We start from the raw sequence: 46,157 nt of genomic DNA on the forward strand, positions 1-46,157 counted from the left end.
CCTGCGCGAACTCTGGTCGGAGACCAAGGACGAACGCTTCTTCCGCATATCGTGCCTGTTTCGGCCATGGCCGGAGCGCGGTGAAATCGTCGCGCTGACCGGGCATCTTGCCGAGAACGAACTGCGCGGTGGCCTCACGTTCATCGAGCGCGCGCTCGGCGTCGAGAAAGCACGCGAGTTCTACGAGCAGGAGAGTAGCGCCGCCCTGAGCCAGTCGGAACTGGCCCGCCGCCTGGCGGCCGATGGGTTCCCCGTCCAGCGGTCGCACATCACCCGCATGGCCGACGCGGTGCGCTACCTGCTGCCCGCCATTCCCACTGTGCTCTATGGCGGCCTGGGGCGCCACCAGGTCGAGCGGCTGTCGGTCATGCGGACGGCCTGCAAGCGCACCTGGGAGCACTATGCCAAGGACCGCACGCTGCCGCTGGACTTCGACAGCTTCTTTCAGGAGGTGCTGGCGCAGTTCGACACGCAGGGCGACGAGTTCGCGACGCAGCGCGTGCAGGACGAGCTGATCGGCCAGATGTCCGAGCTGCTGGGCATCGGCTACGACGTGTTGGCGCTGGACCTGACCGAATCGGAAAGCCGCCACCGGGCGCTGGTCAGTGACCCGACGCCACCTGCGGCGCCGCCGGCGTTGCCTTCGCCCACCGCCGGCACGCCGCCTCCCCCGGGCGTAGCATCGTCCATCGCCAAGCCTGCAGCGGCGGCCAGTCCTCCACCCGCCAGCCCTCCGGCGTCCGAGCCCACCTTGCGCGAGGATACGGCCCGAGAGACGACAACGGAAAGCCCCGCGGCCGCACCAGGCGATCTGCTTCTCGAGCACATCGTCTCGCCGGCACCGACGACCGAACGGCTGCAGTCGATCCAGCGCATGGTTGCCGACCAGTTGGGCGATGCGCTGCCGCCCGACTTCTCGGCGAGCGTGCTGCAGTCCATCCCGGTGCAAGCCGGCGGGCTCTATCCGATCTCCGACGTCTGGTACATCGACGCCGGCCTGGACACGCCCGATCGGCTGCGCATCCACATCGCGCAGTTCGCGCGCGAGATCGCCGGGGAGGCAGCCCTGGACGAGTGCATCGAGGATCGCTCCGATGGCATCGGCTTCGTTTGCTGCGCGCCCGCCCATGCACCATCGCCGCTCGGCCGGGCGGTGCTGGCGCTGCTCATCACTCTGACGGGTCAGCCCACTGCTGAAGCGGGCGTGGATGGCGCGCAGCTCGCCGCCGACTTGCCAGCACTGCTGCACGGCCAGGGTCAACACCACGGCGACTGCACAAGGCGCTTGAGCGACACGGCGTTGGTCAAGCTATTTCGGCTGCTCCGCCTGGCCCGGCGTCTGCTGGACCTGGAAGCCGGCACCACGGCGCCCGGGACGTGAGCGAGGGAGGCCGCATGTCCACATCGCATCCGCTCAACCAGGCCGTGATTGCCCAGGCGCTGTATGACCTTCGCAACGGCCAACTGCGCCGCTGCAAGGCCATGGGCTTCGGCGAGGCCGAGCTGGATGCGCTCAAGCACCCCGCGCTGATCAGCGTGCTGGCCAACGCCAGCGTCTCGTGGTGCTCGGTCACGGTCAACCGCGAAGTGCTGCAGCGCCTGCTCAACCAGGCACAGGACGTGGAGAAGGAAATCGCCACGGTCGATCGCATGCTGCGGCTGGGGGCCAGCACGGAGATGGTCAGCCGCTTCTATGGCCTGACCCATCAGGAAGTCGCCCTGCGGCGGGAGATCCTCGGCCTGCCCAAGCGCAAGGGGCGCCACCCCGTCCTGGACGAGACCCAGGACACCGAACTTTGGCGGCAATGGAAAGCCGTGACCAGCAGCAGGAACGTCGATCTGGAGGATGAGACCTCGATTCTCGATGCGGCCATGGACCTGGCCGAGGGCATGTCACTGCCGCTCTCGGTGGTCTGGGCCGCGATCAGGAACTGGGTCGATCAGGGATTGGACTAGGCCATGGCCGTGGACGACACCGCCCCACGAGCCCCGCGTCAAGGCCCCATCGCACTCGCCGACCTGTTCGACGCTGCGCTGAAGGACCTCACGCCCAATCCAAATCCCCGCGCGCCAGCGCCCATGGCAGTGCCCACGCCTGCGGCGTCCGGCGACGCCTTCCTATTCAGTGGCAATCGGCACGAGAGCGTGCCGCGGCGGCTGTTCGTCGACCGCCGCCTGACACCGCTGGAGCGCAACGCCTGGCAGGTGTTCCGGCTGATGCTCAACGACGACGGCGTCACGACGTTCCCGACCTATGAGCAGTTGCGCCCATGGCTGGCGTCCATGCCCTGCGCGGGACAAGCCTCCCACGAGACCGTCGCGCGGGCGCTGACGCTGCTGCGCCTGACGCGCTGGCTGAGCCTCGTGCGACGACGGCGCGACCCCAAGACCGGCCGCATCCTCGGAAACCTCTACGTCCTGCACGACGAACCCCTGACACTGTTCGAGGCCATGCAGCTCGACGCCGACTACCTGGCCCTGGTCAGCCAGTCGCTGGGGCATTCCGCCAAGGCCGTCCAGGTGGTGGGACTCAACACCCTCCAGGAGATCGCGGACGACCCGATGTTGTCCGGACGCACCTTGCCGTCGCGGCTGCAAGTGCTCGCCGAGCGCCTGGCCGACCAGGGCATCACCGCCACCGCAAGTTATCCACAGGAGGATGCGATCCACGATTCCGAAGAAGGGCCCGCCAGCCTTCTTCGGAATGGCGAACGCCCTTCTTCGGAATCCGAAGCAGGGCCGAAACCCGCGCCAGACGGCGCTCTTCGGAATCCGAAGCAGGACCGTACAGTACGTAGTAGTCGTATTGATGAAGTACGTACTACCGCGCAGGCGCGCGCGCTGGGCGACCTGCAATGGCCCAAGCGTTTCGCGGAACTGAAGGCGGAACAGCAAGCCGGCGCCAGGATGGCGTTGCAGCAAGTGGACGCTGCCCTGCGGCAGGCTGTGCTGGACGAGTGGGCCGCACGGTGCGGCAAGCATGGCATCCGCAACCCCGCCGGGTACCTGTTCGGCATCATCCAGCGCGCCATGCGCGGCGAGTTCAATGCGTGGGCCAAGCAGACCAGCCCGGCAGCGCCAACACCATCGGCGGCGCGAGCGCCACCGCCCGAGCCGCCGCGCAACGTCGTGCCGCCCGCGGTGGCCCGGCAGCACATCGAGCGCCTGCGCGATCTGCTGCGCAAATCCTGAGCGCAGGGCCTGGCAAGGCCATGAAGCAGACCTCCTTGGCGGTCGGCAGAAACGGTCCCCAGGGGACGGCTGTGTGGTGAAACGCCGGACGACGGCGCGACATGCTGCGCAAAACCTGAGTAGAGCGCCTGCAAGACCATGAAGCAGACCTCCATGGCGCTCAACGGAACGGTCCCCTGGGGACGGCTGCGCGGCGAAGGATCGTGTCGAACGGCAGCGCGACGTGCGGTGCAGTACGCATACCGTCAACGACCGAGGCACGGAGCGCCAACGTGAATGCTCCGGCCTCCAAGGGACCGTTGCGCGCTGCGCCGCCAGCGCGCATAGAACCGGGGGCCGGCTCATTTCGGTTTGTTGACTGACTGCCTTCCGCTGCATGCGGATGCTGGCGGCTCCCTGTCCAACTGCGAGCGCTCACCATGGCAACCAGCAACGAACCATTGCAACTCAACCTCGGCTCCCTGCGCAGCGCGATGTCGCTGACGCTGCACACGCATCACGCTTCCCGCATCTGGCACGGCCGCGCCGCCGCCGAAGGGCGACCCGGCATCGTCGGCCTGAACGGCTACATCGCGGTGATGAATAAGATGAAGCGCGGCTCGGAGCAGGACGACCCCTACAGCGACTGGTGGATGCTGCGCATCGAGGACAAGCTCGACCAGACCAGGACCACGCTGCAGACCTTGCGCAAACAAGTGGACCAGGCACTGGCGGGCGTGCCTGCGGCATTGAGCCTGGGCGAGAACCTCAACGTGCAGCCCGTCAAGCTGCCGCTGTTCGTCAATGCGCAGTTGGGCTTTGCCGCCGTCTATCTCCTGGCCGACTACGACGACATCGCGCGCAAGCTGATCCTCGCCCACCACACCGCGCTGATCGACCGCAGCACTTTGGAGCGCTGGCTCAACGAGGGCGCGCACGCGCTGCGCAGCCTGTTCTCGCTGGCCCAGCAGTACCGCTACTCGGGCTGCACCCGCGACGATTTCGCGGCGAAGAATGCCGCAGCGCGGGTCGCGCTGGAGAAGTTCGGCGAGTTGCCGCAGGACGTCCTCGAAGGCACGCGCCGCTCGACGTTTGCGCCACCCATGGTGCGCCGTGGTCTGCAACAGCGCGGTGAGAATCCTGCCGCAGCCGCTACCAGCGTCGATGGTGATGCGGCCGCTGCTGCCGACCCGTCCGAAGGCGCAGCCACTGCCGGCGAGGACGAATCCGCATGAGCGATCTGAACCAGCCGACCCGCTACTTCCGGGGCCTGCAACAGGGAGCCTTCATGCGCCTGGAACACGCGGCCTCTCTAAAAGGCCTTTTAAAGCCTTTTAAAGGTAAAGGGGACTTGGAGGCCTGGGCCAGCCAGTGCTTCGCCATGCGCGACGAGTTGATCGGCCTGGCGCAGCGACAAGTGCTGCAACAGGCCGGTGGGCATCCCTTCCATCTGCTGCCCGTGGAACTGGCCCAGCAGACCACTGGCGCGGGAACGACGTTCCTGCGCTGGCGCAGGAACGACCGCTCGGCCATGGGCGTGGCCCTGTGGCAGGAGCTGATGGCGAGCACCAGCACGCCGGTCAACCTGCTGGCCGACCTGCACGCGATCGAGCTGCAGCGCATCACGCTGAACATGCAGATCAGCCTGTTGCACACCCTGGGTAGGCAGGCCCAGGAGTGCGCCAGCAAGGCCGCCGAGGCGGAAGACGCCTACCTGCGCCGGCTCGCGTCCATACCCCCCGGAGTGCGCGATCGGTGATCGCGTCGGGCACCCCAGCACGCGCCCGACGCCGACATGGCACGGGTATTTCAACCACCAAGGAGATTGCACCATGAGCACGCATTTTTCGGGCGAAGGCAACATCGGCTCGCCCCCCGAGTACCGGGAGTTCCCCAACGGCAACGACGAACCGCGGCGCTTGTTGCGGCTGAACGTGTATTTCGACAACCCCGTTCCCACCAAGGGCGGTGACTTCGAGGACCGCGGCGGCTTCTGGGCGCCGGTGGAAATCTGGCACCGCGACGCCGCACACTGGAAGGACCTTTACCAGAAGGGCATGCGCGTGCTGGTCGTCGGCCGCATGGAGCGCGAACCCTGGACCGACAACGAGGATCAGCCGCGCGAGACCTGGCAGATCAACGCGCGCAGCGTCGGCATCCTGCCGTTCCGCATCGAGTCCGTCGTTCTGAGCCCCAAATCGCAGGAGACCGCACAGGACGCGCAGCCCAAGCCCCAGGCCGCCCAGGAACCGGCAGCGTCGAAGGAGCCCAAGCGCAGGAAGTGATCCGGCGTGGGGGCGGCCGCAGTACGTTGCCGCCCCCCATGTCCTCGCGAGCTATCCCCAGGGGATAGCTCCATCAGCGTCCACCGGCTTCCGCGCGCTCCCGAACATCGCGGCTCCCGGCTCGCACACCGCCGGCCGCACGCCATCCCGCCCAAGCCGTTCCATCGGCGTGAAAGCGGTCGCTGCCGCATGCAGCTTGTTTGCTGCTGCCCCAACAGGCGCTCGGCATCCTCGATCCCAGCAACTCCATGAACAACGGGAAGCGGATGGACGGACATGCGGCTGTTTCTGTGCGAGAAGCCCTCCCAGGGCAAAGACATCGGCCGGATTCTCGGCGCCACGCAGCGCGGTGAAGGCTGCCTCAACGGCTCCGGTGTCACGGTCACCTGGTGCATCGGCCATCTCGTCGAAGCGGCAGCACCCGAGGTCTATGACGCGGCGCTCAAGCGCTGGTCGCTGGAACAGCTGCCCATCATTCCCCAGCAGTGGCGGGTCGAGGTCAAGCCGAAGACCGCCACGCAATTCAAGGTCGTCAAAGCGCTTCTGGCGAAGGCGACCCAGCTTGTCATCGCCACTGACGCCGACCGCGAAGGCGAACTGATCGCACGCGAGATCATCGACCTGTGCGGCTACCGCGGTCCCATCGAACGCCTGTGGCTGTCGGCGCTCAACGATGCGTCCATCCGCACCGCGCTCGCCAAGCTGCGGCCCTCGGCCGAGACGCTGCCGATGTATTACTCGGCGCTGGCGCGCTCGCGCGCCGACTGGCTCGTGGGCATGAACCTCAGCCGGCTGTTCACCGTGCTCGGGCGGCAGGCCGGCTACGATGGCGTGCTGTCGGTCGGGCGTGTACAGACCCCGACGCTCAAACTCGTGGTGGACCGCGACCGAGAGATCGCGGCCTTCGTGTCCGTGCCGTACTGGGCCATCGACGTGTCGCTGTCCGCAGGCGGTCAGACGTTCACCGCGCAGTGGGTGGCACCCGATGCCAGCACCGACGACGCCGGCCGCTGCCTGCGGCAGCCCGTCGCACAGCAGGCCGCGCAGCAGATCCGCGCCGCGGGCAGTGCCCAGGTGGTGTCGGTCGAGACCGAGCGCGTGCGCGAAGGCCCGCCGCTGCTGTTCGACCTGGGCACCTTGCAGGAAGTCTGTTCCAAGCAGCTTGGGCTGGACGTGCAGGAAACCTTGGAGATCGCCCAGGCCCTGTACGAGACGCACAAGGCCACGACGTACCCGCGCTCGGATTCGGGCTACCTGCCCGAAAGCATGTTCGCCGAAGTGCCCACGGTCCTGGACAGCCTGCTCAAGACCGATCCCACGCTGGCCCAGATCATGGGCCAGCTCGACCGCACCCAGCGCTCGCGCGCCTGGAACGACGGCAAGGTGACGGCGCACCACGGCATCATCCCGACGCTCGAACCCGCGAATCTCTCCGCCATGAGCGAGAAGGAACGGGCGTTGTACCGGCTGATCCGGGCACATTACCTGGCCCAGTTCCTCCCGCACCACGAGTTCGACCGCACCGTGGCGGATCTCTCCTGCGGCCAGCAGAAGCTGGTGGCTACGGGCAAGCAGGTCGTCGCCCGCGGCTGGCGCCTGGTGCTGGCCGAGTCCGAACGTGAAGGCAGCGCCGATGAGGATGGCGACGCCCCCGTGCGCACCCAGGTGCTGCCTGCGCTGCGTGACGGGATGGCATGCCAGGTCGCCGGGGCCGACATCAAGGCCCTCAAGACGATGCCGCCCAAGCCCTATACCCAGGGCGAACTGGTCAAGGCGATGAAGGGCGTTGCGCGTTTCGTGACCGACCCGCGCCTGAAGCAGAAGCTCAAGGACACGACGGGCATCGGCACCGAGGCGACGCGGGCCAACATCATCAGCGGGCTGATCGCCCGCGGCTATATCGTGAAGAAGGGGCGCTCCATCCGCGCATCGGATGCGGCGTTCACGCTGATCGACGCCGTGCCCGCGGCGATTGCCGACCCCGGCACCACCGCCGTCTGGGAACAGGCGCTGGACATGATCGAGGGCGGACAACTCACCCTGGATGTGTTCATCGGCAAGCAGGCCGCCTGGATTTCGCAGTTGATCGCGCAATACGGCAGCACGTCCCTGTCCATCAAGGTTCCCCAAGGACCGGCTTGTCCGCAGTGCGGCGCACCCACGCGCCAGCGAACCGGCAAGAGCGGCCCGTTCTGGTCGTGCAGTCGCTACCCCGACTGCAAAGGCACGCTGCCGGTGGCAACCGGCACGTCCAGGCGTGGTGCCTCGCGTCCACGCCGTACCAGTGGCGGTGGCCGCAAAGGCGCCTGACCGCCCCCGTTCCCCGTGAGCCATGCCCGCCATCGGCGGCGTGGCCCGTGTCCCGCATGCCCTGCGGGACGCCCCAGCGCGCAACGCCTTCTTGCTCCGTGTGCGCGTCCCGTCCGGCCGGCCCCGGCCGCGGGACCTGAAGGTGGCTTCTCCGCGAACCGCACCCCGCGCGTTCTCCTCGTCTGCATTCCTTCCGCCGCTGCGAAGGGTCCCCCGATGGCTTGCCTGTGCGAGCCATCCGGAGACCCTTCGCGGTCAGCGGTATTCGGTGCCGGTGCCCGCCGGCGCAAAAACGGGCTCCCTTTGTGCGCGGATGTGCGCCAGACGATGCCGGCCCCAGCCACGACATGGGCCGGGTGTGATTGCTGGATGAGCAGACGGTTCTAGCGACGACCGGGCCTGCCAATCAGCCCACGGGTGGTTCTTCTTTCCTCCCGAGCCGAAGGCCCCTGGGGCCTTCGGCGCCTTTCTCCTGCCTTTCAACGCCCCGGCCAGGGCGATGGCCCTGCGCCACACGAACGGGAGACCCACATGACCGCCAACATTGCAATCCGCCTCACTACGCACCGCCGATGCACCGAACTGCAAGGCGATCGGCAATTCCATGGCCGTGCTGTGCGTCGCGTGGCTGGGGACGCCGGCTGGTGCAGTACCTGCACAAGACGGGATCGATCGCTTCGGATTGATGCAAGACGCGGCCGGCGGGTCGCGCGATCCTCCCTCCTGCATTGCCGACGCATCGGCAACAGCCAGCAGCCAGGGTGTCCAGACTGCCGTGGGTTCCGCCCACGCCACCCGCCAGTTCGCCCCGGCATCTCTCCGGCGAACGCTGCCCACCGGGCATCGATGCCACCTTCCTCCAACCCACGGGATGTATGCCGCGTCCCGTCAGGGGCGTGTCGTCAACCCGGTCGATATCAGGACTTCCCATGGACACCATCACCCGACAAGACCGCATCACCCTCAAGAACCTCAAGGTCGCGGATTTCGCGAGCGAGGAAACGCTGTGCTTCACCGCCACCGTCATGTTCGACGGCAGGCCCATCGCCGAAGCCCGCAACGACGGACACGGCGGCTCGACGTTCGTGCGCGCGTTGCAAGGCCAGGCCGCGCTGCTGGCCCAGGCCGAGGAATTCGCCAAGAGCCTGCCGCCGGCATCGCTCGACGTCGAACGCGAAGACGACGAGCCGCTTCTCATCGACATGACGCTCGACTTCCTAGTGGACCAATTGGCCGATGCCATGCACGCGGAGCGCAAGCTGCGCACCGCGTTCAACCGCGACATCGGCAACAAGGTGCTGTTCATCAAGGACGGCAGGCTGCTGTTCCTCAAGGGCATCAAGCTCAAGGCCATTGCCGACCGCGCAGCGTATTTCGCAAAGCTGCGCAGCCGACAGGACCAGCCCATCGTCATCCTGGCCGAGCTGCCAGCGGACGAGGCATTCGCCATCTGGAAGCAGCATGTCCTGGGCGACAAGCCCCGCTGATCCAGCCTCACCGCACCGTCATGACCGCCCCGCACTTGCTGCGGGGCTTTTCTTTGTCTCTGCGTACATCAATCGGGGCTGGACCAGATGCCGATTTCCAACTGACGTGGCGCGCCCCCCCCACGAAGCTGCCCGCATGCTCGCTGATTCGTCAGCACATGCCAGCAGCCAGGGTTTCAGGCTGCCGCGGGGTTCTCCCCGCGCAACCCACCAGTCCGCATCGCATCCATTGCGCGGACGCACGTCGCCAAGACGCTGATGCTTTTTTTCAACCGCGTGCGGGAGCTGCCATCCCGTGAGGGACAGGGCCCCGCTTTTCCAAGGAGCCCATCCATGTCCCAGCAAGCCTCTTTCGGCCGATTCGGTCAATTGGCCTTGACCTACTGCGGCAAGTTCCTGCCGCTCGAAGTCCTGCACAGCGCCGCCGGCCACTACATCGGCACGCGCGATACCGAAGGTCCCGTTTCGCGGGAATCTCGTGAGTACTTCCGCAGCCATGCCGCGGCTCAACGTGCCCTCGAAAGAGGCGGCTGGTCCCAGCTCGCCGTTCCCTGATCCAACTGGAGGAATCACGTCATGAACCAGCTACTGCCGCAGGAAGTCGTCGATCAGATCGTTCGGGAAGAACGGCATTTCAGCGCCGCGCCCCAAGCCTTTTTCGAGGCATGGAAGCGTGGTGTCGAGATCGCCGGCCCGCAATGGTTTGGCGATGGCACCCGTGAAGGTCTGAACCAGGCCAAGAGCAAGTGGGATCTGCGCCCCGACATGCTGCGCCTCAACGACGCCCTCGGCGTCCTGAGCAGCGGGGAACGCATGTTCCTGTCCGCGATGGTCAGCTTCTACAACGCGCGCGAGGGCGGTGCCATGCTCAAGCGCTGCCACTTCAACGGGTTGTCGGACTTCGACGGCCTCGATCTGCCTCGTCGCCAGGTGATCGCCGACCTGCTGCTGAACTACAGCGGTTGGTGAGCCGGTCCCCGGCACACCTTCATCACTGCGTTCACGCGACCCCATGAGGGACATGCGCCTCGCCCGAGGCCATGTCCCTCGCGTTTCTCCCCGCCCAGTGCCATCCGGCATCAGGCGGTTCCCCTGCGGATGCCATCGTCCGCAAGGGCTGGCTCCGTTCATTCATCGAAAGGAGCCTTCATGGCCAACAATTACTACGAAGCCACCGGCGTTCTCGTGCTCGACCGTGTGACGCCCGTCATCCAGGCGCTGTTCGGCGCCTTCGCGCTGGACGAGAGCCATCCCGGCAACGGGCAGGCCTACATCGCCCAGATCGCCGAGACCACCAATCCGCAATGGCCGGACGTGCTCGATGGCCTGGAAGACCTGGCCACGCAACTCGGCATTCCGATGCCGGACGACGAAGGGCTTTCGATCCCGCCGCTGCTCGAACTGCTCGCCGTGCACTTCGGTGCCGATGAGGACGAAGAGCTGGGGAACTTGATCGAGCGTCATTCGTTCGAGGACACCGCCGATCTCGACGCATTGTTTCTGATCGCCACCCGATTCGATGACGGCCACCACCTGACCGCCATCCAGTTCGAGGGATGCTGGTATTGCAGCAAGCCGCGGCTGTTCGAGTTCGGCGGCAACGGCTGCTACCTGAGCCGCGAGGTCCGCGTCATCAGTTCCTCCTCGCAGGCCCTCCAGCTCGGCGACCAACTGCGCAAGGCCATTGTGGCCGCCGACATCGAAGAGGCCTCGGCCCTGATTGCGCTGGAGACCATCAATCTGCTGGCGGGCGTCAGCGACGAGCCATTCCGCATGAATTTGCGCCGACGCGTCGCCGAGCGATTGGCCCAAACGCCAACGATCAGCGTCACCTGACGCTGTTTCCTTTCTTTCCACCCACCGGGGTCAATTCCCGGTGGCGGGGATTGGCTCCATCATTATTCTGTTGGAGAAATCCCATGTCCCAGAATCCCAATCCCTTTCTACGCGGCTACTGGAATCTGAAAATCGTCCGCACGCTGTCCATCAGCCACGAGGACGGAAGCCCGCATGTCTGGCGAAACATCCACCAGAGCCAAGAACACCTCTCCGATGAGGAGCTGGTTTCAGCATCCTGCATCGTCACCAGCGATTTCGCCGTAGTCAGCAATGGCCCAGACTCCGTGAGTGCCGAGGTGCTGGCCGAACGCGATGCCGGTGAAGGCGCCTACGGCGTGGTGGGTGCCGTGGTGTACGCGATCCACGGCGACGACTTCGACGGCCGCCCCGTCCACATTGGCGACACTTATTCGGCCGAGGCCGCACGGGAAGTCGTGCAGCGGTTGAGCTTCGAGACCGGCTACTACAGCCGGTGCTGGGAAATCAGCAGCGCGCACATCAGCCACGAAACCGGCCAGTACCTGGCCAACCTGGCTGACCTCGCGACGCCGGAAGCCTTTTTGTTCATTGCGTTCCGGGTTCCCTACAGCCCGGCGATCGGCGTCAAGCTGATTTCCACGCCCTGGACGGGCCAGCACCTGCAGGACGTCGAGGAGATCTCCGCCGAGCAGCTTCGGCAGGAGCACTGCAGCAAGGGCATGCCGGACGACCTGGCACAGATCCTTGCACTGGCCGGCCAGGCCGATGTGCGCATCCTCATTCTCGATGCCGACGCACCCGTGTTGCCGGGCCTGCCGTTGGCCGGCGAATAACTGCCAGACACATCCCCAGCCTACCTTTTCCTCACCGCATGCCGGCCCGTCTCCCGCCAGGGAGCCGGGCCGGTTCACTTTCATAGGAGCGATCCCATGTTCCCCGATCTCATCTCGCCCGTATCGGACTTCGAGCACCAGCTTGGAGCCTGCTTCAATGCCATGAGCCAGGACGATGCCATCGGCCAGATCCTGGTAGTCGAGCGCATGAGCGGCATGCTGCACATGCGCCATATCGCCAGCGCCGACCTGATGGACACCGACGTGGACGACTACGAAATGGTCATCTTCGACGGTGGCAACACAAGCGGGGACACGTGGAAGCACGTGTTCTTTCCGCGTCAGCGCGAGCACTACTTCGTGTACCAAGCCTGACCCCTCCGGCCCCTTTCGAGGGGCTTTTTCTTGTACGCAGCACAGGAATGCGGGCATGTTGCGGTGCCGTTTCCTGCGGGCAGGCCGACCACCCCGGGGCCATGCTTACCCCATGTCCGTCGGCGCTGCCGACACATGCCCAGGCAGTCGAGACCTTCGAGGCTGCAAGCACGGGAAACCGTGCTGGTCGTTTCTTCCTACGGACCTACCGCGTCCATCCACGCCACCCACAAGGGACCTCTCCCTTGCGGGCGGGGAATCCCTTGTTATTTCTCAAGGAGTTTCCCCATGGACCGTTCCCTCATCAAATCCATGATGCCTTCGCTGGTCGCAGGCCATGTGCCCCGTAACGTGCGATCGTTCAAGTACCGCGTGTTCGATGATCAGCCGCTGTCCTCAACGCTGGGCTTTGCCATCGACCCCCAACCCTTCGACGGCAAGGTGGTCGCTGCGACCGACGATGCCATCGTCGTCAAGCTCAAGCCTTCCGAGTTCGCGGTGCTCGATCCCAGCCTGGTGACCACGGTTCCTGCCGAAGGCGCCAAGGTGCATGTCCAACCCTATGCCCGTCGTCGCTTCGACGGACTGCGCGCGGACACGCCGGAGGTCATCACCGAGAAGACTTCGGACGGCACGCCGTACACCATCACGAGGCACATCCTCGGCTCGGCGCCGGCCAAGCTGCCCATTCCCACGCCGCAGTGCATGGAGTTGGGCCAGCTCATCGAGCAGTTGGAAGAGATGCCGGCCCCCGATCGCTTCCGGCGCATCACCCACATGCTGGTGGATGCCGGTGCCCGCGACTTCACCTGGGTCGATCCCACGCCCTCCAAGATCATCGAGACCCCGCCGGCGATCAGCTTCACGGTCTCGACCGCGAAGTTCGAGGGCCGGGTGACGATCCTCTACGACCGCGGCGGAGACACCTACGTGGTGGAACTGCACCGTCAGAACGGTGAATCGGTCGAACTGGTCGATCGGCACGACGAGGTGTATTTCGACATGCTCGGCGAAGTGCTGGAGCGGCTCATCGACGACGGGCGCTGGCGCCAGATCGACGTGAGCATCCTCGACGCGAAGGCGGCCCGTAAGCGCCAAGCCGTCCCGGCATGACGCCCCTCGGCTGACCCGAGGCACCCGCCACGGCGTTCCAGCCATTCCGGCCGCGTGACCTACAGGCCCTTCATCCCATCGGGTGGAGGGCCTTTCTCTTTTTTTAACACAGGAGATTTCATCCATGTCACTGCGATTCAAAGGCGCCGACCTGCGCCCCGTGCTGACCGAAGCCATCGCCAATCAGTGCCGCATCGTCCTGGTCAAGGACCAGGGCGTGTACTTCCTCGCCGAGCGTGGGGAGCGTCGCCCGGATGGACGCCAGCAACTGCTCGCCTACGCCGTCGGCTGCAACCCGGACACCGACCCGTTCGATGACTGGTGGCACCTCGCCGGCCGCGAGCTGGGTGGCGACGATTTTGCGGAGTATTTCGACCCGAAGGACGGCCTGTTCACGCGCCTCCTGCACTCGGCGGACGATCTCGTGCTGTCCGCCACCGCCACGCACCTGTCCTTGGCCGTGGTGCCTCCCGCCTGAAGCGGCAACCGCCGCGCAGCCCTCGCAGCCCCCGCACCGGGGGCTTTCTTTTGTTCGCACCGCGGCCATCGCCGCGCATGCGCGTTCGTCTCCAGCCGCCAAGGCACGCCCCGCGGGCCACAGCGCCGGCATGCCACCGGAGACGACCGCATGAACACATCATCGACCTCGCCGAGGCTGCACCTGCTGCCGGTGTCGCTGCGCACGGCCAACGTCTTCGTGCTGGCACACCATCACCGTCCGGTCCAGGCTGCGAAGTTCGCCCTGGCCGTCACGCTGGTCGACAGCGACCTGATCCGCGGCGTGGCCATCGTCGGCCGGCCGGTCGCGCGGCACCTGGACGATGGCTGGACGCGGGAAGTCACACGGCTGTGCACCGACAGCACACCCAACGCCTGCAGCAAGCTATACGGCGCGGCCTGGCAGGCGGCAAAGTCGCTGGGCTACATCCGCCTGATCACCTACACCTTACCCGACGAAGGCGGCGCCAGCCCGCGCGCCGCCGGCTGGCGGCTGATTGGCGCGCGCGGCGGCGGCGCCTGGAGCCGTCCCAGCCTCCCCCTCGCCGATACCCCGAGCACCTGCGCCGCCCCAAATGCCTGTGGCAGGCGCCGGGCGGCGCGGACAAAGGGAAGCACCCGGATGCCGATTGATTGCTGCCGCGCGCGCGAGGCCCGGCCATGCTGACCCCATGCCTGCTGACGTTGTCAGCGACATGCCAGGCAACCATCGGTCTTCGAGGTTGCGGCGCAGTTCCCACTGCGTGACCGAGCCAGCTCGCACCGCATCCATCCGCGAGCGGCCACCAGCCTCTGGTGGCGGATGCTTTCGCCTTATCAACCCACCGCGGGGTTACGCACCTTCCCCGCATGCGTGGGCCGGTGTGTCTCCGCTTCATCCCAATGGAGATTCACCATGAACACCACGTCCAACGAGAAATCGTATTTCGACCTCCACACCTCGGGCATCGGCTACGTCCAGCGTGTCCGTGAAGTGCCCGTCCGGGGCGGCCGCCGTGCGCAGCCTTTCCTTGCTTGCACCATCGCCGCGCTGGTCGGCCCCGCCCGGGACCCCAGCTACCGCTACTTCGACGTCAAGGTCTCGGGTGCCGAGGCCAAGAAGCTCGTTCAGCGCTACATCGGCGTTGACGATCCCAAGCAGCGCCCGCTGGTGCGATTTCGCCTCGGTGACCTGTGGGGCGATGCGTACATCCGCGACAAGGGTGAGCAGAAGGGTCAGGCCGCCGCGTCCCTCAAGGCGCGACTGCTCAAGGCCGAACTGATCGACCGGGCCGAACTGGCTTCGATCGAGCAGCACGAGCTGATCACCCGCGGCATCGGCTATCTCAATCGTGTGAAGGACGTCACCCCAAAGGCTGGCGACTCGTTCCTCTCTTGCACCGTCGCAGCACTGGCCGGGCCTGTCGATGAACCGGAGTATCGGTACTTCGACACCATCGTCGCCACCCCGGAAGCCGAGCATCTGGTTCGCCGGTGCGTTCAGGCCATCGAGGGTGACCGCAAGGTGCTGATCGCCTTCCGTCTGAACGACATGAAGATCGATCCGTACATCCGCACCAAGGGCGAGCACGCCGGGGAACCGGCCGCAAGCCTGGAATCGACGCTGGTCCACATCGGTCTGATCAAGATCGACGGCACCCAGGTCTATCCGACGAGCCAGGCGCAACCCGAGGCGCCGCCGGCCGAAGACGCATCCGCGTCCGAAGCCGACGACGCCATCGACACGGCCACCGAGCCCGCCGAGCGCGAGCCCGAGGCGCAAGTCGAGGAGCAGGAGCCGGCATTGGCTGCTTCGTTCTGATACGGCATGGCCCCTCACGGGGCCTTGTCGCTTCTCTTCCCGCATCCGCCGCGTCCCCATGACGCGCGCTTGCGCATTTCATCCCCCGAGTTCCGCGTGGTCTCACCGCCGCGCGGTTACCGCATTTCTCAAAGGAGATCAGCCATGTCTCTGGCATCCCGTTTTGCTCCGCAATCCCCGATCCTGCGCTCCGATCGTCCACTCTCGGACGACCGCATTCGTGCCGTCGTTCCGTCGATCTTCGCCGACGCTCCGCATGGGAGCCGGTCCGATCGGTATGCCTACATACCGACCTCGACCGTGCTGACCAAGCTGCGCCAGGAGGGCTTCGAGCCCTTCATGGTGTGCCAGACACGCGTGCGCAACGAAGACCGGCGCGAGTATACGAAGCACCTCATCCGACTTCGCCATGCGAGCCAGATCAACGGCGACGAGGCGAACGAGATCATCCTGCTCAACAGCCACGACGGCACGAGCAGCTATCAGATGCTCGCCGGCATGTTCCGGTTCGTCTGCCACAACGGCCTGGTTTGCGGTGACACCACCGCCGACATCCGCGTTCCCCACAAGGGCGACGTGGCCAGCCAGGTGATCGAAGGTGCCTACGGAGTCCTCGAAGGCTTCGAGCGCGTGCAGAACGCGCGCGATGCGATGCGCACCATCACCCTCGATGAGGGCGAAGCGGAGGTCTTTGCAAACTCCGCGCTCGCACTCAAGTACGACGATCCAGCCAAGTCCACGCCTGTCACGGAGAGCCAACTGCTGGCACCCCGGCGATGGGACGACCGCAAGAACGACTTGTGGGCCGTCTTCAACCGCGTCCAGGAGAACCTCGTCAAAGGGGGCCTGAACGGACGCACGGCCAACGGCCGCAATCAGCGCACCCGTCCGGTGCAAGGCATCGACCAGAACCTGCGCCTGAACCGGGCGTTGTGGCTGCTGGCCGAAGGCATGCGCCAGCTCAAGGCGTGATGCCACGCGGACCTCGCCCACCTCGGGCGAGGCCATTTCCTCTCATCCACCGGGTGCCGTCGGCGGCCCGTCATTCATCATCAGGAGAACCATCATGGCAACCCCATCGGCTTCCGAGAAATCGGTTGCGCCCATCGTCGTCCCCGGCCAGCTCACGCTGCGTACCATCCGCGGCAAGAACGGCCCGTTCACGGTTGGCCGCCTCGCCACGCACCTCGGTACTTTCGAGGTCAAAGACCCGGAGCTGGAGCAGTACCCCGAAGGCAAGTACGACGGGGAATTCATCATCAGGTACATCTTCCCGAAGTCCTATCCGGTCGGCGGCGGCATGCGGTTCGAGATCCGTGCCAGCCTCGACGGCATGACGCTCAACGGCATCGACAAACTCAGCCGCGACGAAGCCCGCAGCTTCGCCACCCAGGACGTCGATCCGCTCGATGAAGAGCAAGGGGCGCAGCCTGCGACAACGCCGGCCAAGCCGACCAAAGCGTCCAGGCCCGCCAAGCCCGCACCCGTGCAGGCGTCCGCGGACCCGATGGTCGATACCACGCCCTTTGGCGTGGATGCGCCGCCACCTGCTGAGGCTGCTGCCCCCGGCAGCACCCAAGACGGTGACCCCGCGCTCTTCGGCCTGCTGTGGCCGCTGGGCGAGTCCGTGAAACTGGATTCGACCATCGACCGCCGCGCTTTGCGTGCACAGATCGCCCGCCTGGGCGAGCTGGGCTACGCGCTGGACTTCAAGACGCAGGAGTGGAGCCGCCAGGCCGAACTGCAACCTGCGTGATCGTAGACGCCGCATGCGCGGTGTTCTTCATCCACCCGCCGGGGTTCCTTCCCCATGCGGGGGAGGCCCTGGCCATCTTCTGGAGGTCTTCATCATGTCCACCATCGCTTGCGATATCCCCCGCTCCGCGCTGGATGAACCCGCGTGGCGGGCTCTCTGCGAGACGGCAGCCGCACAAGCCACCAAGGGTTGCGGACTGTCTCACGACTACTACGTCGAACGCTTCAGTTCGGCGATCGACGCGCAACTCGGTCGATTGCCGGAAGAACAGCGCGCACAGGCGCTGAAGATCGCACAGGAATGGGACTACGCAACACCGGCCGAACGGCAGGAAACCCAGGACTGGAATGCGGAGCATGGCTACTGCTCGCATGGGATCGAGTTCGGCTACTGCCCGGCCGGTTGTGATCGCGACGATGACGACTGGGACTGAGGGCAAAGCATAGGTTCCTTCGTCGCACACGCGGCATTCCATCACCCGCTGGGGGTTCTCCCCCACGGGGAGGCTTCCGGCTCCATTCTTCAGGAGGCCTCTCATGGGCTGGTATTTCTCCCCCCAATCGCGGTCTGAATTGATCGCGGAACTGATCGCACCGCAAGTGACCGAGCGCGCCAGCGTCAAGGTCATCGCCCACGCGCTGCGCGGCAACGTCCTCTGGTCCGTCGCGGAAGTGACGGCCAGGGCCGAAGGCGTGCATCGTGATCTCGCACCGGGCCAGTCCCTGCGCTACATCCGTTGCGATCTGCTGGAACGCAGCGGCAACCAGTGGGGCTACAAGCCGCTGGACGAGTCCATGCACCCGTACTACTACTCGTGCCCGTTGAGCTACCTCGACATGGCGCCGGAGCAGTCCGCCGACTGGCGTGCAGGCGTTCGCGCCTACCACGCGCGGCGGCGCACCCCCACGGCATCCACGGCACCCGCCGCGGCGCTGTTGGCCGGAGCCAGGAGGAACCGACATGGACCCGATCCTGGCTGCGCTCCCCGCCTCGCTGTTGAAACTCGTTGAAGGCAGTTTGTCCAACGACGAAGTTTCCTCCGACGAGGAAATGCTGGGGTACTTCATCGACAACGGCCTCACCGAGGAGCAGGCACGGCAGGCACTGACCTACCGCGACCAGTACCTCAACAACATCTACCTGGACGGCTTCACGCCGATCACCGCGGTGGACGAGGCGCTTCACTTCAATCCGCACACCCGGCAGTTCGAGCCGGACTGAGCGACTTTCTCCCACCCCCTGGGGCAGTACTTGCCCCAGGGGGGCGGTGCTGTTCCCGTTCATCCGAGGACACCACCATGCCCGCAAACACTTCTTCCACGCTGTACCGCATCGACGAATGCCCGGACGTGATGGCCGACGCCTGCGTCGGCGATGACCAGGGCAACCTGATCTTCCTGTCCATCTGGGCACGCGACACCGCCGTCCAGCAGTTCCTCGCTCGCCTGACCCTCGGGCGCGACGAGCAAGGACTGGACCAGTTCCACGTCATCACCAACCAGGGCGGCAGCGTCCCGGTGTTCATCGGCAACGTCGATCGACTGGAAAAGCGCATCACGCGCGCCTACCGGCGAACGCTGTTCGGATCGCTCTCCAACGTGTGGCTGTTCGACCGGCGCTGCGTCAAGCCCGACAAGGCCAACGCCAGCGCGCTGGCATTGCTGCCACGCGATAGCGCCCACCGGCTTGACCGCCTGTGGATGCTGGTGCGGGACACCTGCCCGTTGCCGCTGCTCGACCACTGGCGCGAGACCGTGCTGGAACTGCTGCAAACCCGCGAGATGCTGGCCCGCCTTCCGTTCGCCCTCGGGCCACTGGAAGGCCATCGGCTCGCCATCGACGTGCCGGCGCTGACCCTGGCGCTGGGTTCCCTGATCCGCAGTGACGTGCTCACCGCCTATCCCTATCCGGCCAAGATCTGGACGCCGGAAGCGGTAGCGGCTTGACCCACCCTCGGAGGCACGCCTTGGCGTGCTTCCGCCATTCCTTCCCGCCAACCAGGAGACTTCCATGGCCCTCATGTTCCCGCGGCTCGCCCGCAATTTCGCCAAGAACGGTTACTACCCGACCGACGAACCCACGCTCGAAAGAGCCCTCAACGCACTGATGCCCAGCGACGGGCCGATGTGCATCCTCGATCCCTGCGCCGGCGAAGGCGTGGCGATCGCCGAAGCCGCCCATGCCCTCGGGCGCGAGCAGGCCAAGGCGTTCGCCGTCGAGTTCGACGCGGAGCGGGCACGCCATGCCCGCGGCCTGGTCGATCACTGCCTGCACGCGGACCTGATGGACACGATGGTCTCCAAGCAGTCGTTCGGGCTGCTCTGGCTCAACCCGCCGTATGGCGACCTGTCCAAGGACGTCAACGGCAACATCGGCTACCAAGGTCAGGGACGTGCCCGCCTCGAAAAGCTGTTCTATCAGCGCAGTCTGTCGTTGCTGCAATACGGCGGCGTTCTGGTCTTCATCGTCCCCGGCTACGTGCTCGACGCGGAACTGGTCGGCTGGCTGACACGCCACTACACGGACCTGCGCATCTACCGAGCGGTGGAGACGCAGTTCAAGCAGGTGGTGATCTTCGGACGCCGGGTGCGCCAGCGCGAGCTGGCGTCGGATTCGGGCAAGGCCGTGCGCAATCTGCTGCTGCAGATTGGGCTTGGCGAAGTCGAACCCGAGGAACTGCCGAGCGATTGGCCGTTCCTGCCGTACATCGTCCCCGCCAGTCCGGCCGAGCCGGAGTATTTCTTCCGCGTGACGATGGAGCCCGAGCAGTTCGCCGATGAAGTCGGCAGGCTGCAAGGCCTCTGGCCGTCGCTGGACACGCACCTGGGGGCCGCGCAGCAGTCGCTGCGTCCACCGGCGCGGGCCTTGTCCCACTGGCATCTCGCCCTGGCTCTGGCCGCGGGCGCGATCTCGGGGGTTGTGCGCTCCAAGACCGGGCGCGTGCTCGTCGTCAAAGGTGACACCCACAAGGACAAGACGCTCCAGCGGGAATTCACCGAACGGGAAGACGGCTCCATCGCCGAGACCCGCATCCTCACCGACAAGTTCGTGCCCGTCATCCGCGCATGGGACATGACGCCTGGCTCCCCGACACGGGGCGAGGTGCTGACCATCCGCTGATCCACCGGACGCCCGACGTCCCGCTGCACTTCATCGAAGGAGAAACACCATGTTCCCCAATCCGTTCAAGCGGCCCGCGCCGCACAAGCAACCCTTGTTCGCACCGGCCTCGTTGCAGTTGAGCGAGAAGGTGCATTGGCTGGCCCGCCGAGGTCTCATCGACCCCTTGTCCTATGTGCAGCGCCACGTGCGCGGCGACTGGGGCGAGATCGACGAGGCCACCCGCCAGGCCAACGATGTCGCACTCGATCAGGACAACCTGATGATCTCCCAGTACCGGATCACGCCGGAACTGGTGTTGATCGTGAAGACCAGCGAAGACCACCAGACCACGGTGGTCCAGCTTCCCGAAGAGCGCGACCTGATCTGAAGGCACCGCCTCGTCATCCCATCCACCTGACGGAGCCACTTCACTCCGCCAGGGGTGTCGTGGCTCAATAACCTTTCAAGGAGGAGCCCATGGCATCACATCGCATCGAAACCTACTGCCAGAGGCTGGCGTTCCCCATCGGGGCGCTTATCTTCAGCAGAGCCGTTGACCACCTGGTCCGCGCAGGTCGGCTCGACCCGATCCCGTACTTCAGGCGCCACACCCGTGGCGACTGGGGAGACGTCAACGTCCAGCAATGGCAGGCCAACAGCACCGCGCTTCAATCAGGTGCTTCGCTGGAGTCGCACTACGTGATCCACCCAGGGCTGGCCATTCGCATCGTTACCGACGCGCAGCGCAGCGCCACCGTCATCGTGTTGCCGTCCGAGGACTGAGCACGGTTCACCCGCAGGCCACCCAGGCCCGCACCTTCAACCTTCGGCCACGCGCCGATTCTCTTCCCACTCCGGGGCATGCCATTGCCCCGTTGGGGGTGGTGCATGCCCCATTTTCTTTGGAGCATCACCATGTCCCTCGATCTCGAAACCACTACCGCTGAAGCCACGCCCGTGCAGGGCGAACTGCTCGACGCGGAATCCAACCCTCTGACCCTGAGCCTTCAGGATTTCGTCGGCGAGTTCGGCGACGAACTGCTCGACGCCCTCAACAGCGCCAATCCGCCGGTCTATACCGGCCAACCGCAGGCGCACCGGCAAGTCATCGTCGCCAGCCTCAAGCGCAAGCTGTTCCCGGCCCAGGCCGAAGTCGTCCACGCTGCTGCCGAACTGCTGATCGACCGTGGCGAACGCGCCGCGATCGTCAACGGCGAGATGGGCTGCGGCAAGACGACCGTCGGCATCGCCACGGCCGCCGTCCTCAACGCCGAAGGCTACCGCCGCACCCTGGTGCTTTCGCCACCGCACCTTGTTTACAAGTGGCGGCGCGAGATCCAGGAGACGGTAGCGGGCGCCAAAGTGTGGGTGCTCAACGGGCCGGATACGCTCGTCAAGCTCATCAAGCTGCGTGAGCAGTTGGGTGTGCAGCCCACGGGTCAGGAGTTCTTCGTCCTGGGCCGCGTGAGGATGCGGATGGGCTTCCACTGGAAGCCCGTCTTCACCACGCGGCGCACCCGCCACGGCGACGTGGCAGCGTGCCCGGACTGCGGCACGGTCATCACCGACCTCGACGGCGAGCCGGTCAACCCGGTCGCGCTCGAAGCCGAGGAGTACCGCAGGAAGTGTGGCCATTGCGCTGCGCCCCTGTGGACGCTGATCCGCCCGAGAAGCCTGTCCGGCAGCGACCAATCCTCGGCCGTCCTCAAAGCCTTGAAGCGCATCCCGACCATCGGGGAAATCACCGCGCAGAAGCTCATGAAGCGCTTCGGTGATGGTTTCCTTGCCTCGATGTTGGGGGACAACGTGCATGAGTTCATCAACCTCATGGACGGCAACGGCGAGCTGGTGTTTTCCGACCGTCAGGCCACGCGCATGGAACGTGCGATGGCCAGCATGGAGTTTGGCTTCGGTGAGGGCGGCTACCAACCGTCCGAGTTTATCAAGAGATACCTTCCGCAAGGCACGTTCGACCTGCTCGTCGCCGACGAGGCCCATGAGTACAAGAACGGTGGCAGTGCCCAAGGCCAGGCCATGGGCGTGCTGGCGGCGAAGGCTCGCAAGACCTTGCTGCTGACCGGCACGCTGATGGGCGGCTATGGTGATGATCTCTTTCACCTGCTGTTCCGAGCCCTTCCGGGGCGGATGATCGAAGACGGCTACCGCCCGACCACGAGCGGCAGCATGACCTCGGCCGCGATGGCGTTCATGCGCGATCACGGGGTCTTGAAGGACATCTATTCCGAGAGCACCGGCACGGCGCACAAGACGGCCAAGGGCACCAAGGTATCGGTGCGCACGGTCAAGGCCCCGGGCTTCGGCCCCAAGGGCGTACTTCGTTGCATCCTGCCGTTCACGATCTTCCTCAAGCTCAAGGACATCGGCGGCAACGTCCTGCCGCCGTATGACGAGGAGTTCCGCGAAGTCGCGATGGACACGGCGCAAGCCGCGGCCTACCGCGATCTGGCGGGTCGGCTGACCGCGGAGCTGAAACAGGCTCTGGCGCGACGCGATACGACCTTGCTGGGTGTGGTCCTCAACGTGCTGCTGGCCTGGCCGGATTGCTGCTTCCGGTCGGAGACCGTGGTGCATCCGCGCACGCGCAACACCCTGGCGTTCGTCCCGGCTCAGTTCAACGAGTTCGAGATCAGCCCCAAGGAGCGTGAGCTGATCGACATCTGCAAAGAGGAGAAGGCGCAGGGGCGCAAGGTCCTCGCCTACACGGTCTATACCGGCACGCGCGACACCACGTCGCGCCTGAAGGTGCTGCTGGAGCAGGAAGGTTTTCGGGTGGCAGTGCTGCGCGCAAGCGTGGATGCCAGTCGTCGCGAGGACTGGATCGCCGAGCAACTGGACCGTGGCATCGACGTGCTCATCACCAATCCCGAATTGGTCAAGACGGGATTGGACCTGTTGGACTTCCCGACGATTGTGTTCATGCAGTCTGGCTACAACGTCTATAGCCTTCAACAGGCGGCACGCCGCTCCTGGCGCATCGGGCAGAAACAGCACGTGCGCGTGATCTACCTCGGCTACGCTGCCACTTCGCAGATGACCTGCCTGGAGCTGATGGCCAAGAAGATCATGGTTTCGCAGTCCACCTCGGGCGACGTGCCCGAATCGGGGCTCGATGTCCTGAACCAGGACGGCGATTCCGTCGAGGTCGCACTGGCCCGGCAGCTTGTCGCCGCATGACACGTTCCACTTACGGCCCTTCGGGGCCGTTTTTTTTCCGCTCCCGGTAAATCGGGCGCTGCGTGGTTCGCATTGTTTGCTGCCGTTCGTGGCCAGAGCGGCGATGGTGAGGGCTCGATGTTTCAGGACGCCGAGCTATGTGCCCCTCTCCACCCTGGTTTCACCATCCCGAACGCCGCCTGCTGGCGGGATTTCTCGGCCTGCTGTGGTCGGTGCTGGCCGGTGGCTGCGCGACGACGACTGCGCCGGTCGCGCTCGACACCATCGAGGAAGTCTCGGCCGCGCCCGAACCCGAAGCGCCCGAGTACATCCCGGTCGTGCGCTACGCCCGCTACACACTGGTCGAACTGGCACCCATGGCAGCGCAGCGCGACCTGCTGTTGCAGACCATCGACGTGTCCATGCCCGAGGATGCACGCGCCACGGTCGGGGATGGGCTGCGGCACGTACTCAAACGCAGCGGCTACGGCCTGTGCCAGACCGCGCATGCCGTGATCGAACTGTACGCGCTGCCGCTGCCGGCGGCGCACCTGCATCTCGGTCCCATGACCTTGCGCGATGCACTGCTCACCCTGGCTGGGCCGGCCTGGGAACTGCACGCGGATGACCGCGCCCGACAGATTTGCTTCGACCGGCCCGGCGACCGCGTGGCCGTCGAACCCACGCCCGAGCCGAGCGCCGCCGATGCAGTGCAGACCTTCCCGCTGATGCCTTCCATTCCAGGAGGCCAGCCATGAATGCTCCGCAACCTTCGCGGCGCCCGACCGCCGCCGTGGTGGTGCAAAGCCTGCTCTGGCTCTGGCTGATCGGCCTCAGCGTCATCGTGGCGCTCGGCTACCTGGCGATGCGCGACCAAACCGACCAGGACCGGCTGGATTCACGCCTGCAACGCCTGGAAGCGCAGGCGACTGGCCTGGCCGAGACGATCGAGGCTATCCAGCAGCGTCCTGCCGTCGCAACGGCCGCTGACCTCAAAGATACCCGCCAAATCCTGGAAGCGCGCGCCGCCCAGGTGGAGAAGTCGCTGAACGGCTATGCCGCCGCCGACGATCTTCAGGCACTGCGCGCGGAGATCGAGCAGATCAAGACACGCCAGACCGCCGCGCGTGCCGCAGCGCCCGTCCAAGCACGCGCACCAAGCAAGCCCGCCGCCTCCAAGGCCGAACCGCCGCCACTGCCGTTCCGCGTCGTCGGCGCCGAACTGCGCGCCGGCCAGCGCAGCGTGTCGGTCGCGCCGACAGCCGGGGACCTCACACCCGACCAGCTTCAGGTGCTGCTGCCCGGTGATGCGGTCGGCCCATGGCGTTTGCAGGCGGTCGAGGGCAACACCGCGGTGTTCCAGGCCGGCGACCAGACGCGCCGCGTGGCGATCCCCTGACCGGAGCACACCCCATGAAGCCGTCGATCCTCCTTTCCGTACTCGTGCTGGCGTCGGTGCAGTGGCCCGCCTGGGCGCAGCAACCCGCCACGGCACCCGCGCGCAATGCACAGAGCCAGGAGCGCCCGCTGGCCGCCCGCGTGCTGGACGACCGGACGGCCAGCGAATGGGGTCTGCAACGGCAGGAATGGGAACGCTACCGCGAGCTGATGGACGGGCCGCTGGGTATCTACTCGCCCAACCTGGACCCGCTTTCCGCCCTGGGCATCGAGGCACGCACCGACGAAGAGCGGCGGCGCTACGCAGAACTGCAGGTGCAGGTCGAAGCGCGCCGCGTCGAGAAGCTGCTCGCCTACCAGCGCGCCTACGACGAAGCCTGGCAGCGTCTGAATCCGGGCATGCAGCGCGTGAACCTGCCTGATGACAAGCCGGGCGCTGTCGCCACGCGCGGCAGCGGCCGCATGGCGGTGTTCGTCAAGGACGGCTGCGCCGCCTGCGGGCAGCTCGTGCAGCGCCTGCAATCCTCGGGCGCGGAGTTCGACCTGTACATGGTGGGCAGCCGCCAGGACGACGCGCGCATTCGGGACTGGGCCAAGCGCGCGCAGATCGACCCGGCGCGCGTGCGGGCCGGCAGCATCACGCTCAACCACGACAGTGGCCGTTGGTTGGCGCTCGGCCTGTCCGGTGACTTGCCCGCCGCCGTGCGCGAGGTGAACGGCCAATGGCAGCGCCAGCCGTAGCCGCCCGCGTATCGCAGTTCTTGCGCGCACTGGTGCTCGCCGCTGGCCTGTACACCTGCACGGGCCATGCCCAGGAGGTTCCGCCACCGGCCTACCAGCTTGCCGCCCAGCGCGCAGGCATCCCCTCGACGGTGCTCTACGCCGTGGCCTTGCAGGAGAGCGGCCTCCGGCGCAACGGGCGCATCGTCCCATGGCCGTGGTCCCTCAACGTCGCCGGCCAGTCCCGCCGCTTCGCCACGCGGGCCGATGCCTGCGCCGGCCTGCAGCAGGCGATGCGCGCCACGCCGCACACGCGCATCGACGCGGGCCTGGGCCAGATCAACCTCGGCTACCACAAGCACCGCTTCACCAGCGCGTGCGACCTGCTGGACCCGTACCGCAACCTCGCCATCGCCGCCGAGATCCTGAAGGAGCAGCACACCTCCGGCGAGGACTGGCTGCTGGCGATCGGCCGCTACCACCGTCCTGCGGGTGGCGAGCCCGCCGCCCGCTATCGGCGCAGCGTGTCCCGCCACCTTGCCCGCGTGCAGGGCGCACGCCCAACCGCCGCGGTCCTCGCCGCGCGCCAGGAGACCTCCCCATGACGAAACCCCATCCGGCCCATCTCGCATTCACGGTCCTGCTCGTGCTGCTGGCAGGCCTGCCGCTGGCCTCGCGTGCCGGCGAGCCGCTGATCGTGGTCGAGGACCATGGCGGCACGTCGGCGCTGCCGTACTACGAGGCCCTGAACCTCCAGCCGCGCGCCAACGCGCCGGCCCGGCCACCCATCCCGACGCCCCGGGTTCCCGCCACGCCAGCGGACGAAGCCGCGATGCTGCCGGTGCGCAGCACCAAGCTCACGCCCGGCACCGTCGCGCGGCGCGTGATCGAAGCGCCCGGCCTGCGGCCGTTCGCGGTCATCGGCGACGACGAGGCTTCCCGGGCCTGGTTGCAGCGGCGCGGCGCGGCTTTGCGCGAACGCGGCGCGGTCGGCCTGGTGGTCAACGTCGAGACCGTGCAGGGCCTGGCACGGCTGCGTACCCTGGCGCCGGGCGTGCCCCTCGCGCCCGTGGCCGGAGACGACCTGGCCGATCGCCTGGGCCTGCGGCACTACCCGGCGCTGATCACGGCCACCGGCATCGAGCAATGAAGCCATGTCGGGGAAACAGCCGGTCGAGGTTCTGCTACGTCCAGCGGTGGAGCTATACACCGTCGCGGCGTGTGCAGGCGCCGCGTTTCTGTGCCTGGTGGCCCCATGGTCGCTCGCGCTGAGCCCAGCGATGGGCGTCGGCAGCGCGCTGGCGTTCGGCGCCTACGGCGCAATCCGCTATCGCGATGCCCGCGTCATCCTGCGCTACCGGCGCAACATCCGCCGCCTGCCGCGGTACGTGATGACGAGCAAGGACGTGCCGGTCAGCCAGCAGCGGCTGTTCGTGGGGCGCGGGTTCCTCTGGGAGCAGAAGCACACCCATAGGCTGATGCAGACGTACCGGCCGGAGTTTCGCCGGTACGTGGAGCCGACGCCGGCCTACCGGCTGGCGAGGCGCCTGGAGGAACGGCTGGAGTTCGCGCCGTTCCCGCTGTCCCGGCTGCCCGCGCTCACGGGCTGGGACGTGCCCATGAATCCGGTGCGCCCGCTGCCGCCGGTCGGCGGCCTGCCGCGGCTGCATGGCATCGAACCCGACGAGGTGGATGTCAGCCTGCCGCTGGGCGAGCGCGTCGGGCATTCGCTGGTGCTGGGCACCACGCGCGTGGGCAAGACGCGGCTCGCCGAGTTGTTCGTCACCCAGGACATCCGCCGCAAGAACGCCGCGGGCGAGCACGAGGTCGTGATCGTCATCGACCCCAAGGGGGATGCCGATCTCTTGAAGCGGATGTACGTCGAGGCCCAGCGCGCGGGCCGCGAAGGCGAGTTCTACATCTTCCACCTGGGCTGGCCGGAAATCAGCGCCCGCTACAACGCCGTGGGCCGCTTCGGCCGGATCTCGGAAGTGGCGACGCGCATCGCGGGGCAGCTCTCCGGCGAAGGCAACAGTGCCGCTTTCAGGGAGTTCGCGTGGCGGTTCGTCAACATCATCGCGCGCGCCTTGGTGGAACTGGGGCAGCGCCCGGACTACATGCTGATCCAGCGCCACGTCATCAACATCGACGCGCTGTTCATCGAGTACGCCCAGCACTATTTCGCCAAGACGGAGCCCAAGGCCTGGGAGGTGATCGTCCAGATCGAGGCCAAGCTCAACGAGAAGAACATCCCCAGGAACATGATCGGGCGCGAGAAGCGCGTCGTGGCGCTGGAGCAGTACCTCTCCCAGGCGCGCAACTACGACCCGGTGCTCGACGGCTTGCGCAGTGCCGTCCGCTACGACAAGACCTATTTCGACAAGATCGTCGCATCGCTGCTGCCGCTGCTGGAGAAGCTCACGAGCGGCAAGATCGCCCAGCTTCTGGCACCGAACTACTCCGACCTGGCCGACCCACGTCCGATCTTCGATTGGATGCAGGTCATCCGAAAGCGCGCCATCGTCTATGTGGGCCTGGATGCGCTCTCCGACGCCGAGGTCGCCGCCGCAGTCGGCAACTCGATGTTCAGCGATCTCGTGTCGGTCGCCGGCCACATCTACAAGCACGGGATCGACGACGGCCTGCCGGGTGCATCGGCCGGCGCGCGCGTGCCGATCAATGTCCATGCGGACGAATTCAATGAACTCATGGGTGACGAATTCGTGCCGCTGATCAACAAGGGCGGTGGTGCCGGGCTACAGGTTACCGCGTACACGCAGACCCTCTCGGACATCGAGGCCCGCATCGGCAACCGGGCCAAGGCCGGCCAGGTGATCGGAAATTTCAACAACCTGTTCATGCTCAGGGTCAGGGAGACCGCCACGGCCGAACTGCTGACCCGGCAGTTGCCGAAGGTCGAGGTCTATACGACCACCATCGTCTCGGGCGCCACCGACAGCTCGGACATCCGTGGGGCGACGGATTTCACGTCGAACACGCAGGACCGGATCAGCAGCACCAGCGTACCGATGATCGAGCCGTCGCATGTCGTCGGCCTGCCCAAAGGCCAATGCTTCGCGCTGCTGCAGGGCGGCCAGCTTTGGAAGGTGCGCATGCCGCTGCCGGCGCCGGACCCGGACGAAGTGATGCCGGCGGACTTGCAGCAACTCGCGGGGTACATGCGCCGGAGCTACAGCGAGGCCACGCAGTGGTGGGAGTTCACCAGTTCCCCGGCCTTGCAGGATGCGTCCTTGCCCGACGATCTGCTGGATGACGCCGCTCCGGCCGAGCCTGGCGCGGTGGTCACCGGCGCCGAGGACAGCGCAGGCAACGAGGCATCGCCATGAAGGATGCCGCCTCAACCGCGCAACGGGAGCAGAACCAGCGCCAGGGCCTGATCGTCGGCACCATCACCTTGCCGTTCCGGCTGCTCGGGGTGCTGATCGGCTCGCTGCTGTTCTCGATCGTGGTGGAGTGCGTCGGCATGCACTTGTTCTGGAAGGATCAAGGCTGGCGGCATTCCCAGCAGATGCTGCAGTACGAGCTGGGGCACCTGTCGAACCACTTCACGCGCAGCGTGGTCGTGCAGGAGCCAGGGCGTACAGCACACCAACTGGTGGATACCGGCTACGAATGGGTGTTCGTGCGCTCAGGCTTGCTGGAGCGCACGAGCCAGACCGCAGAGCGCGCCCGTGCGCCCAGCCAGGGCAAGAGCCAGGACGGCGTGCGCAACTTCCGCTACTACATCAGCCAGGTCTATGTCTGGGCCGAGAGCTACCTGATCGCCGCAGCCTTCACGACGCTCACGTTCCTGGTGCGCCTGCTGGTCCTGGTGCTCACGCTACCGCTGATCCTTACCGCGGCCTTCGTCGGCTTGATCGACGGGCTGGTGCGGCGCGACGTGCGCCGGTTCGGCGCGGGCCGCGAATCGGGCTTCATCTACCACCGTGCGAAAGCCTCGTTGATGCCGCTAGCCGTGCTGCCGTGGGTCACCTACCTCGCGCTGCCGATTTCGGTGCATCCGCTGGTGATTCTGCTGCCCAGCGCGGCCTTGCTGGGACTCGCGGTGAGCCTGACCGCGGGCAGCTTCAAAAAGTACCTCTAAGCCATCAATCCGGTCATCCGCAGGTTCCTATTGTTTGCGGCCTAAAACAGCCCTGATCTCCACGATCAACCCATTGCTGATCACACAGGAATGGCGCGATGGTGGCTTCGATCTGGCTGCGCGCCGCGCATCGCGGCGTGCCCAATTTTCTCGTGACGGCCCTCGTGCTGGGGCAGTCCCCGATGGCGTTGGCCGAGTCCCCGGCGCAGCGCCAGGAACTGATCGCCGCGCTGCGCCAGCTCGACGCGCTGGAGCGCACCGTCGCGGACAGCGCCGCGCATACCCCCATCACGCCGGGCGAGCGCTACCACTTCGACTACCCGAGGCTGTTGGCTGACCTGGCGCGCGTGCGCGCTGGCATCCGAGCCCATCTCACACCGTCGCGCGCCCAGCCGCGCGACCCCTCCGAACTGGCCGGCGACTACCGCACCGAGCGGGCGTCCGAGCCGCTGCCGGCGACGACTGCGGAGGGCAAGCCATGAACGGCGCACAGGTCTCGGCATTTCAAGCCAACAGCGGCATCGCGCCTTCCGCGATGGCGACCGTCCTGGTCGGCGTCGTGTTCGCGGTCCTGCTCGTGTGGGGCGTCTGGGCCATCCGAACGGCCTACGTGGGGTGGTCCGAGAGCCGCCTCAACCAGCGCCAGTTCCTCGGTGTCTGCATCCGCTTCGTCGCGATGTACCTCGTCCTGACCTTCTTCCTCCTCTCCTGACCTGAAAGGCCTGACCATGCCAAACCGCATCCTCACTTCCCGTCTCGCCCAGCGGGCCGCCGTGGCCCTGGGCGCCACCGCGCTGCCGGCGCTGTCGTTCGCGCAAGGTCTGCCGCAGTTGGAGAACCCGACGCGCGGCACCGGCAACGGCATCATGGAGACGATCCGCAACTACGGCTACGACATCATCATGCTTGTGGCCCTGCTGGTGGTGGCGTCGATGTTTATCGGCGTCTGCTACCACGCCTACGGCACCTACGCGGAGATCCACACCGGCCGCAAGACGTGGGGCCAGTTCGGCCTCACGGTCGCCATCGGCGCCGTGCTGCTCGTGATCGGCATCTGGCTGCTCACCGAAGCCACCGGCATCCTGTAAGTGAGGTCGGTATGTCCGAGCAGCAGCACGTCCGTGCGGACGGGACCGTGACGTTCCTTCCGCATCGGCTCAACCGCCACCCCGTTGTCGTGCGCGGCCTCACCGCCGACGAGCTGTGGATCTGCTGCGGCTTGTCCGGCGCCGCCGGCCTGCTGGTCGGCGCGCCGTTGTCCTGGATGTTCCGCACGATCGCGCTGGCGCCGACGTTCGTTGTGCTGGGCGTGGCGCTGGGCGTGTTCATCGGCGGCGGCATCCTGCGGCGCCTGAAGCGCGGGCGCCCCGACACCTGGCTGTACCGGCAACTGCAATGGCGCATCGCCACGCGCCATCCGCTGATGGCGGGCTGGGTGGGCGGCCATGTGCTGATCTCGCGCTCCGGCTTCTGGACCACCCGCAGGTCTGCTTCAAGGGGTGCGCGATGAGCCGCTTCAAGAACGAGATCGCTCACCTGCAGGCGCACATCAAGACGCTTCGCCTGGGTGCCGGCGCGCTGGTCATCGTCGCCCTCGTGATGGGCGGCGGCTGGTGGAGCGCGCCACGCGATCTGACCATCCATGTCCCGCCCGACCTGCGCTCCGGCAGCACCCGGAAATGGTGGGAGGTGCCGCCCGAATCGGTCTATGCGTTCACGTTCTACGTGTTCCAGACCCTCAACCGTTGGCCCACGAATGGCGAGGAGGACTATGCCCGCAACCTCCACACGCTCTCGCCGTACCTCACGCCGTCCTGCCAGGCCTTCCTGCGCGCGGACTACGACTACCGCCGCAGCACGGGCGAGCTGCGCCAGCGCGTGCGCGGCATCTACGAAATCCCCGGCCGCGGCTACGGCGACGACCCTACGGCGCGCGTGCGCACGGTCTCCGATCGCGACTGGGTGGTGACGCTGGACATCACGGCGGACGAGTACTACGGCGCGGAGCAGGTAAAGCGCGCCCTGGTGCGCTACCCGGTGAAAGTCACCAAGGTGGACATCGACCCCGCACGCAACCCCTTCGGCCTGGCGCTCGACTGCTACGACGGCACGCCCCAGCGCATCAGCACCCCGGAACCGACGCGCCCGGCATCCGGCGGTCTGTCTCCGCACGCGCCTCAAGGAGGAAATACCCCATGAAGCACCCTGTACTCATGCTGCTGGGGCTGCTGGCCGTGGCTGCGTTCCCCGCCGCTCAGGCGGTGGAGATCCTGCGCTGGGAACGCATGCCGTTGGCGGTGCCGCTGAAGGTCGGCCAGGAGCGGATCGTGTTCATCGACCGCAACGTCCGCGTCGGAGTGCCTGCGGGCGTGGGCGAACGCCTGCGCGTACAGAGCGCAGGCGGCGCGGTGTACCTGCGCGCCAGCGAGCCAATCGAGCCCACGCGGCTGCAATTGCAGGACGCCGACACCGGCGCGCTGATCCTGCTGGACATTGCGGCCGAGGCGCCCAAGGACGGCGAAGCCGAACTGGAGCCGGTGCGCATCGTCGAGGACAGCAGCACTCCGGCTCGCTATGGCGATCAGTCCAACGGTGCCGAGGCCCCGGCGCGCGCCCAGGACCAGTCGGGTGCGCGGCCGGCGCGGCGCGAAACCCCCATCCCCGTGGTGCTGACCCGCTTCGCCGCGCAGAGCCTTTACGCGCCGCTGCGCACCGTGGAGCCACTGCCGGGCGTCATGCGCATCAACCTGCGCCGCGACATGGACCTCGGCACGCTGATGCCGACATTGCCCGTGCGCGCACTCGCGCTCGCGTCGTGGCGTCTGGAAGACCAATGGGTGACGGCCGTGCGCCTGACCAATACCAGCGCCGGCTGGGTCACGCTTGATCCGCGTGTGCTGCAGGGCGATTTCCTGACGGCGACCTTCCAGCATGAGGCGCTCGGGCCGCACGGCGTGCCCGAGGACACGACCGTCCTGTACCTGGTGACGCGCGGGCACGGCTTGGCGCAGTCGCTGCTGCCGGCCATTCACCGCTTCGACCCAGCCGTGCATCTGCCGCAGCCAGAAGCCGAAGCCACCGAACGCAAGGAGGCCGATCATGCGCAGTAACGGACTCCTGAAGTGGCTGATGATCCCCGTCGCCATCCTGGTGCTGTTCGTCGGCATCCGCCTGTTCTCGGGTGGAAGCACGTCGGCGCCGCCCGCTAGCGATGCCGGCGCCCAGCTCACGCCAGAAGAAATGAAGGCGTTGGGCATCGAAGGCGATACCCCGCGCGACACCGTGGCCACGCTCGTCGCCCAAGTGAAGCAGTTGCGCACCGAGCTTCAGACGGCGCTCTCGGACAACAAGTCCCAGCGCGAAGAGAACCAGCGCCTGCGTCAGCGCGAGAACTCGATCGACCAGCGCATCAACTCTGCGCTGGAGTCCGAGCGCTCCAACCTGCGGCGCGACCAGGAGCAGGCGGCCAGCACGCGCCAGCAGACCGAAGGGCTACTCGCCGACCTACAGCGGCGCCTGGACAGCATTGGTGGGCGCGGTGGCAGCCATGCCGATCTGCCCGTGGGCCTGGGGCTGCAGGGGGGCGACGAGGCCGGGATGGAAGGCGGCATGCGCTGGGTTGAACCGGATGACGCGAAGCCTGCCGAGGGACGCAACAGGGGGCGCGGCACGGCTGGCGGCATGAGCTTCCCGACGAGCTTCGGCCCCGAGCAGAGCACGTTGCAAACCACGGCGGAAACCGTGGCGAACGCCGGGGCACGCGCCGCGGGCGTCAAGACCGCAAAGCCCGTCTATACCGTCCCCACGAACTCCACGCTCATGGGCTCGGTGGCGATGACAGCGCTGATCGGGCGTGTGCCGATCGACGGCACCGTCAACGACCCGTACCCCTTCAAGGTGCTGGTGGGGCCGGACAACCTCACGGCGAACGGCATCGACATTCCCGATGTGGCCGGCGCCGTGTTCAGCGGCACCGCCTCGGGCGACTGGACGCTTTCTTGCGTGCGCGGCCAGGTGCGCAGCATCACGTTCGTCTTCAACGACGGCACGATTCGCACGATCCCCGAAGACCGCGAAGGAAACCAGCAGAACAACCAGCAGCGCGATGGCTTGGGCTGGATCAGCGATCCCCACGGCATTCCTTGCGTCAGCGGCGAGCGGCGCAGCAACGCCCAGCAGTACCTCGGCTCGCAGGCCCTGATCACCGCGGCCGGTGCCGGCGTGGCCTCGCTCATCGAGAGCGACAGCGGCCGCATGTCCTATGTCGGCTCGGACGGCTCCATCGGCACCGTGGGCATCAGCGGCCAGGAGGCGGTCGGCCAGATTCTGGCGGGCGGCGTGCGGGACATGTCGGCCTGGGTCAACAAGCTCTACGGCCAAGCGTTCGCCGCCGTCTATGTCCAGCCCGGCGCGAAGGTCGCCGTCCACCTCGAAAAGCCGCTCGCCATCGACTTCGATCCCGAAGGCCGCAAGGTCGATCACCGCACAGGAGAAAGCCATGCTCTCGAACTTGAATAGCTTGGCCCGTGGCCTGGCGCTGGTCCTCGCCGTCGCGGCGCTCGCCGGCTGCGCCACCAGCAAGGAAAAGCTGCTGACCCACGGTGACCGCACGATGATGGACATCTGGCAGCAGGAGGCCGGGGACGGCGGTGGCGCAGCCGGACGGAACGCCGGCGGCCAACTGCTCGATGCGCGCCAGAGCCTGCGTCGGCCGCTGACCGACGCCGATATGCAGGCCGCACCTGCCGAGCAGATGCGCTACACGCGCACCGCGCGCAACGAGGTCCATCGCCAGTTCCAGCGCCTGCCCAATCCCGATCTCGTGATGTACGTGTACCCGCACCTGGCCGGCACCGATCCCGTGCCGGTGCCCGGCTACACGACCGTCTTCCCGCTGTACCAGCGCATTCAGTACGCGATGCCGGGTGAGCGCGTGGAGGACTACTGATGCGCTGGAAACTTCCCTGGCCTAAGCCGGCCGCGCTGAAGCTGGCCGCATCCGGCGCTGGTGATGACGAGCAGCCGGACGGCTGGCAGCGCCACATTGAGGCCTTGCGCCAAGCCGGCATCCCCGAACCCGGCTCGGCAGTCCGGGGCCGCAAACCGGCGACGGAGGCCGACGAGCAGGCGCTGTACGAGGTCGCACCGTCCTTCGTGGAACTGCTGCCCTGGGTCGAGTTCTTGCCCGAGTCAAGGTCCATGTTGCTGGAGGACGGCCAATCGGTGGCGGCCTTCTTCGAGCTGGTGCCGCTGGGGACCGAGGGCCGGGAACCGGGCTGGCTTGCCCACGCCCGCGACGCCTTGGAGAACGCGCTGCAGGACAGCTTCGATGAGCTGGACGAGAACCCCTGGGTGCTCCAGCTCTATGCCCAGGACGAGCCGAGTTTCGACCAGTACATGCAGACCCTGCGTGACTACGTGCAGCCACGTGCCCGCGGGACAGCGTTCACCGAGTTCTACCTGCGCTTCTTCGGCCACCATCTGCGTGCGGTGGCCAAGCCCGGCGGCCTGTTCGAGGACACGGTGGTCACGCGGCTGCGCTGGCGCGGGCAGACGCGGCGCGTGCGCATGGTGGTCTATCGACGTGCCACCGGGCAGGCAAGCCGCCGCGGCCAGACGCCCGAGCAGATGCTGAACATCGTCTGCGACCGCCTGTGTGGCGGGCTGGCGAACGCCGGCATCCAGGCACGGCGCATGGTCGCAGCCGACGTCCACGACTGGCTGCTGCGGTGGCTCAATCCGCGCCCCGCGATGCTCGGGCCCAGTACAGAGGACCGGGAGCGCTTCTACGCACTGGCGCGCTACCCGGACGAGACTGAGGCCGGCGAGATCGAACTGGCGAGCGGGCGGGATTTCAGCCAGCGGCTGTTCTTCGGCCAGCCACGCTCCGACGTGGAGCACGGCACCTGGTACTTCGACGGCATGCCGCACCGTGTGCTGATCACCGACCGGCTGCGCATGCCGCCCGGCACGGGACATCTAACCGGCGAGACCCGCAAGGGCGATGCGATCAACACGCTGTTCGACCAGATGCCGGAAGACACCTTGCTTTGTCTCACGATGGTTGCCACGCCCCAGGATGTCCTGGAATCGGATCTGAACCACCTGGCGAAGAAGGCCGTGGGCGAGACGCTGGCGTCGGAGCAGACGCTCAAGGACGTGCATGAAGCCCGCTCGCTGATCGGCAGCGCGCACAAGCTCTACCGGGGCACGCTGGCGTTCTACCTGCGCGGGCGCGACGAGGCGGAACTGGATCGGCGCGGCCTGGACCTGGCGAACGTGATGCTCAACGCTGGTTTGCAGCCGGTGCGAGAGGATGATGAGGTGGCGCCGCTCAACAGCTACCTGCGCTGGCTGCCGTGCTGCTACAACCCCGGCAAGGATCGGCGCCGGTGGTACACGCAACTGATGTTCGCCCAGCACGCGGCAAACCTGTCGCCGGTGTGGGGCCGTGCCCAGGGTACGGGGCATCCAGGCATCACGATGTTCAACCGCGGCGGCGGGCCGATCACCTTCGATCCGCTCAATCGCCTGGACCGGCAGATGAACGCCCACCTGTTCCTGTTCGGCCCGACGGGTTCCGGCAAATCGGCCACGCTCAACAATCTGCTGAACCAGGTCACGGCCATTTATCGGCCGCGCCTCTTCATCGTGGAAGCCGGCAATAGCTTCGGCTTGTTCAGCGACTTCGCCAGGCGCCTGGGCCTGACCGTGAATCGGGTCAAGCTGGCCCCCGGATCGGGCATCAGCCTAGCGCCGTTCGCCGACGCGCGCCGGCTGATCGAAACGCCCAGCGATGTGCAAACGCTCGATGCCGATGCGCTGGACGAAGACCTGCCACCCGATGCCTCAGCCATGGAGGCGGACGAACAGCGCGACGTGCTGGGCGAACTGGAGATCACGGCGCGGCTGATGATCACTGGCGGCGAGGACAAGGAGGAAGCCAGGATGACGCGCGCCGACCGCTCGCTGATCCGCCAGTGCATCCTCGACGCCGCCGAGCACTGCGTGGCCGAGAAGCGCACGGTGCTCACGCGCGACGTGCGCAATGCGCTGCGCACCCGCGGCCAGGACCCGACGTTGCCCGAGATGCGGCGCGTGCGGCTGCTGGAGATGGCGGACGCGATGGACATGTTCTGCCAAGGCACGGACGGCGAGATGTTCGACCGCGACGGCACGCCGTGGCCCGAGGCCGACATCACGCTGGTGGATCTCGCGACCTATGCCCGTGAGGGCTACAACGCGCAGCTCTCGATCGCGTACATCAGCCTCATCAGCACGGTGAACAACATCGCGGAGCGTGACCAGTATCTCGGCCGCCCGATCATCAACGTGACCGACGAAGGCCACATCATCACGAAGAACCCGCTGCTCGCGCCGTATGTCGTGAAAATTACAAAAATGTGGCGCAAGTTGGGCGCCTGGTTCTGGCTGGCGACGCAAAACATCGACGATCTGCCGCGCGCCGCAGAGCCCATGCTCAACATGATCGAGTGGTGGATCTGCCTGTCGATGCCGCCGGACGAGGTGGAGAAGATCGCACGATTCCGCGAACTCTCGCCGGCGCAGAAGGCGCTGATGCTTTCGGCACGCAAGGAAGCGGGCAAGTTCACCGAGGGCGTCATCCTCTCCAAGAGCATGGAGGTGCTCTTCCGCGCCGTGCCGCCGAGCCTGTATCTCGCGCTCGCGCAGACCGAACCCGAAGAGAAGGCCGAGCGCTACCAGCTCATGCAGCAGCACGGCGTCAGCGAGTTGGATGCCGCCTTCAAGGTGGCCGAGAAGATCGACCGGGCACGCGGCATCGAGTCGCCGGCCCTGGCCCTGCCCTGAATCTGCCGTGCACCGGAGAACGCCATGGAACAGAAACGCTCATCCATTCCGATGCAGGTCCAGGCGTTCCGCCGTCGGCGCTGGCGGGCCCGCTGGCCATGGGCGTTAGGCGCAGTGCTGGTTGCGCTGCTGCTGATCTGGCTCGTGTCCCGTTCGCCAGGCGAGTCCACGCCCCAAACCTCGGCGCCTGTCAGCGAGACGCAGGTGGCCGGGCCTCCTTGGCAGATGGGCAACCCGGCAGGTCGTTTCACGCTGACGCTCTACGCGGACCTCGAATGCCCGTTCTGCCGGTCCTATTTCCCTGTCCTCAAGCGTTGGGTAGCCGGCAATGCGGACGTGGCCTTGCAATGGCACCACCTGCCGTTGGCCGCGCATGAGCCGGCCGCGTCCGCCGAAGCGCGCTTGGTGGAATGCGCGGGCGAAGCCGGCGGCCATCCCGCCTTCTGGCAGGCTGTCGAGTGGGTCTATGTCCACACACACAGCGACGGCCAGGGCTTGCCCGAAGACCTGCGCCACCCCGCCCTGACGCCAGCCATCGAACAGTGCATTGCGAGCGAGCGGCCCGACGCGGCGATTCGTACCCAAACTGCGGAAGCCACGAACAGCGGCGTGACCGCCACGCCGTCGCTGCGGCTGCACGATCGCGAAACCGGCAAGGCGATCCTGCTGCAGGGCCCGATCGAGGGCGATGCCTTGCTGTCGGCCATGGACATGCTCGCGGCCGGCGATCCCGCCGCCACACCCACATCGGAAATGCCTGCCGACGTCGTCGGCGACATGCCCAGGTAGCCCCGGTCTTCAAGGCTACGGCGCAGTCCGCTGCGCTGACCACAACCCCGTTCGCCTCGCATCCTGGCCGCGAACGATCACCGCTGCCGCGGTGATGGATGCACCTTGTTCGTTCCCCAGGAGGGCTTGCCCTCCCAGGGCGAGTGCCCTCCGATCTCACCGTCTGGAGGTTCGCCATGTCTTTCGCCGTCAATGACTCCTGCCTGGAGTCGCTTTCCGCCATCGCTGCCCAACACGAGGACTGGATCATCCAGCAAGCCATCGTGCTGCTGGAGAGACGGGTCTTCAAAGCTGGACCGTGCCTCAGCCAACCGGCCGCTGTACGGGACTACCTGCGTCTGAAACTGGTCGCTGAGCCCAATGAGATATTCGCCGCTGTGTTCCTGGACAGCCTGCACCAGGTGCTGGCCTACGAGCCGCTGTTCAGGGGCACGATCAACGCGACTTCGGTCTATCCGCGTGTCGTCGTGCAGCGTGTGCTGGAGTTGAATGCCGCCGCGGTGGTCTTCGCCCACCAGCATCCTTCGGGCGTCTCCGAGCCGTCCAGCGCGGATCGCATGCTGACCCAGCAACTGCAAGCCGCGCTGGCGCTCATCGATGTGCGGGTACTGGACCACATCATCGTCGGCCAGGGTGCCCCGTTCTCCTTTGCGGAATCCGGCCTGCTGTAGCAATGGCACCGGCTCCTTGATCCACGCGGAGGCTTCGGCCTCCGCTTTTCATTGGCGCAAGACAAGCAGGTATGCGGGCAGTCCGCGATGCGCATTGTTTGTTGGGGCCGCATGGCGTTCGGCGTTTGACTATGGCCCTTGACAACTCTTGGGGGCGCTCGACATGCCAGCATCTTCATCCAGGTTCGCATCGGGCTGGCGAACCCTTGGCCTGGCCGTTGCGCTGCCGGCTTCCCTGGCCGTGTTCAGCCCGGCCAGCTTCGCCGCCGATGTGGTGATCATCACCGACAGCCGTCACCCGGTCAGGACCATGGGTGGCGAGCAGCTGATCGAGCTGGATGAAGCGCCCCGGATCGAAGCGGAGCTTTCTGCGGCGCTGCCCGCCGATCCCGGACAGGCAACAGCCATCGTGAAGCGCCGGCTGAGCCAGGGGGGCGCTGACCTCCAGCGTCGCATCGCCACCGCATACCAGGGCGTTGCCGACGCATGGAGCCTGGGCATCACCACCATTCCGGCTGTCGTGGTGGATCAGCGCTACGTGGTCTATGGCGAGCCTGACGTGGCCCGCGCCATCGCGCGCATCGAACAGCACCGGAGGGCCGAACCGTGATCCGCTCATTCGACCTTCTGCGCCGCATGCGGGCTGCCGTCACCTCCGTGCTGCTGCTCAGCGCCACGGGCAGCTACGCCCTGAACACGGCGACCATCGTGGGTTCAGTGGCTTCGCCCGATTGCCTGGAGTACCGGGTGGTGGGTATCTGCTACTGGCTCTACTGCACCTGGACCGGCTGCACGGTGCGCACGTCCGTCAAGGTCAGGCACTACATCCCCGATGCGGTGGTTTCGTCCTACTCGAACACCGGCGAGAACCCCTGGGTCGAAGTGCGCGCCATGAGCACGCCCAACCCTTCGGCCCAGGCCGGCGGGGACGGCACCACCAATGAAGATCACGAAAACAATCTCGCGAAGTTCAAGAACGCGGACGTCATCGGCCACCCCGGCGTCGAGGTGTTCAACCAGTTCGTCTCGTCCTCGGGCTATTTCTGCGAGGGCGCAGGCACGGCCTTCATGCCGTACCTGCTCAGTACGCTGGACACGCCGGCCTGGCGCTACAACGTACCGGAGATGGTGTACCCGGAGGCATTGATCCCGGGCATGCGCGAGGTCGGCGCGCGCTCGACCCTGAACCTCTGGGGCAACGTCTATCCGCGCGGCGGCTTCCTGCACCAGACGGACGACCACAAGGCCGGTGCCGTGGTGGCCCAACGGGCCGGCGATGTGGTCACGCGCCGCGGGCAGATCCACGTCTATCAGCCGCTGCTCGCCAACTCCCGCGATGGCTACTGGCCGGCCGGCGCGCTGATGGAGGGCGATGCCTCGACCGGCAAGTGGCAGGAACTCACGCCCGTCCTGTCCTCGTCCTGCACGGTCTTCCCGCGCAACGGCTTCCTGACACAGGCCCAACAAGGCGACTACGCCTGGGCGTTGTGGCGGCCCTATGCGTGCTGCGAACGCCGGGGCCAGGTGTTCCTCGGCAGCGTCGATTTCTATTGAGGGTACGGCGATGAAGCGTCCTGAACTGATGAACCCATCCGCCAAGGTTCGCCGCCCGCTGCGCCCCACGGCGCTAGCCGGCGCGCTCGCCCTGGTCTGTGGCCTCGCGTGGGCGCAGGCCGGCTTCCAGACCAGCGGCCCCGTCATCGGCGATGAGGTCATGTACTCGATCGGCGGTGGCAGTGCGGTGTCCATGGGCCGCGCCGCTGGCATGCGTTCGATCGGGGTCGGCCTGGGTTGGAACAGCAACCTCATCTGCGGCGACATGAGCATCCAGACCACGCTGCGCAATCAGCTCAATGGGATCACGAATGGGTTCCAGCAGATCATGAGCAACGTGATCCAGAGCGCGACCAGTGCCGTGGCATCGCTGCCGGCGCTGATCATCCAGCGTGCCGATCCGGGGCTGTACAACCTGCTGACCAATGGTGTGCTGCAGGCGAGGCTGGATTTCGACCGCTCCAAGCTGACGTGTCGCGCGATGGCCGAGAAGATGGCCGAGACGGCGGGCGGCCAGCTCGGATGGAGCCAGATGGCGGAAGGCATGGCGCTGCGCGATGCGGTGTCGAGCACGGATGCCGTATCGGCGATCGAGCAGGCCGAGACGCGCCGCGGCAACGACGGCGTGCCCTGGGTGGGCGGCAGCAATGCCGGCGGCGCGGGCCAGTCGGCCATCCGGGTGGTCGGTGACGTGACGCGGGCGGGCTACAACCTGGTCAACGGGCGCAGCGTGACTGACACGTCCTCCATCGCGCCCGCCAGTTGCGCGAGCCTGTCCTGCCAGACCTGGACGTCGCCGCAGCAGGCGACCGAATGGGCGACGCGGGTTCTCGGGGAACAGGTACAGCGCACGTGTGATTCCTGCACCAAGACCGAGACCGTGCCTGGCGTCGGGCTGACGCCGCTGATCCAGGAGGAGTACGAGACCAAGCTGGAGGCCTTGCAGGAACTGGTCTCTGGGACGCGCAACACGACGTTCGAGAACCTGCATGCAGCCGGCAGCACCTCGCTGCCCATTACACGCGGCGTCATCGAGGCGCTGCGCGACGAGCCAGACCAAGACCTGCTGGCGCGACGTCTCGCGTCCGAGGTCGCGTTGTCGTCCGTGCTGGAGAAGGCATTGCTGCTCCAGCGGACCCTGCTGACCGGCAAGAAGGAACCCAACGTGGCGGCCAACCAGTTGGCGGTCGAGGCCGTGAACCACGAGAGCGACACGCTCGATCAGGAGATCCGCAACCTCAAGACCGAACTTGAACTGCGGCGCGAACTGGCGAACAACTCGCCCATGGCCATCATCCAGCGCCACGGGACGCGCGCGGCCGGCTCGCGCGGCATCTACGAAGGCGACCCGGTGCCCGACCGCCTCGATCGGTTGCAGCGGGGCAACCCGGGAGGCACGCCATGAACGCGGCCTGGCTGCGCCCGCGCTGGCTTTTCAGCCGGCGCGCGGCAAAGGCGCTGCTCCTGGCGGTGGTCATCATCGCCGCGGCCGTGGGCGCCAATCTCGTCGGCATCTACCTCGTCGGCAGCGTTGCCGGCTGGGAGCGGTGGCTGGCTGCCAGCGCGGGCTACTTCCTGGTGTGGCGGCTGTGCCTGTACGGCGCGACGGTCTATGGCTGGGTCTGGATGCGCCGCCGGCTGCTGGCCCGCGAGGAAGACGCGCAAGCGCGGCGACGCCTGGTGCGCAGCGAGATCGCCGGCGTCGTCGCCATCGTGGCGCTGGAAGCCAGCCTGCTGATGCAGAGCTGAAGAGGGAGCCGCGCCATGACGCTTTTTACGACCGACTACCTGGAGTACTACCTGACGCTGGTGTCCTGGATCGTCAACAACGGCATCTGGGCGGTGCTGGTGTCGAGCGGAGTATTCGCGCTGCCGTTCGTCGCCATCATCGTGCAGGAGTGGTTGAAGGCCCGTGCGGAAGGTGCCGACGAAGGCAACAAGGGCGTGCTCTCGGCTGCGCGCATCGAGAACCGGGTCTTCGTCGCCATCGTGGTGGTGATGTTCGCTGGCATCCCGTTCATCGACGTGGACCTCAACACCATCCAGTACGACAGCTCGCGCTCGGCCCAGTGCCAGGTCAGCGTGCCGCAGCCCACGGATACCGGCTGGTCGCAGTCCTTCAGCACCATCAACAACCAGTCGGCGAAGGTGCCGGTCTGGTGGGCTTTCATGCACGCGCTCTCGCGCGCCGTCACGAGCGCCTCGGTGGCGGCGATCCCATGCGGCACGGACCTGCGGCAGATGCGCATGGAGATCGACGCGACCCGCATTGACGACCCGGTACTGGCTCAGGAAGTAGCGGATTTCTCGCGGGATTGCTATGGGCCTGCGCGGGCCAAATTGTTCATGCAGCGCCCTCAGCTTGATGAGCAGCAGATGCACGACGTGACCTGGATAGGGTCGAGGTTTTTCACGGACACGGGCGGCTACTACGACACCTACCGCTCAAGCACGCCGCGCGACGACTGGCCCTACGACAGCACCCGCGATGCGGGGCTTGCACAGGTGGGCAGCGGTGGCGGCTACCCGACCTGCAGGCAGTGGTGGGCCGATGGCGGCAATGGCCTGCGGGCACGCCTGCTGGGACAGGTGGACCCGAACCTGTTGAATCGCCTGGCAGGCTGGGCCGGGTTCCTGAGCAGGGCCGAGGTGGACGACTCGGTGATCCGCGCCATCGCGTCACCGCGGCAACAGAAATTGAACCAGGGTAGCGTCTATACGGACTATGGCGGCCAGATCGACAAGACCTTGCCGAACATCGTGACGCGGGCCACGGGAGACGTTGGGATGGCCGTCGGCGCGATTGCCGCGTTTCCCGCCATGGACGTCGTGAGACAGTCTCTGCCCATGGTCCTCGCCTTGCTCAAGATGGCGCTGGTCATCTGCATCCCGCTTGTGCTGGTCGTAGGCACCTACGATCTGAAGACGGTCGTTACCGTCAGCGTCGTGCAGTTCGCGCTCTTCTTCACGGACTTCTGGTTTCAGCTTGCGCGCTGGATCGATTCGACGATCCTGGATGCGCTCTATGGCTGGGGGTTCGGCTGGAATCGGCCGCACACCAACTTCGACCCGCTGGTGGGGCTGAACAACGCCTTCGGAGACATGCTCCTGATGTTTGTCACGGGCACGATGTTCATCGTACTGCCTACGTTCTGGATCATGGCCTTGGCTTGGGCGGGCGTTCGTGCCGGCAACGTGTTGCAAGGCCTCGCAGGAGCCACCGGAGATGCCAAGGCTGCTGGCGGAAGGGGAGGAAGCATTGCGATCAATGCAGTGTCGAAGAAGTGATCGCTGCTAGTCGTCCTCGACATGAGGATCAATGCGGAAACCGTCGTAGGTGTATAGGCCGAATCCTGCTGGTCCGTTTCGCCACTCTGGCTCGGGCAACTCCTCGCCCAAGTCGGTGTTGCGGGCCATCCAGGCAACCACCATGACGCACACCATCACCAGGGCCAGCCAGAAGGTGGTGTACAGCAGCACCCCGAGCGCAGCCAGCTTAACCATCCACACGAGCGCGGTGGCTCCAGCCGTCGGCATGCCCTTGGAAACCAACCAGTTCGACGCCCGCCGTTCACAGCGCGCGTAGGCACGCCATCCGCGGCCAAAGGCGCGGCCGAGGCGTTCTGCGGTGCTGGTGCGAGTCGTGGTGTTCATGGTCGTCTCCTACTGCTGAGGGATGCCTATTTCAGTTTGGTCCATTTCATTCTGTTTAGGGCTTCAATGTGTTCTCTTGCTGCTTCAGGACGCTTCGTCATCCGGTTCCAACGGGCCAGGGTCGGGCTCCACGCCGATGCGGTATGTAGCAACGAAACGCGGCCAGTCCACATGGTCAACGAGATCGATGTCCTCGATGACACTGACCTTCGCGCTGGCACGCTCGAACAGCGCGATGCTCTTGGCGGGATAGTTGTTGCGCGACGGATAGAGCACCCCGTCGAACAGCACCTGGCCGTCATCTCCAAGCATCGCATGCACCTGGGCCGACACCTGCTGCGTGTGCGTGTAGTCGCGGCTGGCCAACTGCTCCAGGTTCAGGCCGAAGTAGCCCGCCATGACGCCCGGCGCCGTGAGGTCGGCCAGAAGCACGTCGTCCATCACGCCCACTGCGCGCACCATCCGGCTCTGGACTTCTTTCAGCGCGATCGAGCGCTTCGTGTCCGCAAGCCACTGGTGCTTATGAAACACCGACTCCATCAGCGCCGTGGGCAGGTCGCGCCCCAGGTAGAGCACCCCGTAGGCCTGGGCCGGGTCATCGTAGCGATTGGTGCTGCTGCGGCCATAGTACAGCGGGCTGCCCCGATAGACGACGCGGCTCACATGCTGGAGCAGCTCACCGGCATCGATCAGGAACGAAGGCAGCTCGTGGCTCATGGCGATCTCGCTTCAATGCACCTGAACGCCCAGCACGTTGAACACGGCCTCGGCCACGTCGTCGATCGTGCCATGCGTCACCGCATCCACTGGCGAGCGGCCGCCCAAGCCTTCGAGCGGTTCGGACAGTGCGCGGTAGATCGTCCAAGGGTCGATGCCCTCGACCTCCTGAAGCACGGTTTGGGTCAACTGCTGCTTCACCGGGTCGAGCTGCCAGTCGGGCAGTTTCTGGCCTCGCGGCCCCACGTTCAGCGCCAGCAGCCGACGGGCGAGGATGTCCTTGTAGATCTGCTGGCGCGACTTGTCCGCCAGCTTGGCGTACTCCGCGGGCGGCAGGTTGTGCGGCTGGTTGAAGGTTTCCAGCAGCACGGCGCGGCCTCGCTGGACGTCGGTTTCAGTCGGCGCCCAGCGCGTCTCAGCGCGCAGCGCAGCCGTCTTACGCTTCAAGGCGTGCTCCACCGTTTCACCTTCGAGGTTGGCTGGCAGCTTTACCGCCTCCACGCGCTCGTGAATGAACGCCTGCAACTCGGCCGCGAAAGCCGGCGCATCCCGGATTTCGACGGTATCCGCGAAGCGGCGCACATCCTCCACGGTGACACGCGGCAGACGGTCGGCAATGAATTCAATGGCGGTGGGCATGGTCATCTCCCAGGTAGGTTTGAGACAGGACTTACTCTAGTCGCCTTTGTCGCATTTGTCAACTTTGACGCCTAGAGAGCAACCTACCTGGCGAAAACAGCGTCTCCGCAGCATAGGCCGAGGCCAGCGGCTGGTCGCCGCGCAATCCATTCGTGCGGGTTCCACATTGACGCTGGAACCGCAACCCAGGCCCCGCTATACCGAAACGGTTAAAGGCCAAAGGGCCGAAACGGCAAGGGAATGGGGTGCAAGGGGAAAGGCCCTACCTCGAAAAGGCAAAAAGGCCTCCCGGTCGGCCCGCCACAGGACACCCGCATGCTCTCCCTGTTCCAGCGAAAACGGCCCCCGGTCGCCGGC

52 protein-coding genes and 1 pseudogene are annotated in these 46,157 nt (G+C 66.4%); 50 read left to right on the plus strand and 3 right to left on the minus strand.

What is annotated here, in order from left to right; all coding sequences use genetic code 11:
- The 50 genes and pseudogenes from Q0672_RS16995 to Q0672_RS17240 all read left to right on the plus strand — a co-directional run.
- On the plus strand, positions 1 to 1,381 hold a 1,381-nt coding region (locus tag Q0672_RS16995; protein ID WP_298624171.1), incomplete at its 5' end, for a ParB family protein.
- Positions 1,382 to 1,395: 14 nt separating this feature from the next.
- Positions 1,396 to 1,956, plus strand: a complete 561-nt coding sequence (locus tag Q0672_RS17000; RefSeq protein WP_003050401.1) for a DUF2857 domain-containing protein — start codon at positions 1,396 to 1,398, stop codon at positions 1,954 to 1,956.
- Positions 1,957 to 1,959: 3 nt separating this feature from the next.
- Positions 1,960 to 3,192, plus strand: coding sequence for an STY4528 family pathogenicity island replication protein (locus Q0672_RS17005; protein WP_003050398.1), 1,233 nt, complete (start codon positions 1,960 to 1,962; stop codon positions 3,190 to 3,192).
- A gap of 419 nt (positions 3,193 to 3,611) precedes the next feature.
- Positions 3,612 to 4,406 carry a PFL_4669 family integrating conjugative element protein gene (locus Q0672_RS17010; RefSeq protein WP_003050396.1) on the plus strand — a complete coding sequence of 265 codons (795 nt, stop codon included), beginning with the start codon at positions 3,612 to 3,614 and terminating at the stop codon, positions 4,404 to 4,406.
- The gene (locus Q0672_RS17015) at positions 4,403 to 4,930 is read left to right on the plus strand and encodes a DUF3158 family protein (RefSeq protein ID WP_003050393.1); all 528 of its coding nucleotides are present in this window, start codon (positions 4,403 to 4,405) and stop codon (positions 4,928 to 4,930) included. Before Q0672_RS17010 ends, Q0672_RS17015 begins: the two co-directional genes overlap by 4 nt.
- A gap of 73 nt (positions 4,931 to 5,003) precedes the next feature.
- The gene (locus Q0672_RS17020) at positions 5,004 to 5,456 is read left to right on the plus strand and encodes a single-stranded DNA-binding protein (protein ID WP_003050391.1); all 453 of its coding nucleotides are present in this window, start codon (positions 5,004 to 5,006) and stop codon (positions 5,454 to 5,456) included.
- A 276-nt stretch (positions 5,457 to 5,732) separates the two neighbouring features.
- Positions 5,733 to 7,766 (plus strand): DNA topoisomerase III, encoded by a 2,034-nt coding sequence (locus Q0672_RS17025; RefSeq protein WP_018715759.1) that lies wholly within the window; start codon positions 5,733 to 5,735, stop codon positions 7,764 to 7,766.
- Between the two features lie 929 nt (positions 7,767 to 8,695).
- Positions 8,696 to 9,253, plus strand: coding sequence for a hypothetical protein (locus Q0672_RS17030; protein ID WP_003050381.1), 558 nt, complete (start codon positions 8,696 to 8,698; stop codon positions 9,251 to 9,253).
- A 333-nt stretch (positions 9,254 to 9,586) separates the two neighbouring features.
- Complete coding sequence (locus Q0672_RS17035; protein WP_003050378.1) at positions 9,587 to 9,808, plus strand: hypothetical protein; 222 nt, start codon at positions 9,587 to 9,589, stop codon at positions 9,806 to 9,808.
- Between the two features lie 21 nt (positions 9,809 to 9,829).
- Positions 9,830 to 10,222 carry a hypothetical protein gene (locus Q0672_RS17040; RefSeq protein WP_003050375.1) on the plus strand — a complete coding sequence of 131 codons (393 nt, stop codon included), beginning with the start codon at positions 9,830 to 9,832 and terminating at the stop codon, positions 10,220 to 10,222.
- A gap of 180 nt (positions 10,223 to 10,402) precedes the next feature.
- The gene (locus tag Q0672_RS17045) at positions 10,403 to 11,089 is read left to right on the plus strand and encodes a hypothetical protein (protein WP_003050366.1); all 687 of its coding nucleotides are present in this window, start codon (positions 10,403 to 10,405) and stop codon (positions 11,087 to 11,089) included.
- An 83-nt stretch (positions 11,090 to 11,172) separates the two neighbouring features.
- Positions 11,173 to 11,904: a hypothetical protein gene (locus Q0672_RS17050; protein WP_018715758.1), complete on the plus strand. Its 732-nt coding sequence runs from the start codon at positions 11,173 to 11,175 to the stop codon at positions 11,902 to 11,904.
- A gap of 96 nt (positions 11,905 to 12,000) precedes the next feature.
- On the plus strand, positions 12,001 to 12,279 hold the full coding sequence (locus Q0672_RS17055; RefSeq protein ID WP_003050361.1) for a hypothetical protein: 279 nt from the start codon (positions 12,001 to 12,003) through the stop codon (positions 12,277 to 12,279).
- 288 nt (positions 12,280 to 12,567) lie between these two features.
- Positions 12,568 to 13,392, plus strand: coding sequence for a hypothetical protein (locus Q0672_RS17060; RefSeq protein ID WP_003050359.1), 825 nt, complete (start codon positions 12,568 to 12,570; stop codon positions 13,390 to 13,392).
- A gap of 124 nt (positions 13,393 to 13,516) precedes the next feature.
- On the plus strand, positions 13,517 to 13,870 hold the full coding sequence (locus Q0672_RS17065; RefSeq protein WP_003050357.1) for a DUF3085 domain-containing protein: 354 nt from the start codon (positions 13,517 to 13,519) through the stop codon (positions 13,868 to 13,870).
- Between the two features lie 150 nt (positions 13,871 to 14,020).
- Positions 14,021 to 14,557 carry an XF1762 family protein gene (locus tag Q0672_RS17070; protein ID WP_026320720.1) on the plus strand — a complete coding sequence of 179 codons (537 nt, stop codon included), beginning with the start codon at positions 14,021 to 14,023 and terminating at the stop codon, positions 14,555 to 14,557.
- A 228-nt stretch (positions 14,558 to 14,785) separates the two neighbouring features.
- Positions 14,786 to 15,691 carry a DUF3577 domain-containing protein gene (locus Q0672_RS17075; protein WP_003050351.1) on the plus strand — a complete coding sequence of 302 codons (906 nt, stop codon included), beginning with the start codon at positions 14,786 to 14,788 and terminating at the stop codon, positions 15,689 to 15,691.
- Between the two features lie 144 nt (positions 15,692 to 15,835).
- Positions 15,836 to 16,663, plus strand: a complete 828-nt coding sequence (locus Q0672_RS17080; RefSeq protein ID WP_003050347.1) for a DUF932 domain-containing protein — start codon at positions 15,836 to 15,838, stop codon at positions 16,661 to 16,663.
- 94 nt (positions 16,664 to 16,757) lie between these two features.
- Positions 16,758 to 17,447 (plus strand): DUF3275 family protein, encoded by a 690-nt coding sequence (locus Q0672_RS17085; RefSeq protein WP_003050344.1) that lies wholly within the window; start codon positions 16,758 to 16,760, stop codon positions 17,445 to 17,447.
- 94 nt (positions 17,448 to 17,541) lie between these two features.
- A complete protein-coding gene (locus tag Q0672_RS17090) occupies positions 17,542 to 17,880 on the plus strand; it encodes a hypothetical protein (RefSeq protein ID WP_018715757.1) in 339 nt (112 codons plus the stop codon).
- A gap of 103 nt (positions 17,881 to 17,983) precedes the next feature.
- Positions 17,984 to 18,388: pseudogene (locus Q0672_RS17095) on the plus strand (hypothetical protein); the annotation flags it as partial.
- 19 nt (positions 18,389 to 18,407) lie between these two features.
- Positions 18,408 to 18,668, plus strand: a complete 261-nt coding sequence (locus Q0672_RS17100; protein ID WP_018715755.1) for a hypothetical protein — start codon at positions 18,408 to 18,410, stop codon at positions 18,666 to 18,668.
- 77 nt (positions 18,669 to 18,745) lie between these two features.
- Positions 18,746 to 19,393, plus strand: a complete 648-nt coding sequence (locus Q0672_RS17105; RefSeq protein ID WP_054667822.1) for a hypothetical protein — start codon at positions 18,746 to 18,748, stop codon at positions 19,391 to 19,393.
- Positions 19,394 to 19,418: 25 nt separating this feature from the next.
- The gene (locus tag Q0672_RS17110; protein ID WP_256959041.1) at positions 19,419 to 20,567 is read left to right on the plus strand and encodes a DUF6094 domain-containing protein; all 1,149 of its coding nucleotides are present in this window, start codon (positions 19,419 to 19,421) and stop codon (positions 20,565 to 20,567) included.
- A gap of 49 nt (positions 20,568 to 20,616) precedes the next feature.
- A complete protein-coding gene (locus tag Q0672_RS17115; RefSeq protein ID WP_003050315.1) occupies positions 20,617 to 20,937 on the plus strand; it encodes a hypothetical protein in 321 nt (106 codons plus the stop codon).
- 89 nt (positions 20,938 to 21,026) lie between these two features.
- Complete coding sequence (locus tag Q0672_RS17120; protein WP_013520771.1) at positions 21,027 to 21,332, plus strand: hypothetical protein; 306 nt, start codon at positions 21,027 to 21,029, stop codon at positions 21,330 to 21,332.
- A gap of 132 nt (positions 21,333 to 21,464) precedes the next feature.
- Positions 21,465 to 23,744 (plus strand): helicase-related protein, encoded by a 2,280-nt coding sequence (locus tag Q0672_RS17125; protein ID WP_013520772.1) that lies wholly within the window; start codon positions 21,465 to 21,467, stop codon positions 23,742 to 23,744.
- Between the two features lie 137 nt (positions 23,745 to 23,881).
- On the plus strand, positions 23,882 to 24,481 hold the full coding sequence (locus tag Q0672_RS17130; protein ID WP_013520773.1) for a PilL N-terminal domain-containing protein: 600 nt from the start codon (positions 23,882 to 23,884) through the stop codon (positions 24,479 to 24,481).
- Positions 24,478 to 25,122: a hypothetical protein gene (locus Q0672_RS17135; RefSeq protein WP_013520774.1), complete on the plus strand. Its 645-nt coding sequence runs from the start codon at positions 24,478 to 24,480 to the stop codon at positions 25,120 to 25,122. The genes Q0672_RS17130 and Q0672_RS17135 overlap by 4 nt, the downstream gene beginning before the upstream one ends.
- A 14-nt stretch (positions 25,123 to 25,136) precedes the next feature.
- Positions 25,137 to 25,862: a TIGR03759 family integrating conjugative element protein gene (locus Q0672_RS17140; RefSeq protein WP_013520775.1), complete on the plus strand. Its 726-nt coding sequence runs from the start codon at positions 25,137 to 25,139 to the stop codon at positions 25,860 to 25,862.
- A complete protein-coding gene (locus Q0672_RS17145; RefSeq protein ID WP_013520776.1) occupies positions 25,844 to 26,446 on the plus strand; it encodes a transglycosylase SLT domain-containing protein in 603 nt (200 codons plus the stop codon). Before Q0672_RS17140 ends, Q0672_RS17145 begins: the two co-directional genes overlap by 19 nt.
- Positions 26,443 to 26,991: an integrating conjugative element protein gene (locus Q0672_RS17150; RefSeq protein WP_013520777.1), complete on the plus strand. Its 549-nt coding sequence runs from the start codon at positions 26,443 to 26,445 to the stop codon at positions 26,989 to 26,991. The genes Q0672_RS17145 and Q0672_RS17150 overlap by 4 nt, the downstream gene beginning before the upstream one ends.
- 4 nt (positions 26,992 to 26,995) lie before the next feature.
- On the plus strand, positions 26,996 to 29,188 hold the full coding sequence (gene traD / locus Q0672_RS17155; protein WP_013520778.1) for a type IV conjugative transfer system coupling protein TraD: 2,193 nt from the start codon (positions 26,996 to 26,998) through the stop codon (positions 29,186 to 29,188).
- On the plus strand, positions 29,185 to 29,946 hold the full coding sequence (locus Q0672_RS17160; RefSeq protein WP_013520779.1) for a TIGR03747 family integrating conjugative element membrane protein: 762 nt from the start codon (positions 29,185 to 29,187) through the stop codon (positions 29,944 to 29,946). The genes traD and Q0672_RS17160 overlap by 4 nt, the downstream gene beginning before the upstream one ends.
- A 98-nt stretch (positions 29,947 to 30,044) precedes the next feature.
- Entirely contained in the window at positions 30,045 to 30,428 is a 384-nt protein-coding gene (locus Q0672_RS17165) for an RAQPRD family integrative conjugative element protein (protein ID WP_013520780.1), read from the plus strand.
- The gene (locus Q0672_RS17170; protein WP_013520781.1) at positions 30,425 to 30,658 is read left to right on the plus strand and encodes a TIGR03758 family integrating conjugative element protein; all 234 of its coding nucleotides are present in this window, start codon (positions 30,425 to 30,427) and stop codon (positions 30,656 to 30,658) included. Before Q0672_RS17165 ends, Q0672_RS17170 begins: the two co-directional genes overlap by 4 nt.
- Before the next feature lie 16 nt (positions 30,659 to 30,674).
- A complete protein-coding gene (locus Q0672_RS17175) occupies positions 30,675 to 31,034 on the plus strand; it encodes a TIGR03745 family integrating conjugative element membrane protein (RefSeq protein ID WP_013520782.1) in 360 nt (119 codons plus the stop codon).
- An 11-nt stretch (positions 31,035 to 31,045) separates the two neighbouring features.
- Entirely contained in the window at positions 31,046 to 31,456 is a 411-nt protein-coding gene (locus Q0672_RS17180) for a TIGR03750 family conjugal transfer protein (protein WP_013520783.1), read from the plus strand.
- Positions 31,453 to 32,145 carry a PFL_4703 family integrating conjugative element protein gene (locus Q0672_RS17185; RefSeq protein WP_013520784.1) on the plus strand — a complete coding sequence of 231 codons (693 nt, stop codon included), beginning with the start codon at positions 31,453 to 31,455 and terminating at the stop codon, positions 32,143 to 32,145. Before Q0672_RS17180 ends, Q0672_RS17185 begins: the two co-directional genes overlap by 4 nt.
- Positions 32,142 to 33,056, plus strand: coding sequence for a TIGR03749 family integrating conjugative element protein (locus Q0672_RS17190; RefSeq protein ID WP_013520785.1), 915 nt, complete (start codon positions 32,142 to 32,144; stop codon positions 33,054 to 33,056). The genes Q0672_RS17185 and Q0672_RS17190 overlap by 4 nt, the downstream gene beginning before the upstream one ends.
- Positions 33,046 to 34,464 carry a TIGR03752 family integrating conjugative element protein gene (locus Q0672_RS17195; RefSeq protein ID WP_013520786.1) on the plus strand — a complete coding sequence of 473 codons (1,419 nt, stop codon included), beginning with the start codon at positions 33,046 to 33,048 and terminating at the stop codon, positions 34,462 to 34,464. Before Q0672_RS17190 ends, Q0672_RS17195 begins: the two co-directional genes overlap by 11 nt.
- Positions 34,445 to 34,894 (plus strand): TIGR03751 family conjugal transfer lipoprotein, encoded by a 450-nt coding sequence (locus Q0672_RS17200; RefSeq protein WP_003050109.1) that lies wholly within the window; start codon positions 34,445 to 34,447, stop codon positions 34,892 to 34,894. Before Q0672_RS17195 ends, Q0672_RS17200 begins: the two co-directional genes overlap by 20 nt.
- Complete coding sequence (locus Q0672_RS17205; protein WP_003050106.1) at positions 34,894 to 37,776, plus strand: conjugative transfer ATPase; 2,883 nt, start codon at positions 34,894 to 34,896, stop codon at positions 37,774 to 37,776. The genes Q0672_RS17200 and Q0672_RS17205 overlap by 1 nt, the downstream gene beginning before the upstream one ends.
- 24 nt (positions 37,777 to 37,800) lie before the next feature.
- Complete coding sequence (locus tag Q0672_RS17210; RefSeq protein ID WP_003050104.1) at positions 37,801 to 38,565, plus strand: thioredoxin domain-containing protein; 765 nt, start codon at positions 37,801 to 37,803, stop codon at positions 38,563 to 38,565.
- A gap of 176 nt (positions 38,566 to 38,741) precedes the next feature.
- The gene (locus tag Q0672_RS17215) at positions 38,742 to 39,236 is read left to right on the plus strand and encodes a JAB domain-containing protein (protein WP_003050103.1); all 495 of its coding nucleotides are present in this window, start codon (positions 38,742 to 38,744) and stop codon (positions 39,234 to 39,236) included.
- 163 nt (positions 39,237 to 39,399) lie between these two features.
- Positions 39,400 to 39,846, plus strand: a complete 447-nt coding sequence (locus tag Q0672_RS17220; RefSeq protein WP_013520787.1) for a TIGR03757 family integrating conjugative element protein — start codon at positions 39,400 to 39,402, stop codon at positions 39,844 to 39,846.
- Positions 39,843 to 40,790, plus strand: a complete 948-nt coding sequence (locus Q0672_RS17225) for a TIGR03756 family integrating conjugative element protein (protein ID WP_003050097.1) — start codon at positions 39,843 to 39,845, stop codon at positions 40,788 to 40,790. Before Q0672_RS17220 ends, Q0672_RS17225 begins: the two co-directional genes overlap by 4 nt.
- A 10-nt stretch (positions 40,791 to 40,800) precedes the next feature.
- The gene (locus Q0672_RS17230; RefSeq protein WP_003050095.1) at positions 40,801 to 42,195 is read left to right on the plus strand and encodes an integrating conjugative element protein; all 1,395 of its coding nucleotides are present in this window, start codon (positions 40,801 to 40,803) and stop codon (positions 42,193 to 42,195) included.
- Positions 42,192 to 42,539 carry a hypothetical protein gene (locus Q0672_RS17235; protein ID WP_003050094.1) on the plus strand — a complete coding sequence of 116 codons (348 nt, stop codon included), beginning with the start codon at positions 42,192 to 42,194 and terminating at the stop codon, positions 42,537 to 42,539. The genes Q0672_RS17230 and Q0672_RS17235 overlap by 4 nt, the downstream gene beginning before the upstream one ends.
- A 15-nt stretch (positions 42,540 to 42,554) precedes the next feature.
- Positions 42,555 to 44,078, plus strand: a complete 1,524-nt coding sequence (locus Q0672_RS17240; RefSeq protein WP_003050092.1) for a conjugal transfer protein TraG N-terminal domain-containing protein — start codon at positions 42,555 to 42,557, stop codon at positions 44,076 to 44,078.
- A 6-nt stretch (positions 44,079 to 44,084) separates the two neighbouring features.
- Here Q0672_RS17240 and Q0672_RS17245 read toward each other — a convergent pair whose 3' ends face one another.
- The 3 genes from Q0672_RS17245 to Q0672_RS17255 form a co-directional block, all read right to left on the minus strand.
- Positions 44,085 to 44,444 carry a DUF3742 family protein gene (locus Q0672_RS17245; protein WP_003050090.1) on the minus strand — a complete coding sequence of 120 codons (360 nt, stop codon included), beginning with the start codon at positions 44,442 to 44,444 and terminating at the stop codon, positions 44,085 to 44,087.
- An 84-nt stretch (positions 44,445 to 44,528) separates the two neighbouring features.
- Positions 44,529 to 45,161: an RES family NAD+ phosphorylase gene (locus Q0672_RS17250; protein WP_003050087.1), complete on the minus strand. Its 633-nt coding sequence runs from the start codon at positions 45,159 to 45,161 to the stop codon at positions 44,529 to 44,531.
- Positions 45,162 to 45,173: 12 nt separating this feature from the next.
- Entirely contained in the window at positions 45,174 to 45,800 is a 627-nt protein-coding gene (locus Q0672_RS17255; RefSeq protein ID WP_003050085.1) for a hypothetical protein, read from the minus strand.
- Positions 45,801 to 46,157 lie beyond the last annotated feature (357 nt).

The sequence above is a fragment of the uncultured Zoogloea sp. genome (genome assembly GCF_937894855.1).
GTDB lineage: Bacteria > Pseudomonadota > Gammaproteobacteria > Burkholderiales > Rhodocyclaceae > Zoogloea > Zoogloea oryzae.

Coding starts and splice junctions, on each gene's coding strand:
- traD (WP_013520778.1), top strand. CDS start 26,996: ATGTCGGGGAAACAGCCGGTCGAGGTTCTGCTACGTCCAGCGGTGGAG.
- Q0672_RS17005 (WP_003050398.1), top strand. CDS start 1,960: ATGGCCGTGGACGACACCGCCCCACGAGCCCCGCGTCAAGGCCCCATC.
- Q0672_RS17165 (WP_013520780.1), top strand. CDS start 30,045: ATGGTGGCTTCGATCTGGCTGCGCGCCGCGCATCGCGGCGTGCCCAAT.
- Q0672_RS17060 (WP_003050359.1), top strand. CDS start 12,568: ATGGACCGTTCCCTCATCAAATCCATGATGCCTTCGCTGGTCGCAGGC.
- Q0672_RS17090 (WP_018715757.1), top strand. CDS start 17,542: ATGTCCACCATCGCTTGCGATATCCCCCGCTCCGCGCTGGATGAACCC.
- Q0672_RS17215 (WP_003050103.1), top strand. CDS start 38,742: ATGTCTTTCGCCGTCAATGACTCCTGCCTGGAGTCGCTTTCCGCCATC.
- Q0672_RS17100 (WP_018715755.1), top strand. CDS start 18,408: ATGGACCCGATCCTGGCTGCGCTCCCCGCCTCGCTGTTGAAACTCGTT.
- Q0672_RS17240 (WP_003050092.1), top strand. CDS start 42,555: ATGACGCTTTTTACGACCGACTACCTGGAGTACTACCTGACGCTGGTG.
- Q0672_RS17115 (WP_003050315.1), top strand. CDS start 20,617: ATGTTCCCCAATCCGTTCAAGCGGCCCGCGCCGCACAAGCAACCCTTG.
- Q0672_RS17250 (WP_003050087.1), bottom strand. CDS start 45,161: ATGAGCCACGAGCTGCCTTCGTTCCTGATCGATGCCGGTGAGCTGCTC.
- Q0672_RS17230 (WP_003050095.1), top strand. CDS start 40,801: ATGAAGCGTCCTGAACTGATGAACCCATCCGCCAAGGTTCGCCGCCCG.
- Q0672_RS17040 (WP_003050375.1), top strand. CDS start 9,830: ATGAACCAGCTACTGCCGCAGGAAGTCGTCGATCAGATCGTTCGGGAA.
- Q0672_RS17030 (WP_003050381.1), top strand. CDS start 8,696: ATGGACACCATCACCCGACAAGACCGCATCACCCTCAAGAACCTCAAG.
- Q0672_RS17185 (WP_013520784.1), top strand. CDS start 31,453: ATGAGCCGCTTCAAGAACGAGATCGCTCACCTGCAGGCGCACATCAAG.
- Q0672_RS17025 (WP_018715759.1), top strand. CDS start 5,733: ATGCGGCTGTTTCTGTGCGAGAAGCCCTCCCAGGGCAAAGACATCGGC.
- Q0672_RS17085 (WP_003050344.1), top strand. CDS start 16,758: ATGGCAACCCCATCGGCTTCCGAGAAATCGGTTGCGCCCATCGTCGTC.
- Q0672_RS17120 (WP_013520771.1), top strand. CDS start 21,027: ATGGCATCACATCGCATCGAAACCTACTGCCAGAGGCTGGCGTTCCCC.
- Q0672_RS17205 (WP_003050106.1), top strand. CDS start 34,894: ATGCGCTGGAAACTTCCCTGGCCTAAGCCGGCCGCGCTGAAGCTGGCC.
- Q0672_RS17020 (WP_003050391.1), top strand. CDS start 5,004: ATGAGCACGCATTTTTCGGGCGAAGGCAACATCGGCTCGCCCCCCGAG.
- Q0672_RS17220 (WP_013520787.1), top strand. CDS start 39,400: ATGCCAGCATCTTCATCCAGGTTCGCATCGGGCTGGCGAACCCTTGGC.
- Q0672_RS17010 (WP_003050396.1), top strand. CDS start 3,612: ATGGCAACCAGCAACGAACCATTGCAACTCAACCTCGGCTCCCTGCGC.
- Q0672_RS17135 (WP_013520774.1), top strand. CDS start 24,478: ATGAATGCTCCGCAACCTTCGCGGCGCCCGACCGCCGCCGTGGTGGTG.
- Q0672_RS17180 (WP_013520783.1), top strand. CDS start 31,046: ATGTCCGAGCAGCAGCACGTCCGTGCGGACGGGACCGTGACGTTCCTT.
- Q0672_RS17150 (WP_013520777.1), top strand. CDS start 26,443: ATGACGAAACCCCATCCGGCCCATCTCGCATTCACGGTCCTGCTCGTG.
- Q0672_RS17140 (WP_013520775.1), top strand. CDS start 25,137: ATGAAGCCGTCGATCCTCCTTTCCGTACTCGTGCTGGCGTCGGTGCAG.
- Q0672_RS17045 (WP_003050366.1), top strand. CDS start 10,403: ATGGCCAACAATTACTACGAAGCCACCGGCGTTCTCGTGCTCGACCGT.
- Q0672_RS17195 (WP_013520786.1), top strand. CDS start 33,046: ATGCGCAGTAACGGACTCCTGAAGTGGCTGATGATCCCCGTCGCCATC.
- Q0672_RS17125 (WP_013520772.1), top strand. CDS start 21,465: ATGTCCCTCGATCTCGAAACCACTACCGCTGAAGCCACGCCCGTGCAG.
- Q0672_RS17170 (WP_013520781.1), top strand. CDS start 30,425: ATGAACGGCGCACAGGTCTCGGCATTTCAAGCCAACAGCGGCATCGCG.
- Q0672_RS17080 (WP_003050347.1), top strand. CDS start 15,836: ATGTCTCTGGCATCCCGTTTTGCTCCGCAATCCCCGATCCTGCGCTCC.
- Q0672_RS17245 (WP_003050090.1), bottom strand. CDS start 44,444: ATGAACACCACGACTCGCACCAGCACCGCAGAACGCCTCGGCCGCGCC.
- Q0672_RS17210 (WP_003050104.1), top strand. CDS start 37,801: ATGGAACAGAAACGCTCATCCATTCCGATGCAGGTCCAGGCGTTCCGC.
- Q0672_RS17065 (WP_003050357.1), top strand. CDS start 13,517: ATGTCACTGCGATTCAAAGGCGCCGACCTGCGCCCCGTGCTGACCGAA.
- Q0672_RS17050 (WP_018715758.1), top strand. CDS start 11,173: ATGTCCCAGAATCCCAATCCCTTTCTACGCGGCTACTGGAATCTGAAA.
- Q0672_RS17235 (WP_003050094.1), top strand. CDS start 42,192: ATGAACGCGGCCTGGCTGCGCCCGCGCTGGCTTTTCAGCCGGCGCGCG.
- Q0672_RS17145 (WP_013520776.1), top strand. CDS start 25,844: ATGGCAGCGCCAGCCGTAGCCGCCCGCGTATCGCAGTTCTTGCGCGCA.
- Q0672_RS17190 (WP_013520785.1), top strand. CDS start 32,142: ATGAAGCACCCTGTACTCATGCTGCTGGGGCTGCTGGCCGTGGCTGCG.
- Q0672_RS17035 (WP_003050378.1), top strand. CDS start 9,587: ATGTCCCAGCAAGCCTCTTTCGGCCGATTCGGTCAATTGGCCTTGACC.
- Q0672_RS17070 (WP_026320720.1), top strand. CDS start 14,021: ATGAACACATCATCGACCTCGCCGAGGCTGCACCTGCTGCCGGTGTCG.
- Q0672_RS17105 (WP_054667822.1), top strand. CDS start 18,746: ATGCCCGCAAACACTTCTTCCACGCTGTACCGCATCGACGAATGCCCG.
- Q0672_RS17130 (WP_013520773.1), top strand. CDS start 23,882: ATGTGCCCCTCTCCACCCTGGTTTCACCATCCCGAACGCCGCCTGCTG.
- Q0672_RS17000 (WP_003050401.1), top strand. CDS start 1,396: ATGTCCACATCGCATCCGCTCAACCAGGCCGTGATTGCCCAGGCGCTG.
- Q0672_RS17175 (WP_013520782.1), top strand. CDS start 30,675: ATGCCAAACCGCATCCTCACTTCCCGTCTCGCCCAGCGGGCCGCCGTG.
- Q0672_RS17200 (WP_003050109.1), top strand. CDS start 34,445: ATGCTCTCGAACTTGAATAGCTTGGCCCGTGGCCTGGCGCTGGTCCTC.
- Q0672_RS17055 (WP_003050361.1), top strand. CDS start 12,001: ATGTTCCCCGATCTCATCTCGCCCGTATCGGACTTCGAGCACCAGCTT.
- Q0672_RS17160 (WP_013520779.1), top strand. CDS start 29,185: ATGAAGGATGCCGCCTCAACCGCGCAACGGGAGCAGAACCAGCGCCAG.
- Q0672_RS17015 (WP_003050393.1), top strand. CDS start 4,403: ATGAGCGATCTGAACCAGCCGACCCGCTACTTCCGGGGCCTGCAACAG.
- Q0672_RS17255 (WP_003050085.1), bottom strand. CDS start 45,800: ATGCCCACCGCCATTGAATTCATTGCCGACCGTCTGCCGCGTGTCACC.
- Q0672_RS17075 (WP_003050351.1), top strand. CDS start 14,786: ATGAACACCACGTCCAACGAGAAATCGTATTTCGACCTCCACACCTCG.